The organism is Brevundimonas sp., from assembly GCF_046299535.1.
Classification (GTDB): domain Bacteria; phylum Pseudomonadota; class Alphaproteobacteria; order Caulobacterales; family Caulobacteraceae; genus Brevundimonas.
Genome location: NZ_JBKBIB010000006.1, coordinates 1 through 55089, shown reverse-complemented (window position 1 = coordinate 55089; position 55089 = coordinate 1). Strand labels below are relative to the sequence as shown.

Annotated in this window: 54 protein-coding genes (1 of these 54 only partly in view); 24 read left to right on the top strand and 30 right to left on the bottom strand. The window is 68.7% G+C overall.

Annotated elements, in window-relative coordinates; all coding sequences use genetic code 11:
- Positions 1-454: the 5' portion of a fructose-6-phosphate aldolase gene (gene fsa / locus ACK4FB_RS06120; RefSeq protein ID WP_409749202.1), read on the bottom strand. The gene continues 200 nt to the left of window position 1, outside the view; 454 of the gene's 654 nt are visible here — the first part of the coding sequence; the start codon lies at positions 452-454; the stop codon falls past the left edge of the window.
- A gap of 45 nt (positions 455-499) precedes the next feature.
- Here fsa and ACK4FB_RS06115 point away from each other — a divergent pair, with 45 nt between their 5' ends.
- Positions 500-2662: a primosomal protein N' gene (locus ACK4FB_RS06115; protein ID WP_409749199.1), complete on the top strand. Its 2163-nt coding sequence runs from the start codon at positions 500-502 to the stop codon at positions 2660-2662.
- Positions 2663-2680: 18 nt separating this feature from the next.
- On the opposite strand, the gene ACK4FB_RS06110 is transcribed toward ACK4FB_RS06115, so the two are convergent.
- Together ACK4FB_RS06110 and ACK4FB_RS06105 are read right to left on the bottom strand one after the other, a co-directional pair.
- Positions 2681-3445 (bottom strand): glutaminyl-peptide cyclotransferase, encoded by a 765-nt coding sequence (locus ACK4FB_RS06110; RefSeq protein WP_409749196.1) that lies wholly within the window; start codon positions 3443-3445, stop codon positions 2681-2683.
- Positions 3446-3461: 16 nt separating this feature from the next.
- The gene (locus tag ACK4FB_RS06105) at positions 3462-4256 is read right to left on the bottom strand and encodes a TerC family protein (protein WP_409749193.1); all 795 of its coding nucleotides are present in this window, start codon (positions 4254-4256) and stop codon (positions 3462-3464) included.
- Between the two features lie 278 nt (positions 4257-4534).
- Here ACK4FB_RS06105 and ACK4FB_RS06100 point away from each other — a divergent pair, with 278 nt between their 5' ends.
- From ACK4FB_RS06100 to ACK4FB_RS06060, 9 genes are all read left to right on the top strand, one after another.
- Positions 4535-5089 carry a F0F1 ATP synthase subunit delta gene (locus tag ACK4FB_RS06100; protein ID WP_409749190.1) on the top strand — a complete coding sequence of 185 codons (555 nt, stop codon included), beginning with the start codon at positions 4535-4537 and terminating at the stop codon, positions 5087-5089.
- A gap of 66 nt (positions 5090-5155) precedes the next feature.
- The gene (atpA, locus tag ACK4FB_RS06095; protein WP_409749187.1) at positions 5156-6688 is read left to right on the top strand and encodes a F0F1 ATP synthase subunit alpha; all 1533 of its coding nucleotides are present in this window, start codon (positions 5156-5158) and stop codon (positions 6686-6688) included.
- Positions 6689-6723: 35 nt separating this feature from the next.
- Positions 6724-7602 carry a F0F1 ATP synthase subunit gamma gene (locus tag ACK4FB_RS06090; protein WP_409749184.1) on the top strand — a complete coding sequence of 293 codons (879 nt, stop codon included), beginning with the start codon at positions 6724-6726 and terminating at the stop codon, positions 7600-7602.
- 37 nt (positions 7603-7639) lie between these two features.
- On the top strand, positions 7640-9196 hold the full coding sequence (gene atpD / locus ACK4FB_RS06085) for a F0F1 ATP synthase subunit beta (RefSeq protein ID WP_409749181.1): 1557 nt from the start codon (positions 7640-7642) through the stop codon (positions 9194-9196).
- A 2-nt stretch (positions 9197-9198) separates the two neighbouring features.
- Entirely contained in the window at positions 9199-9468 is a 270-nt protein-coding gene (locus ACK4FB_RS06080; protein WP_409749178.1) for an ATP synthase F1 subunit epsilon, read from the top strand.
- A gap of 236 nt (positions 9469-9704) precedes the next feature.
- On the top strand, positions 9705-12716 hold the full coding sequence (locus tag ACK4FB_RS06075) for a 2-oxoglutarate dehydrogenase E1 component (protein ID WP_409749175.1): 3012 nt from the start codon (positions 9705-9707) through the stop codon (positions 12714-12716).
- A 63-nt stretch (positions 12717-12779) separates the two neighbouring features.
- Positions 12780-14303, top strand: a complete 1524-nt coding sequence (odhB, locus tag ACK4FB_RS06070) for a 2-oxoglutarate dehydrogenase complex dihydrolipoyllysine-residue succinyltransferase (RefSeq protein ID WP_409749172.1) — start codon at positions 12780-12782, stop codon at positions 14301-14303.
- Between the two features lie 56 nt (positions 14304-14359).
- Positions 14360-14794, top strand: coding sequence for a putative signal transducing protein (locus tag ACK4FB_RS06065; protein ID WP_409749169.1), 435 nt, complete (start codon positions 14360-14362; stop codon positions 14792-14794).
- A 47-nt stretch (positions 14795-14841) separates the two neighbouring features.
- The gene (locus ACK4FB_RS06060; RefSeq protein WP_409749167.1) at positions 14842-15711 is read left to right on the top strand and encodes an alpha/beta fold hydrolase; all 870 of its coding nucleotides are present in this window, start codon (positions 14842-14844) and stop codon (positions 15709-15711) included.
- Between the two features lie 10 nt (positions 15712-15721).
- On the opposite strand, the gene xseA is transcribed toward ACK4FB_RS06060, so the two are convergent.
- Complete coding sequence (gene xseA, locus ACK4FB_RS06055) at positions 15722-17158, bottom strand: exodeoxyribonuclease VII large subunit (RefSeq protein WP_409749164.1); 1437 nt, start codon at positions 17156-17158, stop codon at positions 15722-15724.
- An 84-nt stretch (positions 17159-17242) separates the two neighbouring features.
- Between xseA and ACK4FB_RS06050 the strand changes: the two genes are divergently transcribed.
- From ACK4FB_RS06050 to ACK4FB_RS06035, 4 genes are all read left to right on the top strand, one after another.
- Entirely contained in the window at positions 17243-17734 is a 492-nt protein-coding gene (locus ACK4FB_RS06050) for a PRC-barrel domain-containing protein (RefSeq protein WP_409749161.1), read from the top strand.
- A gap of 64 nt (positions 17735-17798) precedes the next feature.
- Positions 17799-19079, top strand: a complete 1281-nt coding sequence (gene purD, locus ACK4FB_RS06045; RefSeq protein WP_409749158.1) for a phosphoribosylamine--glycine ligase — start codon at positions 17799-17801, stop codon at positions 19077-19079.
- A 31-nt stretch (positions 19080-19110) separates the two neighbouring features.
- Positions 19111-19302 (top strand): CopG family transcriptional regulator, encoded by a 192-nt coding sequence (locus ACK4FB_RS06040; protein WP_409749155.1) that lies wholly within the window; start codon positions 19111-19113, stop codon positions 19300-19302.
- Entirely contained in the window at positions 19290-19565 is a 276-nt protein-coding gene (locus tag ACK4FB_RS06035; protein ID WP_409749152.1) for a type II toxin-antitoxin system RelE/ParE family toxin, read from the top strand. Before ACK4FB_RS06040 ends, ACK4FB_RS06035 begins: the two co-directional genes overlap by 13 nt.
- Here the strand turns inward: ACK4FB_RS06035 and ACK4FB_RS06030 are convergent.
- The gene (locus tag ACK4FB_RS06030) at positions 19562-20254 is read right to left on the bottom strand and encodes a murein L,D-transpeptidase catalytic domain-containing protein (protein WP_409749150.1); all 693 of its coding nucleotides are present in this window, start codon (positions 20252-20254) and stop codon (positions 19562-19564) included. The genes ACK4FB_RS06035 and ACK4FB_RS06030 overlap by 4 nt on opposite strands.
- 149 nt (positions 20255-20403) lie before the next feature.
- Between ACK4FB_RS06030 and ACK4FB_RS06025 the strand changes: the two genes are divergently transcribed.
- On the top strand, positions 20404-21711 hold the full coding sequence (locus ACK4FB_RS06025) for an amidohydrolase family protein (protein ID WP_409749528.1): 1308 nt from the start codon (positions 20404-20406) through the stop codon (positions 21709-21711).
- Here ACK4FB_RS06025 and ACK4FB_RS06020 read toward each other — a convergent pair whose 3' ends face one another.
- Positions 21712-23541: an SLC13 family permease gene (locus ACK4FB_RS06020; RefSeq protein WP_409749147.1), complete on the bottom strand. Its 1830-nt coding sequence runs from the start codon at positions 23539-23541 to the stop codon at positions 21712-21714.
- Between the two features lie 101 nt (positions 23542-23642).
- On the opposite strand from ACK4FB_RS06020, the gene ACK4FB_RS06015 reads away from it, so the two are divergent.
- From ACK4FB_RS06015 to ACK4FB_RS06005, 3 genes are read left to right on the top strand one after another with little or no spacing between them, the layout of a single operon-like run.
- Positions 23643-24521 carry a TIGR01459 family HAD-type hydrolase gene (locus ACK4FB_RS06015; RefSeq protein ID WP_409749144.1) on the top strand — a complete coding sequence of 293 codons (879 nt, stop codon included), beginning with the start codon at positions 23643-23645 and terminating at the stop codon, positions 24519-24521.
- 38 nt (positions 24522-24559) lie between these two features.
- Entirely contained in the window at positions 24560-25027 is a 468-nt protein-coding gene (locus ACK4FB_RS06010) for a MaoC family dehydratase (RefSeq protein ID WP_409749141.1), read from the top strand.
- 1 nt (position 25028) lies between these two features.
- Positions 25029-25964: a bifunctional riboflavin kinase/FAD synthetase gene (locus tag ACK4FB_RS06005; RefSeq protein WP_409749138.1), complete on the top strand. Its 936-nt coding sequence runs from the start codon at positions 25029-25031 to the stop codon at positions 25962-25964.
- Between the two features lie 171 nt (positions 25965-26135).
- Here the strand turns inward: ACK4FB_RS06005 and lpxK are convergent, their stop codons facing one another.
- The 14 genes from lpxK to ACK4FB_RS05935 all read right to left on the bottom strand — a co-directional run bounded on the left by lpxK (position 26136) and on the right by ACK4FB_RS05935 (position 38915).
- Positions 26136-27170 carry a tetraacyldisaccharide 4'-kinase gene (lpxK, locus tag ACK4FB_RS06000; protein WP_409749136.1) on the bottom strand — a complete coding sequence of 345 codons (1035 nt, stop codon included), beginning with the start codon at positions 27168-27170 and terminating at the stop codon, positions 26136-26138.
- A complete protein-coding gene (locus ACK4FB_RS05995; protein WP_409749133.1) occupies positions 27167-28459 on the bottom strand; it encodes a 3-deoxy-D-manno-octulosonic acid transferase in 1293 nt (430 codons plus the stop codon). The genes lpxK and ACK4FB_RS05995 overlap by 4 nt, the downstream gene beginning before the upstream one ends.
- Before the next feature lie 3 nt (positions 28460-28462).
- Positions 28463-29140 carry a lysophospholipid acyltransferase family protein gene (locus ACK4FB_RS05990; protein WP_409749130.1) on the bottom strand — a complete coding sequence of 226 codons (678 nt, stop codon included), beginning with the start codon at positions 29138-29140 and terminating at the stop codon, positions 28463-28465.
- Complete coding sequence (locus tag ACK4FB_RS05985; protein WP_409749127.1) at positions 29137-30921, bottom strand: ABC transporter ATP-binding protein; 1785 nt, start codon at positions 30919-30921, stop codon at positions 29137-29139. The genes ACK4FB_RS05990 and ACK4FB_RS05985 overlap by 4 nt, the downstream gene beginning before the upstream one ends.
- A gap of 46 nt (positions 30922-30967) precedes the next feature.
- On the bottom strand, positions 30968-31177 hold the full coding sequence (locus tag ACK4FB_RS05980; protein ID WP_409749124.1) for a hypothetical protein: 210 nt from the start codon (positions 31175-31177) through the stop codon (positions 30968-30970).
- A 9-nt stretch (positions 31178-31186) separates the two neighbouring features.
- Positions 31187-31441, bottom strand: coding sequence for a DUF4170 domain-containing protein (locus ACK4FB_RS05975; protein WP_409749121.1), 255 nt, complete (start codon positions 31439-31441; stop codon positions 31187-31189).
- A 3-nt stretch (positions 31442-31444) separates the two neighbouring features.
- On the bottom strand, positions 31445-32260 hold the full coding sequence (locus ACK4FB_RS05970; protein WP_409749118.1) for a 3'(2'),5'-bisphosphate nucleotidase CysQ: 816 nt from the start codon (positions 32258-32260) through the stop codon (positions 31445-31447).
- Positions 32257-33606 (bottom strand): TldD/PmbA family protein, encoded by a 1350-nt coding sequence (locus ACK4FB_RS05965; protein ID WP_409749115.1) that lies wholly within the window; start codon positions 33604-33606, stop codon positions 32257-32259. Before ACK4FB_RS05965 ends, ACK4FB_RS05970 begins: the two co-directional genes overlap by 4 nt.
- A 39-nt stretch (positions 33607-33645) precedes the next feature.
- A complete protein-coding gene (locus tag ACK4FB_RS05960; protein WP_409749112.1) occupies positions 33646-34062 on the bottom strand; it encodes an MAPEG family protein in 417 nt (138 codons plus the stop codon).
- Positions 34062-35840 (bottom strand): M14 family metallopeptidase, encoded by a 1779-nt coding sequence (locus ACK4FB_RS05955; protein WP_409749109.1) that lies wholly within the window; start codon positions 35838-35840, stop codon positions 34062-34064. The genes ACK4FB_RS05960 and ACK4FB_RS05955 overlap by 1 nt, the downstream gene beginning before the upstream one ends.
- Positions 35841-35960: 120 nt before the next feature.
- A complete protein-coding gene (locus ACK4FB_RS05950; RefSeq protein ID WP_409749106.1) occupies positions 35961-36197 on the bottom strand; it encodes a hypothetical protein in 237 nt (78 codons plus the stop codon).
- A 36-nt stretch (positions 36198-36233) separates the two neighbouring features.
- Positions 36234-37763, bottom strand: coding sequence for a UbiD family decarboxylase (locus tag ACK4FB_RS05945; RefSeq protein WP_409749103.1), 1530 nt, complete (start codon positions 37761-37763; stop codon positions 36234-36236).
- A gap of 41 nt (positions 37764-37804) precedes the next feature.
- Positions 37805-38053 carry a helix-turn-helix domain-containing protein gene (locus tag ACK4FB_RS05940; RefSeq protein WP_409749100.1) on the bottom strand — a complete coding sequence of 83 codons (249 nt, stop codon included), beginning with the start codon at positions 38051-38053 and terminating at the stop codon, positions 37805-37807.
- Positions 38054-38078: 25 nt separating this feature from the next.
- Complete coding sequence (locus tag ACK4FB_RS05935; RefSeq protein WP_409749097.1) at positions 38079-38915, bottom strand: aldo/keto reductase; 837 nt, start codon at positions 38913-38915, stop codon at positions 38079-38081.
- Positions 38916-39149: 234 nt separating this feature from the next.
- Here ACK4FB_RS05935 and ACK4FB_RS05930 point away from each other — a divergent pair, with 234 nt between their 5' ends.
- Positions 39150-39578: a biopolymer transporter ExbD gene (locus tag ACK4FB_RS05930; RefSeq protein ID WP_409749094.1), complete on the top strand. Its 429-nt coding sequence runs from the start codon at positions 39150-39152 to the stop codon at positions 39576-39578.
- 76 nt (positions 39579-39654) lie between these two features.
- Here the strand turns inward: ACK4FB_RS05930 and ACK4FB_RS05925 are convergent, their stop codons facing one another.
- The 4 genes from ACK4FB_RS05925 to ACK4FB_RS05910 all read right to left on the bottom strand — a co-directional run bounded on the left by ACK4FB_RS05925 (position 39655) and on the right by ACK4FB_RS05910 (position 41533).
- Positions 39655-39975 carry a hypothetical protein gene (locus ACK4FB_RS05925; protein WP_409749091.1) on the bottom strand — a complete coding sequence of 107 codons (321 nt, stop codon included), beginning with the start codon at positions 39973-39975 and terminating at the stop codon, positions 39655-39657.
- A 141-nt stretch (positions 39976-40116) separates the two neighbouring features.
- Positions 40117-40314, bottom strand: coding sequence for a hypothetical protein (locus ACK4FB_RS05920; RefSeq protein WP_409749088.1), 198 nt, complete (start codon positions 40312-40314; stop codon positions 40117-40119).
- Between the two features lie 122 nt (positions 40315-40436).
- Entirely contained in the window at positions 40437-40970 is a 534-nt protein-coding gene (locus ACK4FB_RS05915) for a BA14K family protein (protein ID WP_409749085.1), read from the bottom strand.
- Between the two features lie 38 nt (positions 40971-41008).
- On the bottom strand, positions 41009-41533 hold the full coding sequence (locus ACK4FB_RS05910; protein ID WP_409749082.1) for a hypothetical protein: 525 nt from the start codon (positions 41531-41533) through the stop codon (positions 41009-41011).
- A gap of 170 nt (positions 41534-41703) precedes the next feature.
- On the opposite strand from ACK4FB_RS05910, the gene ACK4FB_RS05905 reads away from it, so the two are divergent.
- Both ACK4FB_RS05905 and ACK4FB_RS05900 read left to right on the top strand, forming a co-directional pair.
- Positions 41704-42906, top strand: coding sequence for a threonine ammonia-lyase (locus ACK4FB_RS05905; protein WP_409749079.1), 1203 nt, complete (start codon positions 41704-41706; stop codon positions 42904-42906).
- Positions 42887-43402, top strand: a complete 516-nt coding sequence (locus ACK4FB_RS05900) for an FKBP-type peptidyl-prolyl cis-trans isomerase (RefSeq protein ID WP_409749525.1) — start codon at positions 42887-42889, stop codon at positions 43400-43402. The genes ACK4FB_RS05905 and ACK4FB_RS05900 overlap by 20 nt, the downstream gene beginning before the upstream one ends.
- A gap of 4 nt (positions 43403-43406) precedes the next feature.
- Here the strand turns inward: ACK4FB_RS05900 and hslU are convergent, their stop codons facing one another.
- On the bottom strand, positions 43407-44708 hold the full coding sequence (hslU, locus tag ACK4FB_RS05895) for an ATP-dependent protease ATPase subunit HslU (RefSeq protein WP_409749076.1): 1302 nt from the start codon (positions 44706-44708) through the stop codon (positions 43407-43409).
- Positions 44709-44814: 106 nt separating this feature from the next.
- Between hslU and ACK4FB_RS05890 the strand changes: the two genes are divergently transcribed.
- Positions 44815-46362: a GNAT family N-acetyltransferase gene (locus ACK4FB_RS05890; protein ID WP_409749073.1), complete on the top strand. Its 1548-nt coding sequence runs from the start codon at positions 44815-44817 to the stop codon at positions 46360-46362.
- A 17-nt stretch (positions 46363-46379) separates the two neighbouring features.
- Here ACK4FB_RS05890 and ACK4FB_RS05885 read toward each other — a convergent pair whose 3' ends face one another.
- The 5 genes from ACK4FB_RS05885 to ACK4FB_RS05865 form a co-directional block, all read right to left on the bottom strand.
- On the bottom strand, positions 46380-47174 hold the full coding sequence (locus tag ACK4FB_RS05885; protein WP_409749070.1) for a TIGR00730 family Rossman fold protein: 795 nt from the start codon (positions 47172-47174) through the stop codon (positions 46380-46382).
- Positions 47175-47257: 83 nt separating this feature from the next.
- Positions 47258-47917, bottom strand: a complete 660-nt coding sequence (locus ACK4FB_RS05880; protein WP_409749067.1) for a DUF1223 domain-containing protein — start codon at positions 47915-47917, stop codon at positions 47258-47260.
- 190 nt (positions 47918-48107) lie between these two features.
- Positions 48108-50273 (bottom strand): prolyl oligopeptidase family serine peptidase, encoded by a 2166-nt coding sequence (locus ACK4FB_RS05875; RefSeq protein WP_409749064.1) that lies wholly within the window; start codon positions 50271-50273, stop codon positions 48108-48110.
- Between the two features lie 44 nt (positions 50274-50317).
- Positions 50318-52486 carry a prolyl oligopeptidase family serine peptidase gene (locus tag ACK4FB_RS05870; RefSeq protein WP_409749061.1) on the bottom strand — a complete coding sequence of 723 codons (2169 nt, stop codon included), beginning with the start codon at positions 52484-52486 and terminating at the stop codon, positions 50318-50320.
- An 83-nt stretch (positions 52487-52569) separates the two neighbouring features.
- Positions 52570-53373, bottom strand: a complete 804-nt coding sequence (locus ACK4FB_RS05865) for a potassium channel family protein (protein WP_409749058.1) — start codon at positions 53371-53373, stop codon at positions 52570-52572.
- A 63-nt stretch (positions 53374-53436) separates the two neighbouring features.
- On the opposite strand from ACK4FB_RS05865, the gene dapF reads away from it, so the two are divergent.
- Together dapF and ACK4FB_RS05855 are read left to right on the top strand one after the other, a co-directional pair.
- Positions 53437-54273 (top strand): diaminopimelate epimerase, encoded by an 837-nt coding sequence (gene dapF, locus ACK4FB_RS05860; protein ID WP_409749055.1) that lies wholly within the window; start codon positions 53437-53439, stop codon positions 54271-54273.
- Between the two features lie 116 nt (positions 54274-54389).
- On the top strand, positions 54390-55089 hold a 700-nt coding region (locus ACK4FB_RS05855), incomplete at its 3' end, for a malic enzyme-like NAD(P)-binding protein (RefSeq protein ID WP_409749052.1).

Genomic DNA, 55089 nt, shown 5'->3' with positions numbered 1-55089 from the left:
CGTAGAGGACGCGGATTTCCTCCAGCAGGCCGATGCCGTCCGCGCCGTGATCCTCAAGCCGGCCCACGAAGGGCGAGATGAAGGTGGCGCCGGCCTTGGCCGCCAGCATGGCCTGGGCCGCCGAGAAGCACAGGGTGACGTTTGTCCTGATCCCCTTGTCAGTGAAGGCGCGGCACGCGCGCAGCCCGTCCCAGGTCAGGGGCAGCTTGACCACCACATTGTCGGCGATGGCGGCCAGCTTGTCGCCTTCCTTGACCATGGTCTCGAAGTCCACGGCCACGGCCTCGGCGGAAATGGGCCCCTCGACGAGGGCGCAAATCTCGGCGATGACCTCGGCGATGTTGCGACCGGATTTGGCGATCAGGGTGGGGTTCGTGGTGACGCCGTCCACCATGCCGGTGGGGACCATGTCCTTGATGACGGCGACGTCGGCTGTGTCGAGAAAGAGTTTCATGGCTCGCCCTTTAGCGGATCATCGCGGCTTGTGCGAGCGTAAGGCATGATCCTCGCCGCCGTCCTGATTCCCCTGCCGGTGCCCGAAGGCTTCGATTACGAGGTCCCGGAGGGGCTGACGCTGGCGCCCGGCGACCATGTGGCGGTGCCGCTGGGGCCCCGGCTGGTGCGCGGCATCGTGTCAGAGGTGCGCGAGACGACCGGATCCAATCGCCGGCTGAAGGCGGTGGATCATCGGATCGACGACCCGGCCCTGCCGCCCGGAACTCTCGCCTTCGTGGAATGGGCCGCGCGCTGGACCCTGAGCCCGCCGGGCGAGATGGCGGCCATGGCGGTCAAGGGCCTTCGCAGCCCGCCGCCCCGGCCCGAACGCCGGGTGCGACGGGTCGGCGACCGCGTCCCCGCCCGCGCCACCCCCGCCCGCGAAGCGGTGCTTGAGGCATTAGGCGAGCGGGCCATGACCGGCGCCGACCTGGCCCGGGCGGCGGGCGTCTCGGCGGGGGTGGTCAAGGGCCTGACGGACGAGGGCGTGCTGGAGGTCATCGAGATCGCGGCCGAGGCCGGGTTCGATCGGCCCGATCCGGGCCATGCGCCCGCCACCCTGAACGCGGATCAGGGGGCGGCGGCCGATGTGCTGACCGACGCGGTGGCGACCCGCGCCTTCGCGCCGTTCCTGCTGGACGGGGTCACCGGCTCGGGCAAGACCGAGGCCTATCTGGAGGCTATGGCCCGGCTGCTGAGGGCCGAGCCGGACGCCCAGATCCTGATCCTGCTGCCCGAAATCGCCCTGACCCAGGCCGTGATCGCGCGCATCGCCGACCGCTTCGGCGCCCTGCCGGCCGAATGGCATTCCGGCGTGCCCGGCCCGCGCCGTCGTCAGGTGTGGGAGGCGGTCGCCGCCGGGCGCTGCAACATCGTGGTGGGCGCGCGCTCGGCCCTGTTCCTGCCCTTCGTCAATCTGCGCCTGATCGTGGTGGACGAGGAGCACGACGGCTCGTTCAAACAGGAGGAGGGCCTGATCTATCACGCCCGCGACCTGGCCGTGGCGCGCGCCCGGATCGAAAGCGCGGCGGTGGTGCTGGCCTCGGCCACCCCGTCGCTGGAGACCCTGACCAATGCGCGGCAGGGCCGCTACGGCTGGCTCCGGCTGTCGGCGCGGCACGGGGCGGCGGTGATGCCCTCCATCGCCCTGATCGACCTGCGGCAGGCCCCGCCCGATCCCCAGACCTGGCTGTCCCGGCCCCTGCGCGAGGCCATGATCGAGACCCTGGGCCGGGGCGAGCAGGTGCTGCTGTTCCTGAACCGGCGCGGCTATGCGCCGGTGGTGCTGTGCCGCGCCTGCGGGCACCGGCTGACGGCGCCGGATACGGATTCCTGGCTGGTGGAGCATCGCTACACCGGGCGGCTGGTGTGCCACCTGACCGGCTTCTCCATGGCCAAACCCAAGACCTGCCCGGCCTGCGGGGCGGCGGACACCCTCGTTCCGGTCGGGCCCGGGGTGGAGCGGGTGGAGGAGGAGGTGCGCGGCCTGTTCCCCGACGCGCGTACGGCGGTGTTCAGCTCCGACACCGTGCCCGACGGCAAGAGCGCGCGGGCCATGATCGAGACCATGGCCGAGGGCGGCATCGACATTCTGGTGGCCACCCAGGCGGCGGCTAAGGGGCACAACTTCCCCCGCCTGACGCTGGTGGGCGTGGTGGACGCCGATCTGGGCCTGCGGGGCGGCGACCTGCGCGCGGCCGAGCGCACCTTCCAGCTTTTGACCCAGGCCACGGGCCGGGCGGGGCGGGCGGACCGGCCGGGCCGGGCCCTGCTGCAGACCTGGACCCCGGAGCATCCGGTGCTTCAGGCCCTGGCGGCGGGAGACCGGGAGGCCTTCATGCAGACCGAGATCGCCGAGCGCGAGGCCGCGTCCCTGCCGCCCCACGGCCGTCTGGCGGCGCTGATCCTGTCCGGCGAAAAGGCCGAGGCGGTGGAGAAAGCCGCCGCCGATCTGGCCGCCGCCATTCCCAATGCCGAGCGGCTGGAGGTCTACGGCCCCGCCGACGCCCCGCTGGCGCTGGTGCGCGGGCGGCGCAGGAAACGGCTGCTGGTCCGGGCCGACCGGGACGTGGATATTCAGGCCTTCCTGCGCGCCTGGCTGGCCCGGGTGAAGATCCCTTCCTCGGTGCGCCTGTCGGTGGACGTGGACCCCTACAGCTTTCTCTAGGCTGCTGCCCCGGCCGCCTCAGGGCTCGATCACCTCGATGTGGAACAGGGTCGGCCAGTATTTGCCGGTGACGAACAGGCGCCGGTTCTGCGCGTCCCAGGCGATGCCGTTCAGCACATCGGCGCCGGGGCGGTCGCCCTCGGGAAGCAGTCCGTTCAGATCCACCCAGGCGGCCACCCGGCCGGTCTCCGGATCGATGCGGGCGATGCGGTCGCTGCCCCAGATGTTGGCCCAGACCTCTCCCTCGATCCACTCCAGCTCGTTCAGGTTCGCCACGGCCTCGCCGCCATCGGTCACCCGCACCCGCCCGATTTCAGCGAAGGTGTCGGGGTCCAGAAAGCGCAGCTCGGCCGTGCCGTCGCTCATGATCAGGCGGCGGTCGTCGCGGGTCAGGCCCCAGCCCTCGCCGGGATAGGTGAAGGCCGTCACCAGGGTGAAGCTTTCAATGTCCCAGACGAAGCCGATACCGTGACGCCAGGTCAGGCCGATCAGGCGATCCCCCCGGTCCACCAGACCTTCGCCGAAATACTGTCGGGGGATGGCCTCACGCCTGATGACTTCGCCGTCCTCCAGACGGACCTGGCGTACCCCCGAGGCGCCGTGCTGGCCGGTGCTCTCATACAGATAGCCGTCGCGCCACAGCAGGCCCTGGGTGAAGGCTGTGGGGTCGTGGGGATAACTCTGGACCACCCTGTAGCCGAGCACCGGCGCGGTCTGGGCCCAGACCGGCGTGGCGACACCGACCAGAAACAACAGGAACAGCGAAGACAGAACCCTGGTCATACGCCGCTCCCTGCCGTCAGATTCCCGGATCGCCGCCATGGGACGCCGCCGCGGCCCTCTTGCGCGCCTGCGATCGCCTCTGCCACATGTTCAGAGCCTCCACGCCCGCGGAAAAGGCCATGGCCGCGTAGATGTAGCCCTTGGGCACGTGGGCCCCGAAGCCCTCGGCGATCAGCACCATGCCGATCATCAGCAGGAAGCCCAGCGCGAGCATGACCACGGTGGGATTCTTGTGAATGAACTCGCCCAGCGGATCGGCCGCCAGCAGCATCACCGCGATGGCCACCAGCACCGCGATCACCATGATCGGCAGATGCTCGGTCATGCCCACGGCGGTGAGTATGGAGTCGATGGAGAACACCAGATCCAGCAGGATGATCTGGACGATGGCGCCCCCGACGTTGCTGATGACCACGTTGGCCTTGTCCTTGTCCAGCAGGTCGTCGGCGGAATGCGGATCGACAGAGTGATGGATTTCCTTGGTGGCCTTCCAGACCAGGAACAGGCCGCCCGCGATCAGGATGATGTCCTTCCACGAGAATTCGTTGCCGAACACGCCGAAGATCGGCGCGGTCAGGGTCACGATCCAGGCGATGGCGGACAGCAGCACCAGACGCATGACCAGAGCAAGCGAGATGCCGATGCGCCGCACCCGCGAGCGGTGCTCGGCGGGCAGCTTGTTGGACAGGATCGAGATGAAGATCAGATTGTCGATCCCCAGCACCACTTCCATCACGATAAGGGTGATGAGAGCGGCCCAGGCGGCCGGGTCGGCCATCAGGGAGAGAAGGTAGGCGGGGAGGCTTTCCATGGGGGAATCCGGTCAGGCGCGGGGCGCGCCTCGTGAGCGCGAAATAGCAAGTCGCGCCAAAGCCCGCTAGAGGAGGGGCGGAAGGAGCGATGCGTGATGCGGCGCCCCGCCTCGGTTGCGGGGCGCACCGGCCCATGCTAACAGGCGCCCGGCTTGCGCAAGGCGGGTTCGGAAGAGCTTCACCCTCGCGTGCTTTCACCAAGCAAATCAAGCCTTTGGTCGGGACGTCCTTGCGTTCCGGCCTCGACCCAAACGCTTTTACCCGGCGGACCATATAAGTGGCTGAAGATTTCAGATCGACGGAAGTCGGCGAACGCTACGCTCAGGCGTTGTTCGATCTCGCCAATGAAAACAAACGGCTGGACGCCGTGCGCGCCGATCTGCGCAGCCTTCGGGCCGCCTGGATCGACAGCGCGGACCTGCGCCGTCTCGCCATTTCGCCGGTGATCCCGGCCGAGGACAAGCAGAAGGGTCTGGAGGCGATCGCCGACAAGGCGAAGTTCGATCCGACCACGAAGAAATTCCTGGGGCTGATGGCCGCCAGCGGTCGCGCCTCGGACCTGACGGGCGCCATCGCCGCCTTCGAGGCGCTGTACGCCCGCCACGCCGGCATCGTGGCGGCCGAGGTGATCTCGGCCCGGGCGCTGGACGCCCGGCAGGTTTCCGCGATCAAGGCGGCGCTGAAGAGCGCGCTTGGCCGCGACCCCGAACTGACCGCCCGCGTCGATCCGTCGATTCTGGGCGGGATCAAGGTCAAGGTGGGCTCGAAGCTGTTCGACGCCTCGCTGAAGACCAGACTCGACCAGATGAAGTTCGCCCTCCGCCGGGCCTGACCCTTACCGATCAACAAGACAACGGGCGGCAACGCCCGCCCAGGACGAAAACCGAAAGAGCCAGTCATGGACATCCGCGCCGCCGAAATCTCGGCCATCCTCAAGTCGCAGATCGCCAATTTCGGCGTCGAGGCCGATGTCTCCGACGTCGGCAGCGTGCTGTCTGTCGGCGACGGCATCGCCCGCATCCACGGTCTGGACAATGTCCAGGCCGGTGAAATGGTCGAGTTCACCAAGGCCGGCGTGAAGGGCATGGCCCTGAACCTGGAACGCGACAACGTGGGCGCGGTGATCTTCGGCGCCGACGCCGCCATCGCAGAGGGCGACGATGTTCGTCGCCTGGGCGAGATCGTGGACGTGCCGGTCGGCAAGGGTCTGCTGGGCCGCGTTGTCAACCCGCTGGGCGAGCCGATCGACGGCAAGGGCCCGATCCAGTTCACCGAGCGCCGCCGCGTGGACGTCAAGGCGCCGGGCATTATTCCCCGCAAGTCGGTGCATGAGCCCATGCAGACCGGCCTGAAGGCCATCGACACCCTGATCCCGGTCGGCCGCGGCCAGCGCGAGCTGATCATCGGCGACCGTCAGGTCGGCAAGACCGCCGTCGCCGTCGACACCATTCTGAACCAGAAGAACGTCAACAAGACCGACGACGAGAGCGCCAAGCTCTACTGCATCTACGTGGCCATCGGCCAGAAGCGCTCCACCGTCGCCCAGATCGTCAAGACCCTCGAGGAGTCAGGCGCGCTGGAATACACCATCGTGGTGGCCGCCACGGCGTCCGAGCCCGCTCCGCTGCAGTTCCTGGCCCCGTTCGCCGGCACCGCCATGGGCGAGTATTTCCGCGACAACGGCATGCACGCCCTGATTGTCTATGACGATCTGTCCAAGCAGGCCGTGGCCTACCGCCAGATGTCCCTGCTGCTGCGCCGCCCGCCGGGCCGCGAAGCTTATCCGGGCGACGTCTTCTATCTGCACAGCCGCCTGCTGGAGCGTTCGGCCAAGCTGAACGGCGACTATGGCTCCGGCTCGCTGACCGCCCTGCCGATCATCGAGACCCAGGCCAACGACGTGTCGGCCTACATCCCCACCAATGTGATCTCCATCACCGACGGCCAGATCTTTCTGGAATCGGACCTGTTCTACCAGGGCATCCGCCCGGCCGTGAACGTGGGCATCTCGGTGTCGCGGGTGGGCTCCTCGGCCCAGACCAAGGCCATGAAGAAGGTGGCCGGCACCATCAAGGGCGAGCTGGCCCAGTACCGGGAAATGGCCGCCTTCGCCAAGTTCGGTTCGGACCTGGACGCCTCGACCCAGAAGCTGCTGGCCCGGGGCGCCCGCCTGACCGAGCTGCTGAAGCAGCCCCAGTACTCGCCGCTGGCGATGGAGGAGCAGGTGGTCTCGGTCTACGCCGGCACGCGCGGCTACATCGACGGCATCGCCGTGGCCGACGTGGGCCGCTTCGAGCGCGAGCTGCTGGCCCGGGTCCATGCGAACCACGCCTCGCTGCTGGACGGCATCCGGACCAAGAAGGATCTGACGTCCGATCTGGAAACCGAACTGAAGAGCGTCCTGGACGCTTTCGTGAAGACCTTCGCCTGACCGGCCGAACCCTTTAGGAGCTAGAGGAACGCCGCATGGCCAGCCTCAAGGAAATGCGCAATCGGATCGGAAGCGTGAAAGCCACGCAGAAGATCACGAAAGCCATGCAGATGGTCGCCGCGGCCAAGCTGAAGCGCGCCCAGGATCAGGCCGAGAGCGCCCGTCCCTATGCGCGCAAGATGGCCTCGGTCATCGCCAATCTGGCCGCCGGCGTGTCGGGCGACGACGCCCCGCGTCTGCTGGCGGGGACCGGCGCCGACCAGCGCCACCTGGTCGTGGTGGCCACGGCGGACAAGGGTCTGGCCGGCGGCTTCTCCACCAATGTGGTCCGCGCCGCGCGCGAGCGCATCAGGGCCCTGATCGCCCAGGGCAAGGACGTGCAGATCATCGCCGTGGGCCGCAAGTCCCGCGATCAGCTGTCGCGCCTGTTCGCCGACCGCATGAAGCACACCTTCGAACTGAGCGATCACAAGACCATCGGCCTGGCCTCGGCCCAGCCGATCGCCGAAATGATCGCCGAGGCGTTCGAGAACGGCGAGGCCGACGTGGTCACCCTGTTCTACAGCCGCTTCCAGTCCGTGATCGCCCAGGTGCCGACCGCCAAGCAACTGATTCCCTCTGTCGTCGAGGCCGACGCCGAGCCGGTGGACCTGAACGGGGCGGTCTATGAATACGAGCCCTCGGAAGAGGAAATCCTCGAGACCCTGCTGCCGCGCAACCTGACCACCCAGATCCTGGCCGCCCTGTACGAGAACCAGGCAGGCTTCTTCGGCTCGCAGATGGCGGCGATGGACAACGCCACGCGCAACGCCGGCGACCTCATCAACGCCCTGACCCTGCAGTACAACCGCAAACGCCAGGCCCAGATCACCACCGAACTGATCGAGATCATCGCCGGCGCCGAAGCCCTCTGATCCCGACCGCACAGACACTCCGATACGGACCCCAGCCATGACCGACACCGTCGCCCCCAAGAAGCCCGCCGCCAAGAAGGCTCCCGCAGCCCGCAAACCCGCCGCCGCCAGGGCGTGGGCCGCGCCCGGGGCCGCCGTGTCCGGCGCCACTGGCAAGATCGCCCAGGTGATCGGCGCCGTCGTGGACGTGGAATTCACCGGCCCCCTGCCGGCGATCCTCAACGCCCTGGAAACCCAGAACGTCGACCAGAAGACGGGCGAGCCCTTCACCCTGGTTCTGGAAGTCGCCCAGCACCTGGGTGAGAACATGGTCCGCACCATCTCCATGGACACCACCGAGGGTCTGACCCGCGGCCAGCCCGTGACCGACACCGGCTCGTCCATCCAGGCCCCGGTCGGCCCCGGCACCCTGGGCCGGATCATGAACGTGGTGGGCGCGCCCATCGACGAGCAGGGCCCGATCAAGACCACTGAGTTCCGCCCGATCCACAAGGAGGCGCCCTCGTTCGAGGAGCAGTCCACCTCGTCGGAAATCCTGGTCACGGGCATCAAGGTCATCGACCTGATGTGCCCCTACACCAAGGGCGGCAAGATCGGCCTGTTCGGCGGCGCCGGCGTGGGCAAGACCGTGACCATGCAGGAGCTGATCAACAACATCGCCAAGGCCTACGGCGGCTACTCGGTGCTGGCCGGCGTGGGTGAGCGCACCCGCGAGGGCAACGACCTGTATCACGAGATGATCGAGTCCAACGTCAACGTGGACCCGGCAAAGAACGGCGGCTCCACCGAAGGCTCCAAGTGCGCCCTGGTGTACGGCCAGATGAACGAGCCTCCCGGCGCCCGCGCCCGGGTCGCCCTGACCGGCCTGTCCATCGCCGAGTACTTCCGCGACGAGGAAGGCAAGGACGTGCTGCTGTTCGTGGACAACATCTTCCGCTTCACCCAGGCCGGTTCCGAAGTGTCCGCCCTGCTGGGCCGCATCCCCTCGGCCGTGGGCTATCAGCCCACCCTGGCCACCGAGATGGGCAACCTGCAGGAGCGCATCACCTCCACCCGCAAGGGCTCGATCACCTCGGTGCAGGCCATCTACGTCCCCGCCGACGACCTGACCGACCCCGCGCCCGCCGCTTCCTTCGCCCACCTGGACGCCACCACGGTTCTGAACCGCGACATCGCCGCCCAGGCCATCTTCCCGGCCGTGGACCCGCTGGACTCCACCTCGCGGATCATGGACCCGCTGGTGATCGGCGAGGAGCACTACAACGTGGCCCGTTCGGTCCAGGAAGTGCTGCAGCAGTACAAGGGCCTGAAGGACATCATCGCCATCCTCGGCATGGATGAGCTGTCCGAAGAGGACAAGCTGATCGTCTCGCGCGCCCGCAAGATCCAGCGCTTCCTGTCGCAGCCGTTCTTCGTGGCCGAGCAGTTCACCAACTCGCCCGGCAAGTTCGTGGAACTGGCCGACACCATCCGCAGCTTCAAGGGCATCGTCGCCGGCGAATACGACCACCTGCCGGAAGCCGCCTTCTACATGGTCGGCCCCATCGAGGAAGCCGTCGAAAAGGCCAACAAGCTGGCCGCGGACGCGGCGTAGTCATGGCTGGCAAACTGAACTTCTCGCTCGTCTCGCCGGAACGCGAGGTCTTTTCGGGCCTGGTGGATCAGGTGGACGCGCCGGGCGTGGAGGGCGACTTCGGCGTCCTGCCCGACCACGCGCCGTTCATGACCGCCCTGCGCGAGGGGGCCGTGACCATTCGTGACGGCGCCGCGGTGCGGCGGTTCGCGGTCAAGGGCGGTTTCGCCGACGTCAACGCCGCCGGCCTGACCATCCTGGCCGAGGAAGCCGCCGAGATCATCGCCGCCTGATTTCTGCCGGACGACGACTTGAGGCTCCGCGTCGCGGCGACGCGGAGCCTTTTTCGTGCGCGCCGTCCGCAGGCCGCGCAATTGTCCGATAAATCGAAAAATATCCGCGCTTCGCCACCATGCGGTCATGACCCGTAAGGAAACAGCGGCTATATGACCATGGACGCCCCGCCCCATGCGCAGACGTGCGATCCGGGCTTTGACGGGATGCGTCCGAAGGGACGAGAAGCGATACGATGGCGGACGATGCGGGTCGGCTGAACCAGGTCTTTGCCGAGACCTCCTTCCTTTACGGCGCCAACGCCGGGTTCATCGAGGAACTCCATGCGAAGTGGGCCGACAATCCCGCTTCGGTCTCGGGCGAATGGCGCGCCTTTTTTGATCAGTTGCGTGACCGCGCAGATCAGGTGAAGGAAGCCGCCGGGGCCGGCGCGTGGGGCCGCAAGCCCGTCACCGAACCCACCGACGAACTGGGCGCCATGGACGGCCGCTGGCCCGCGCCAAAGGCGGATCCGAAAAAGCCCGGCGCCAAGGCCGCGCCCGCCGCAGCCCCTGCCGCCGCGCCCTCGGTCACCGGGGAAGAGATCCGCGCCGCGGCCCACGATTCCATCCGCGCCCTGATGCTGATCCGGGCCTACCGCATCCGCGGCCACCTCCAGGCCAATCTGGACCCGCTGGGCATCGAGCCGCCGATCCAGAACCCCGAGCTGACGCCCGAGTTCTGGGGCTTCACCGAGGCCGACATGGACCGGCCGATCTTCATCGCCAATGTGCTGGGGATGGAAAGCGCCACCCTGCGCGAGATCATCGAGATCCTGCGCCGGACCTACTGCGGCAATCTCGGCATCCAGTACATGCACATCGCCGAGCCCGAGGAGAAGGCCTGGCTGCAGGAGCGCATCGAGGGGCGGGACAAGGAGGGCAATGATCGCGAGATCACCTTCACCGCCAACGGCAAGCGCGCCATCCTGTCCAAGCTGATCGAGGCCGAGACCTTCGAGCGCTTCCTGCACAAGCGCTTCCCCGGCACCAAGCGCTTCGGTCTGGACGGCGGCGAGGCCATGGTCCCGGCGCTGGAGCAGGTCATCAAGCGCGGCGGCGCCATGGGCGTCGATGAAATCGTGCTGGGCATGGCCCACCGGGGCCGTCTGAACGTGCTGGCCGCCGTCATGGGCAAGCCCTACGAGGTCATCTTCCACGAGTTCCAGGGCGGCAGCTCCATGCCGTCAGACATCGAGGGCTCGGGCGATGTCAAATACCACATGGGCGCCTCGTCGGACCGCGAGTTCGACGGCAACAAGGTGCACCTGTCCCTGACCGCCAACCCCTCGCACCTGGAGATCGTCAACCCGGTGGTGCTGGGCAAGGCGCGCGCCAAGCAGGCCCACGACATCCGCGAGGCCAACGCCGGCCGGGCCGAGGCCGAATGGGCGCTGGACCGCTCCAAGGTCATGCCCCTGCTGATCCACGGCGACGCGGCCTTCGCCGGCCAGGGCGTGGTGGCCGAATGTTTCGCCCTGATGGGCCTGAAGGGATACCGCACCGGCGGCACCATCCACTTCATCATCAACAACCAGATCGGCTTCACCACCAGCCCGCGCAACAGCCGGTCCAGTCCCTATCCGTCGGACGTGGCCCTGATGGTCCAGGCGCCGATCTTCCACGTCAACGGGGACGATCCCGAGGCCGTGGTGTTCGCCGCCAAGGTGGCGGCCGAGTTCCGCCAGATCTTCAAGAAGGACGTGGTGGTGGACATGTTCTGCTACCGCCGCTTCGGCCACAACGAGGGTGACGATCCCACCTTCACCCAGCCGCTGATGTATTCGAAAATCCGGGCCCAGCCGTCCACGCGCGAGATCTACACCCAGCGCCTGATCGACGAGGGCGTGCTGACCCAGGCCGACGTGGACGCGGAGATCGAGGCGTTCGAACAGTTCCTCGACAAGCAGTTCGAGGCCGGCAAGACCTACAAGGCCTCCAAGGCCGACTGGCTGGACGGCCAGTGGAAGGGTCTGGGTCTGCCCGAGGGCGACGAGCGGCGCGGCGAGACCGGAATTCCGGCGGACAAGCTGCGCGAGTATGGCCACCGCCTGACCACCGTTCCCAATCAGGTGGACATCCACAAGACGCTCAAGCGCGTCATGGACGGCCGCCGCCAGATGATCGAGACCGGCGAGAACATCGACTGGGCCACGGCCGAGAGCCTGGCCTTCGCCGGTCTGCTGGACGAGGGCTTCCCGGTGCGCCTGTCCGGCCAGGACTCCATGCGCGGCACCTTCAGCCAGCGCCACTCCGGCGTTATCGACCAGACCACCGAGGACCGCTACGTCCCCCTCAATAACCTGCGTGAAGGCCAGGCCCAGTTCGAGGTGATCGACTCGGCCCTGTCCGAGGAGGCGGTGCTGGGCTTCGAGTACGGCTACGCCCTGTCGGACCCCAACACCCTGGTGCTGTGGGAGGCCCAGTTCGGCGACTTCGTGAACGGCGCCCAGGTGGTGATCGACCAGTTCATCACCTCGGGCGAGCGCAAATGGCTGCGCATGTGCGGCCTGACCATGCTGCTGCCCCACGGCTACGAAGGGCAGGGGCCTGAGCACTCCTCGGCCCGTCTGGAGCGCTTCCTGCAGGCCTGCGCCGAGGACAACATCCAGGTGGCCAATTGCACCACCCCGGCCAACTATTTCCACATCCTGCGCCGCCAGATGCACCGGCCGTTCCGCAAGCCGCTGATCATCATGACGCCCAAGTCGCTGCTGCGTCACAAGAAGGCGGTGTCGTCCCTGAACGACCTGGCCGAGGGCTCGACCTTCCATCGGGTGCTGCACGACGACGCCCAGACCCGGCCCGAAATGGCGGGCGTCAAGATCAAGGCCGACAAGGACATCCGCCGGGTCGTGCTGTGCTCGGGCAAGGTCTATTACGACCTGCTGGACGCCCGCGAGAAGGCAGGCGCCAACGACATCTATCTGATGCGTCTTGAGCAGTTCTATCCCTGGCCCATGAAGTCCCTGATGACCGAACTGGCCCGCTTCCCGAACGCTGACCTCGTCTGGTGTCAGGAAGAGCCCAAGAACATGGGCGGCTGGACCTTCGTGGATCCGTGGCTGGAGCTGACCCTGGACAAGCTGGACATCAAGGCGAAGCGCGCCCGATATGTGGGCCGTCCCGCTTCCGCCTCCACCGCCGCCGGACTGATGAGCCGCCACCTCAAGGAGCTGGAAGCCTTCCTCTCCGAAGCCCTCGCCTGAACCGCCGCCTGACCTCGCCCGCTCGACTTGCCCGACTGATCACGAAAGATACTGGACCTTCCCATGGCCGACATTCTCACCCCCACCCTCGGCGAATCCGTTTCGGAGGCGACCGTCGCCAAGTGGACAAAGAAGGCCGGCGACGCGGTGAAGAAGGACGAACTGCTGGTGGAGCTGGAGACCGACAAGGTCTCGCTGGAAGTGGTGGCCCCCGCCGACGGCGTGCTGGCCGAGATCACCGCCGGTGAAGGCGACACGGTCACTGCCGGCGCCGTGCTGGGCAAGGTGACCGAGGGCGGCGCGGCCGCCCCCGCCAAGGATGCGCCCGCCAAGGACGCCCCCAAGGCTGAAGCCAAGGCCGAAGCCAAGCCCGCCAAAGCCGCCGCCAGGGCCGAAACCATCGACCTGACCACCCCCACCATGGGCGAGAGCGTGGCCGAGGGGACCATGGGCGCCTGGCTCAAGAAGGCCGGCGACGCGGTGAAGAAGGACGAGGTCCTGGTCGAGATCGAGACCGACAAGGTGGCGGTGGAGGTCTCCTCGCCCGCCGACGGCGTGCTGGCCGAGATCACCGCCGAACAGGGCGCCACCGTCACCCCCGGTCAGGTGATCGGCAAGGTGGCTGTGGGCGACGGCGCCGCCGCTTCCGCGCCCTCTGCGGCCCCGGCCAACACCGGCAGCGCCCAGCTGGCCGACAAGGGCGGCGACGCACCCCACCTGTCGCCCTCGGTGCAGCGCATCGTGACCGAGAAGAACCTGGACCCGAAGGCCATCCAGGGCTCGGGCAAGGACGGCCGCATCCTCAAGGGCGACGCCCTTGCCGCCGCCGACGCGCCGAAAGCCGCGCCGGCCTCGTCTCCGGCCCCCGCCGCGCCCCGCGCCACGGGCCCGCGCGAGGAGCGGGTCAAGATGACCCGCCTGCGCCAGACCATCGCCCGGCGCCTGAAGGAATCCCAGAACACCGCCGCCCAGCTGACCACCTTCAACGAGGTGGACATGACCGCGGTCATGGCCCTGCGCAGCGCCTACAAGGACAGCTTCGAGAAGCGTCACGGCGTCAAGCTGGGCTTCATGAGCCTGTTCGTGAAGGCGGTCGTCGCCTCCCTGAAGGAGATCCCGGCGGTCAACGCCGAGATCGACGGCACGGACATCATCTACAAGAACCACTATGACATCGGCGTGGCCGTGGGCACCGAAAAGGGCCTGGTGGTTCCGGTGCTGCGCGACGCCGACCAGCTGTCCCTGGCCGAGGTCGAGAAGGGCATCGCCGCCCTGGGCAAGGCCGCCCGCGACGGCGACCTGACCCTGGACCAGTTGCAGGGCGGCACCTTCACCATCACCAACGGCGGCATCTACGGTTCGCTGATGTCCACCCCGATCCTGAACATGCCCCAGTCCGGCATCCTGGGCATGCACAACATCGTCCAGCGTCCGGTGGCGGTGAACGGCGAGGTGAAGATCCGCCCGATGATGTACCTGGCCCTCAGCTACGATCACCGCATCGTGGACGGCAAGGAGGCGGTGACCTTCCTGGTGCGCATCAAGGAAAACCTCGAGGATCCCCAGCGCTTCCTGCTGGACCTCTGATCCCGTCGAAGTCCGGCGCTCTACGGTGACGGGCATGGCCGTGCTATCCTGAGGCCATGTCCATCGAGGTCGGCCGTTTCCATGATCTGCACGAGGCCGAACTGGCCGCGGCCCTGCTGCGCTCGGCCGGCATCCGGGCCGAGGTGGCCGACCATCACCTGATCGGCATGCATCCGCTGATGCAGCGTGCGGTGGGCGGCCTGCGGGTGATGGCGCCCGACGATGAAGCCGCCGACGCGCGCGCCATCCTGGCCCGGGTGCAGGCGGGCGAGTTCCTGTCAGACGAGCCCGACGACCTTCCAGCCGCCGGCGACGTTCCGGCGCGCGACCTGGGGCTGGCGCTGGGGGTGCTGGCCGCGCCCTGGGCTGCGGCGGGCATGACGGGCGCCCGGCGCAGCGTCTCGGTACGCCGCCGCTACGCGCCCCTCGCCATCCTGTTGCTGGTCGCCGTCCTCGTGGGCCTGCCGCTGCTGCTGCGCGTCCTGGCCTGACGCCGCTTCGGTCAACCGTTTGCCGTGATCGGGCGTTAGGGACGGTCATGGCCCGTCTCATCCTGACCCTTCTGATCCTGGTGTTCGCCACCCCCGCGACCGCCCAGGCGTTCCAGTCCGACCGCATCACCGTGACCGCGCGGGGCGCCGGGCCTGACGTGATCCTGATCCCCGGCCTGGCCTCAACGCCCGCCGTGTGGGACGCAACGGTGCGGGCGCTGGAAGACAGCCATCGGGTGCATGTGGTGGGCGTCAACGGTTTCGGCGACGCGCCCGCCGGCGCCAACGCGCGCGGCCCCCTGACCGCCGCCATCGCCAATGAGGTGCGTCGCTACATGGCTGAACAGGGGCTGGAGCGCCCCGCCGTCATCGGCCACTCCATGGGCGGCCAGATCGCCCTGAAGATGGCCGCTGACGCCCCCGGCCGCATCGGCCGGGTCATGGTGGTGGATTCCTCGCCCTTCTTTCCGTCCCTGATCAACGGCCGGGCCACCACCGCCGATGTGGCCCCGATCGCCGAGGTGGCGCGCACCGCGGTCCTGTTCCTGGGCGATCAGGTGCTGCGCCAGCAGGCCGGCGCGGTGGGCGCGCGGCTGGGCGGCGCCACAGACGCCGTGGTGGGCGCCATGGGCTGGCAGGGCGGCGACCGTCGCGTTCTGGCCCAGGGCATCTATGAGGTCATGACCACCGACCTGCGCGCCGATCTCGCCCGCGTCACGGCCCCGGTCACCGTGGTCTATGGCTGGAGCGAATCCGCCGACAGCCCGCGCCATCAGGTGGACCAGGGCTTCCGTCAGGGGTTTCTCAGGCTCCGCAACGCCGCCCGCTTCGAGCGTATCGAGGGGGCCGAGCACATGGTCATGATCGACCGCCCCCGGGAGTTCCTGGCCTCGGTGAACCGGTTCCTCGCGCCCTGACTCCCCGCTTCTAGAACAGATCGCCCTGTTTCGTGGGCGGCGGGGGCGTTCTGACCGGCGCCGTCTTGCGCGCAGGCCCCGACCCGCCGTCCACCACGGCGTTGCGGTCGCCGTCCTCGAACACCAGCCGGACCGGCTGCCCCGCCTGCAACGTTGCGGCGGACCGCACCAGGGCGCCGTCCTCGGCGTGGACGCGGGCGAAGCCGCGCTTTAACGGCCCGTCCGGGTTCAGGCTCTCGTACAGGCGGCTGATGCGGCCCAGCCGGTCCGCCTCGCGGGGAATGACCCGGCCCAGCGCCCCGGTCATGCGCGCGTCCAGACTGCCGAGCCGCTCGGCCTGATGGCGGATGGGCCGCATCAACAGGCCCGGCGTCAACCGCGATGCCGCGCGCACCAGCTCCCGTTCGTGGATGGCCGCATTGCGGGTCAGCCCCGACGCCAGCCTGCTCGAGGCATGGTCCAGCCGCTGTTGCGCCAGGGCGATCAGGTCCTCGGGCCGGGCGGGCAGACCGCGCGCCGCCGCCCTCAGGCGCGTCCGCCGATCCTCCAGCACCCGCGAGCCGCACCGGAACAGCCGCCGCTCCATGTCCGCCACCGCCGCCTTCAGGTCCGCCAGCACCGGCGTGGCCATCTCGGCGGCGCCGGTGGGCGTCGGCGCGCGCCGGTCCGACACGAAATCGATCAGAGTGGTGTCGGTCTCGTGCCCCACCGCCGAAATGATCGGCAGGCTCGCCTCGGCCACCGCGCGGGCCAGGGCCTCGTCGTTGAAGGCCCACAGGTCCTCCACCGAGCCGCCGCCGCGCGCCACGATCAGCACGTCCGGGCGCGGGATCGGCCCGCCCGGCGTCATGGCGTCGAAGCCGCGCACCGCCGCCGCCACCTGGGCCGCCGCCGCATCGCCCTGCACCACGCAGGGCCAGACGATGACCCGGCAGGGCCAACGCTCGGCGATCCGGTGCAGGATGTCGCGGATCACCGCGCCGGTGGGGCTGGTGATGACCCCCACCACCGCCGGAAAGGCCGGGATGGGCCGCTTGCGGGCCGGATCGAACAGGCCTTCGCCGTGCAGCTTCGCCTTCAGCCGCTCCAGTTGCGCCAGAAGGGCCCCGGCCCCGGCCGGCTCCATGCTGTCGATGACGATCTGATAGGACGACCTTGCCGGATAGCTGGTGATCTTGCCGGTGACGATGACCTCCAGCCCGGTTTCGGGCTGAACCTGCAGTCCCCGCACCACGCCCTTCCACACCACACCGTCGATGGAGGACCGGTCGTCCTTCAGGGTCAGATAGACGTGGCCGGACGCGTGCCGGTTCACCTTGGAAATCTCGCCGCGCAGCCGCACATGGCCGAACCGCTCCTCCAGCGTCCGCTTCAGCGCGAAGCTGAGCTCGGAGATCGACAGCGGCGGATTGTTGTCGCGGGGATCGGGGGCTGAATCGGCGTCCATATCCCCTTGTATCGGCCAGAACCGGGGAACGTCGATGGCCCCCACGAGTTGATCTGGTCGAACCCGAAACGCTGGAGGAAGCCAATGACTGTCCGAATGACCCTGTCCGCCGTCGCCGCCGTGAGCCTGCTGGGCGTCGCCGCCTGTGGCGACAATCAGGATGACGTGGTGCGCGCGCCCGACGTGGACGCCGCCGCCGCCGGTCAGGCGCAGCCGGTGACCGAGGGCGTCGCCCGTCACGTCACCGCCCTGGGCATGGACCGCGATCAGCTGGAGGATGCGGACCTGCTGTCGTCAGAGCGCACCAAGCTGGGCGAGGTCGAGGCCATCATCATCGACGACGACAACAACGTCACCGGCTTCGCGATCGATGTGGAAGGGCCCGGGGACCGCTATGTGGTCATCCCGGTCGATCAGGTCACCTCCATCGACATCGAGGGCGACCGCGATCTCCAGACGGCCCTGACGGCCGACCAGCTTAACGCCCTGCCGGCCTGGAACCGCGACACCATGCGCAGCCCCGAGCCGCGAAACGCCCCGGGGGCCACCTCGCCCACCGCCACCCAGGGCATGTAATCTGGACGAAGTCTGAACCCTGTCCGCGCTTGACCGGCCGCGTACGGCCGGTCATGTCGCGGGCATGAAAGTCCTTCTCGTCGGATCGGGCGGTCGCGAACACGCCCTGGCCTGGAAAATCCGCCAGTCGCCGCTGGTGACGTCTCTGGTCATTGCGCCGGGCAATCCCGGCATGGAGCGGCTGGGCGAGCTCGTCCCGGTCAAGGCCGACGACGCCGAGGGGCTGGCCGCCCTCGCCCGCGAAATCCGCGCCGATCTCGTGGTGGTGGGCCCCGAGATGGCTTTGGCCGCCGGGCTGGCCGACCGGCTCGCGGCGGCTGGCATCCCGTGCTTCGGGCCCACCGCCAAGGCCGCCCAGCTCGAAACCTCCAAGGCCTTCGCCAAGGACTTTCTGGAGCGGCACACTATCCCCACCGCAGGCTACGGCGTCTATGAGACCCTGGCCGAAGCCAAACAGGCGCTGGACGTCTTCAAGCCCCCCTATGTGATCAAGGCCGACGGCCTCGCCGCCGGCAAGGGGGTGGCCATCAGCCCCGATCGCCGCGACGCCGAGGCCGAGATCGAGCGCATGCTGGGCGGCCGCTTCGGCGCCGCCGGATCGCGGGTCGTGATCGAGGAGTTCATGGACGGGGAGGAGGGGTCCCTGTTCGCCCTGTGCGACGGAACCCGGGCGGTGCTGCTGGGCGGCGCCCAGGATCACAAGCGCGCCTTCGACGGCGACATGGGTCCCAACACCGGCGGCATGGGCGCCTATTCCCCCGCCCCTGTCTTCACCCCCGACTTTGTTCAACAGGCCAATGACCGCGTGGTCGAGCCGACCATGGCGGGCATGGCGGCGGAGGGCGCGCCCTATCGCGGCGTGCTCTACGCCGGGCTGATGGCCACGTCGGAGGGCCCGAAGGTGGTGGAGTTCAACGCCCGCTTCGGCGATCCGGAATGCCAGGTGCTGATGATGCGTCTGGCCGGGGATATCGTGCCCCATCTGCTCGCCTGCGCCCGCGGCGACGTGTCGAAACTGCCGCCGCTGGAATTCCGTCCCGAGACGGTGATCTGCGTGGTGATGGCGGCAAAGGGCTATCCCGACAGCCCCCTGACCGGCTCGGTCATCCGCGGCGCCGAGCAGGACTTCGGCCCCGATGTGCAGGTCTTCCACGCCGGAACCGCCCGCAACAGGGACGGCGCGCTGACGGCGTCCGGCGGTCGGGTGCTGAACGTCTGCGCGCGCGGCGCCGACATCGCCCAGGCCCGCGAGCGCGCCTACGCCGCCATCAGCAGGATCGACTGGCCCGGCGGCTTCCACCGCTCCGACATAGGCTGGCGCGCGCTGGAGCGGGACGACGGCTGACGGTTCGGCGCTTTCGTGCTAAAACTGGCCCATGGCCGAGCCGCTGCCCGATCCGGAAGACGACCTGTTCGACACGCCCGATGAGGCGGCCGACGAGGCTGCAATGGCGCAAGGTGAAGCCGACATCGCAGCCGGTCGCTACATCAGCCATGACGCGGTGATGCGGTGGGTCGCATCGTGGGGAAGCGACGATCCGCTGCCTCCGCCCAGATGCGGCGACTGATCTGGGCGCCCAGGGCGCTGGTCGATCTCATCGAGATTCAGGTTTACCTGAACGGGTTCAACCCATCGGCCGCCCGACGCTTTTTCATAATGCTGAAGGCGGCTGGCGACAGCCTGAACGCGTTCCCTGAGCGCGGCCGACCCATCGGGAAAGGGCGCAGGGAACTGACGATCATCCCGCCCTATGTGATCCGGTACAGGGTGACCGATGTGGACGTGCGGATTCTCTCCGTTCGCCACGGCGCCAGACGGCCCAAACCCTAGGCCAGGGCGAACAGCAGCCGGCCCTCGCCCATGCGGTCGCGCACAGCCTGCAGGTCGGCGTGGGACAGCGAGAAACAGCCGTATGACCGGCCCAGCTTGCCTTCACGCTCCAGGAATGAAGGCTCCGCGTAGTCGGCGCCATGGACGATGATCGCCCGCTCGCGCGCGGCGGAGTTGGAGTACTCCAGCCCGTCCAGCAGCACATTGGGCCCCTGCTGCGGGCCCCAGTTCGGACCCGCGGTCACGAAGGACCCCACCGACGACATGTGGGAATCCCGCACATTGGAGAACTGGCGCGCGAAGCCCGAATGGGCCGGGTCCGAGCCGCGACCGTGGCTGGTGCGGAACGCCTGCACCCCGCCGGACTCCAGATTGACTTCGTAAAGCCGCGTCTCGCCGGAGAAGCGGGTGAAGTCCACCAGATACATGCGGTCCCGCGAGGGGATGCGATCGTGATGGAGGTCCAGCGCCGCCATGGCCCGGCTCATCAATTCCGGCCGCACCTGGCCGGTGGGATCCAGCGGCGGCCGCACCTGCACGGTCTGGATGGGGCGCGGGGCCAGGTCCAGAGACGGCGGCAGAACAACCTGTTGTACAGGCGAGGCTCCGGTGGAGGCGCATCCCGCCAGCGCCATGGCGCCGCCCGCGGCCAGTCCGCCTGTGATCAGTCCACGTCTCGATAGCCGCATGTGACGCCCTCAATGCGGTTTCAGCCCCTTGTTTCCATGTGTTTCACACCCTTCCGTCCTCGCGCAAGCGCGGCCTTGGCTTAAGGAGCGTCCTGCCTATGATGCCGCTCCGCCGGACGATCCTGCCCGGTGCGGACGAGGGTGTGCAGATGAAGCGGTTCTGGATGGCGATGGCGGCGGCGGCGATGGCGGCGTTTCCCGCCCTGGCGCAAGCCCCGCAAGGCACGACGGGCGCGCCATCGGGCCTGACGTATGTCCACGCGGGCCGTCTTCTGGCCGACCCCGCCACCGGTCGGGTCAGCGAGAATCAAACCCTCGTGATCGAGAACGGCCGCGTCCGCGAAATCCGCGACGGCTTCGTCGGCCAGGGAGATGTGATCGATCTGTCCGACCGCTTCGTCCTGCCCGGCCTGATCGACAGCCATGTGCACATCACCAGCCAGCAGGGGCCGAACAGCCGCATCGAGCGCTTCACCCGCAGCGCGGCGGACTCCGCCATGCAGGGCGCAGCCTACGCCCGCGTGACGCTGGAGGCCGGCTTCACCACCGTGGCCGATCTGGGCGGCATGAGCGAGGCGGTGGTGGCGCTGCGCAACGGCATCGCCGCCGGGCACATCCCCGGCCCCCGCCTGCTGGTGTCGGCCGGCGGGGTCACGCCCCACGGCGGCCACGGCGACGTCAGCGGGGTGCGCGAGGATCTGGTGCCGCATCTGCGCTCGGGGGGTGTCTGCTCCGGCGCCGACGACTGCCGCCGGGCGGTGCGAGAGCGGGTGCTGGCCGGCGCCGACATTATCAAGATCACCGCCACCGGCGGCGTGCTGTCCGACACCGCCGCGGGTCTGGGCCAGCAGTTCTCCAACGCCGAGCTGGAAGCCATCGTCGAGACCGCCCACTTCATGGGCCGCACCGTCACCGCCCACGCCCACGGGACCGACGGCATCAACAGCTTCCTGGCCGCGGGCGGCGACTCCATTGAACACGGCACCTATCTGGACGCCGACTCGATCCGCATGATGCGCTCGGGCGGCGCCTGGCTGGTGCCCACCCTGCTGGCGGGCGACTTCGTGGCCCGCGTGGCCTCGGGGCCGGACAATTTCCTCACCCCCAACCAGACCGCCAAGGCGCTCGAGGCCGGCCCCCTGATGCTGGACATGGCCCGCCGCGCCCACGAGGGCGGGGTGCGCATCGCCTTCGGCACCGATTCCGGCGTCTCGGCCCACGGCGACAACGCCCGCGAGTTCGCCCTGCTGGTGCGGGCCGGCCTGACCCCGCTGGAGGCCATCCAGGCCGCCACCGTCAACGCCGCCGAGCACTTCCGCCTTCAGGACCAGATCGGCCGCCTCGCCCCCGGCATGGCGGCCGATCTGATCGCGGTGGAGGGCGACCCCCTGACCGACGTCACCGAGCTGGAGCGCGTGGCCTTCGTCATGAAAGGCGGCGTGACCTATCTGGACTGATCACACCCCGAACAGCCACCAGATGGCCGCGCAGGTGGCGGCGCCGACGATGATCATCATGGGCACCCCGATCTTCAGGAAATCGGTGAAGCGGTAGTCGCCCGCCGCATAGACCAGGGTGTTGGTCTGGTAGCCGATGGGCGTGGCGAAGCTGGCCGAGGCCGCGAACATCACCGCCACCAGCAGCGGCCGCGCGTCGATGCCCATCTGCTCGGCCAGGCCGATGGCGATGGGGGTCATGATCACGGCCACGGCGTTGTTGGTCACCATCTCGGTCAGGATGGTGGTCAGGAAATACAGGCAGATCAGCACCACCAGCGGCGAGGCGTCGATCAGCAGCGGTGTCGCCCAGCCTACGATAAGGCCCACACTGCCGGCGTTCTGCAGGCCGATGCCGATGGCCAGCATGGAGAAGATCAGCACCAGCACATCCCCGTCAATGGCGCCCCAGGCGTCCTCCGGGTCGATGCAGCGGGTGACCAGAATCACCGCCACGGCGATGATGGCGGCCCCGGCGATGGGGATGATGCCGAACGCGGCGGCCAGCACCGTTCCCGCCAGCGCCGCGATGGCGATGGGCGCCTTGCTGCGTCGGAACGGCCGGCTTTGGGTTTCCCCCACGCCCATGAGCGTGCGGTTCTCGCGCAGGTCGGGCATGGTTTCCGGCGGGGCGGCGATCAGCAGGGTGTCGGCCGCGCGCACCCGCGCCCCGCCCATGTCCGGGCCGGGCAGGTGGTGCGACCGGGATACGCCCAGAATTCGCAGCTTCAATCGCGACAGCAGCGGGATTTCCGACAGTCGCCGCCCGATGCCCGGGTGGGTTGGGGCGATGGTGGCCTCGATGAAGGTGATGTCGTCGTCCTCGCCGCCGGGGTCTTCCTCGCCTTCCTTTTGCGTCAGGACGATGCCGCCGGTCAGACCGTTCATGCCGACGGTAAAGCCCGGCGCCCGGGCGAGGGTCTGGATTTCATGGGCCGGCGCAGACAGCAGGATGCGGTCGCCCTGCAGCAGGGCCTGGTTGTCCAGATCCTTGCGCAGGATGCGGCCGTCGCGCTTCAGGCCCACCACCTTTGTGTCGGACCGCTTCAGCAGGTTGATCTCGCCCAGCTTGCGCCCGATGCGGTCGCTGCCGTCGCGCACCAGCAGTTCGGTCAGAAAGATGTGCGCGTCCGCCTCGCCGTCGTCGGCGTCGTCTCGCCTCGGCAACAGGAATGGGCCCAGAATCGCCAGGGTCAGTACGCCGCTCAGCACCGTGACCAGACCCACCCCGGTGATCTCGAAGATGCCGAACGGCTCCATGCCCATGTCCCGCGCCACGCCGTCCACCAGCAGATTGGTGGAGGTGCCGATCAGGGTCAGGGTGCCGGACATGATCGACAGATAGGACAGCGGAATCAGCAGTCGCGTTGAGGCGATGGACAGGGCCTTGGCCAGCTTCTTGATCACCGGGATCAGGATGATCACCACGGGGGTGTTGTTCATGAAGGCGGGCGCGGTCAGTGCTCCGCCGAACACCCCCGCTGCGGTCACGCGCGGCCGCTCCTGGGCGCTGCGGGTCACCAGACCGAGCACGGCCTCGATGGCGCCTGTCCGCACCAAAGCGCCGGACAGGATGAACATGGCGGCGATGGTCACAGGGGCCGGATTGGCCAGCACCGACAGGGCCGAGGTCAGGGGCAGGAAGCCGACGATCATCATGATCGCGACCCCGCCCACGGCGATCACCGTCGGCGGCAGCCGCTCGCTGATGAAGGCCGCGAACAGCCCGACCAGAAAAGCCAGGCCGATCCAGGCGCTCCAGGCGTCGATGAAGGTGATGATGACGTCCAAGGCGGCCCCGCTTGTCGGAAGGCTCCGACTTGGCACGAAAGGCGCGGGCGTGCATCCGGTTCCGCGTTGACGCAACCCCCGTGGGCGCCTACCCCCAAGGCATGAGCACCCAGACCCTGCCCCATCCCATCGACGGCCTCGCCGCCGTGGCCGCCGACTACGACGTCCTGCTGTGCGACGTCTGGGGCGTGATTCACAACGGCCGCGAGCATTTCGCCCCGGCCCTGGACGCCCTGATCCGCTTCCGCGAGGGCGGCGGCAAGGTGGTGCTGATCTCCAACGCCCCGCGCCCCTCACAGGCCGTCGTGCCGCAACTGGACGGCCTGGGCGTGCCCCGCACGGCCTGGGACGCCTTCGTCACCTCCGGCGACGCCACCCGCGCCGAGCTGGGCCGCCGCGCGCCCGGCCCCGTCTGGGCCCTGGGGCCGGACCGGGACATGGCGCTGTACGAGGGGACGGGCGTGGCCGTGGCCGAGGGCCCGGACGGCGCCCGGTTCATCTGCTGCACCGGCCTGTACGATGACACCACCGAAGGGCCGCAGGACTATCGCGAGGCCCTGTCCAAGGCCGCCGCGCGGGATCTTGAGATGGTCTGCGCCAACCCCGACCGGGTCGTGCAGCGCGGCGACCAGCTGATCTACTGCGCCGGGTCGCTGGCGGATCTCTACGAGACCCTCGGCGGGCGCGTGACCATGGCCGGAAAGCCGTTCGGGCCCATCTATGATCTGGCCATGAAGGAAGCCGAGGCCCTGCTGGGCGCCAACGCCGACCGGTCCCGCGTCCTGTGCGTGGGCGACGGCGTGGTCACCGACGTCATGGGCGCCAACGGCCAGGGACTGGACTGCCTGTTCGTGGCCGCCGGCATCCACGGCGCCGCGGCGCAGGGGCCGGACGGCCGGGTCGACGCGGAAAAGGCGGGCGCGCTTCTGAAGGCCGAGACCACCTACGCCCGCTACACGATGCTGGACCTGGCCTGGTGAGGCTCGCCAAGCGGAGCTTACGGCGCTAGATCACCCCCATGACTGAGAAAAACCTTGTGGGGGCTCATCCCTCCGGCGGCTACATCCTCGACGAACTGCACGTCGGCATGACCGCTGAAAAAATCGTCGAGATGACCGAACAGCGGATCCAGCAGTTCGCCGACGCCTCGGATGACTTCAACCCCGTGCACATGGACGAGGCGTTCGCGTCGAAGACCGCCTATCGCGGCCGCATCGCCCACGGCCTGTTGTCGGCCTCGTTCGGCTCGGCGGTGGTGGGCACCATCCTGCCCGGCGCCGGCGCCATCTATCTGAGCCAGACCCTGTCCTTCGAAAAGCCGGTGCGCATCGGCGACCAGGTCACCGCCCGCGTCACCGTGGCCGCCGTCGATCTGGAATCCGCGCGGGTGACCCTCAAGACCGAGGGCTATATCGGCGACGCCTTCATCATGGGCGGCGAAGCCATCGTGCGGGTGCCGCGACGCCGTCGTCCCGCGAAGGACTGACTTGTCCGTCCGACTGATCAGCGACTGGCGAAACCTGCCTGCGGGCGACCGGGGCGCGGCGGTGGCGGTGGGCGCCTTCGACGGGGTCCACCGGGGCCATCAGGCGGTGATCGCCGAGGCGAAGGCGGCGGCCGACCGGTTGAACGCGCCGCTGGGCGTGGTCAGCTTCGATCCCCATCCGCGCCGCTTTTTTCAGCCCGAGGCCGCGCCCTTCCGCCTGATGACGCCGGACCAGATGGCCCGCGCTCTGGCGCCCCTTGGCGTGGACCGACTCTATCTTCTGCCTTTCGACGCCGAGATGGCGGGCATGAGCGATCGGGACTTCGCCGCTCAGGTGCTGCATGAGGGGCTCGGGATCGTCCACGCCGCGGTGGGCTTCGACTTCACCTTCGGCAAGGGCCGCTCCGGTTCGCCCCAGGCGCTTGAGGGCTATGGCCGGGAGATGGGCTTCACCGTCTCGGCCGCCCCGCGGGTGGACGACGCCGACGGGCTCAAGCTGTCGTCCAGCGCCGTGCGCGAGGCCCTCAAGGCCGGCGACATGGACCGCGCCGCCGCCATTCTGGGCCGGCCTTTCGCCCTGCAGGCCGAGGTGATCCACGGCGACAAGCGCGGCCGTGAGATGGGCGTGCCCACCGCCAACATGGCCTTGGGCGACTACATGCGCCCGGCCTACGGGGTCTACGCCACCCGCACCCGCCTTCCCGACGGCCGGGTGGTGGACGGCGTCTCCAGCCTGGGGGTGCGCCCCATGTTCCGCACCGAGGAGCCCATGCTGGAGGCCTGGCTGTTCGATTTCGACGGCGACCTCTACGGTCAGACGCTTGAGACCGAGCTGATCGCCTTCCTGCGCCCCGAGACGACCTTCGACGGCCTCGACGCCCTCAAGGCCCAGATCGACGCCGACGCCCAAGCTGCCCGGGCCATTCTGGCGGCCTGAGCAGCCGCGCTCAGACCTGTTTGATCCCCCGCCCTCCCGGGCGCCCTAGACTGCGGTCGCACGGGTCCGCGCCTTGAGCGGCCTGAAAGGGGGATTTCGGACAATTCGGACACTGTTTTTTCGGGTCCCGAATCTCAAGTCGGGGGTCCGATTTCGGACAATTCAGACAATTCAGACTGTGTTTTTTTCGCCCGGAGTCCGAAATCCCGCACGGCCGAGGACGGCGAGGAAGCCCGCCTCATCCTCGAAGCGCGCCCGCACCGGCCAGGCCGCGACCCGCCCGCGCCAGTCGGGCGGCAGGCGGACCCAGTCCTTCTCGGTGGTCACCAGCCCCGCGTCCTGATCCGCCGCCCGGGCCGCCAGCGCCTTCAGGTCCCCCTCGGCGAAGGCCGCATGGTCGGGGAAGGCGGCGAAGTCGATCAGGTCGCACCCGGCGGCCGTCAGGGCCCGCTCCACCTTCCACGGCTTGGCGATCCCCGCGAACCCCAGCTGTGGCCCGGGCGGCGGCGCCGCCGCGGCCTCCAGCCGGGCGACGAACACCGGCTTATCTTTGAATAAACTCAACAATTCCTGATCCGCCTCCGGCAAATCAGCCGGCAGCAGGACCACCACCGCGTCCGCCCGCGCCAGCCCGGCCTTCAGCGGCTCGCGCATGGGTCCGGCGGGGAACACCGCCCCGTCCCCGAAGGGCCACTCCCCGCCCCGCGTCTCCCCGTCCACCACGATCAGGGACAGGGCCTTGCTCAGGGTCGGGTTCTGATGGCCGTCGTCCATGACCACCACCGCCGCGCCCGCCTCCGCCGCCGCCCGCGCGCCCGCCGGGCGATCCTTCGCCACCCACACCGGGGCCACCCGGGCCAGCAACAGCGGCTCATCGCCCACGTCCCCGGCGGCATGCTGCGCGGGGTCCACCCGCACCGGCCCGGCCAGCCGCCCGCCATAGCCCCGCGTCAGCCCGTGGGCCTCCAAACCCTTGTCCCGCAACAGGCGCAGCACCTCACGCGCCACCGGCGTCTTGCCTGACCCGCCAACGGTCAGGTTGCCCACCGAGATCACCGGGATCCCCGCATCCACCGGGACAGTACGCGCCATGCGCCGCGCCGTCGCCCCGGCCCACAGCCAGGACAGGGGCTTCAGCAGGGTGCGAACGACGGGTGACGGCGCGCCCTCGCGCACATACCACCAGCGCGGCGTGTTCAGCTTCATGACGCCCTCCCGGCGGGCAGCAGGGGCGCCAGATGGCTCCACAGCCGGTCCAGCCCCGCGTCCGCCGCCATGGCCGCGCGCCGCGCCCGCTCGCCCACAGCCCGCGCCTTCACCGGGTCCTCCAGCAAGGGCGCGATCACAGGCGCGAGCTGCTCGGCGCGCTCCAGCCGGATCAGACCGCCCGCCCGCTCCAGATCGGCCGCCACGTCCGGCCAGTTGGCCATGTCCGGGCCGCAGACCGTGGGCTTGCCCAGCCGCGCGGGCTCCAGCGGATTGTGTCCGCCCGCGCCCGCATGGCCGATCACCGGCCCGAACGAGCCGCCCATGATCACCAGGTCGGACAGCGCCAGAAACAGCCCCATCTCCCCCAGGGTGTCGGCCAGATAGACGGCCGTGTCGGCCTCGATCGTCTCGCCCGCCGAACGTAGCGCCACCGCGCGCCCCTCGGCCCGCAGGGTCTGGGCCAGCCCGCCGCCCCGCTCGGGATGGCGCGGCATGAGGATCAGGAACGGCGGCTCCTCCAGCCCGTCCAGCGCCCGGGCGACGGCCCGCTCCTCGCCGGGATGGGTGCTGGCCGCAAGCACCACGGAGCGGTCGCCGATGGCGGCGCTCAGCTGGTCGAAGGCGCCTTTGTCGTGGGTCAGTGGCCCGCCCGCCAGTTTCAGATTGGCCCGGCCCTGCACCCGCCCGCCCAGCGCCTCGATGCGCGCCGCCGAGGCGTCGTCCTGGGGCAGGATCAGGTCGAAGGCCGACAGCAACGTGCGCGCAGCGCCGCGCATGCGGCCCCAGCCCGAGGCCGTCCTGTCGGTGATGCGCGCGCTGATCAGGGCCAGCCTGACGCCCCGCGCCTGCGCCGCGCCGATCAGATTGGGCCACAGCTCGCTCTCCACCAGCACGCCCAGCGCGGGCCGCCAGTGGTTGAGGAACCGCGCCGTGGCCAGCGGCCCGTCCACGGGCGCGTACTGATGGATGACACCGGGCGGCAGGCGCTCGGCCAGGATGCGCGCGGACGTCACGGTGCCGGACGTCACCAGAATCGCCACCTCAGGCCGCTCGGCGCGCAGCCGTCCGATCATCGGCAGCAGGGACAGGCTCTCGCCCACGCTGACCCCGTGCAGCCACACCAGCGGCCCGGAGGGACGGGGGATCGACGGACGGCCCAGCCGTTCATTGAGGCGCGCGGCGTCCTCCTTGCCCCGCCGCGCGCGCGCCGCCAGCAGGCGCGGCGCCAGCGACTCCACCCAGCCGGTGACGGCGCTGTAAGCTCTCAGGGACAGCGGAGCGCCCATGTGTCACTCCACCATGGCGTCAGCGCGCGCTTCGATGGCGGTCAGCCGCGCCGTCCATTCATCAACCACGGAGGCCGGGTCCGCGCCCCGCCCGATCTCGACCCGATCCCAAACCATGGCCCCGCGCCCCAGCGGCATGGGCAGCATCGCCCTGTCCCAGCTGTTCAGCCGGATAGCCGGACGACACGACAGGCCCAGCAGCAGCACCGGCGCGCCCGACATGCGCGCCATCACCGCCAGCCCTTCGCCCATCTCCCGCGCCGGGCCGCGCGGCCCGTCGGGCGTCACGGCCACGGCGCCGCCGGACTTCAGCCACTTCAGGGCGTCGCGCAGGGCCTGGGAGCCGCCCTTTGCCTTTTCCGGGCTCGCGGTCTTCTGGGACGAGCCGCGAATGGCGGGAAAGCCGAGACGGGCCACGGCGTCCGCGATGAACTGGCCGTCCGGGGACAGGGAGATCATCGCCCTGGGCGGCTGGCCGCGCTGGTGATCCCAGGCGGCGGGCGCAAGGGCCAGCCGCGAATGCCAGAAGGCGACGATGACCGGCCCGCCCTCGTCCCAGACGCCCTCCACCAGCTCGCGGTTCTCGTGGCGCCAGCGGATGGTGCCCAGGCACAGCCGCATCCAGCCAGCCATTATCCGGCTGAGAACCGCCTGCACACCCGGGTTGCGGATCGGCCTCACGAGCCCGCCTCGTCCGGCGCGGCGTCAAGGGATTGCTGGCGGGCCAGCCGCGCGTACAGACCGCCACGCCCCGCCAGTTCCGCGTGGGAGCCCGCCTCCACCACGCGTCCGGCCTCGATTACATAGATGCGGTCCGCGTTCTGAACCGTGGACAGGCGGTGGGCGATCATCAGGGTGGCGCGGCCCTGCATCAGCCGCTCCAGCGCCGCCTGCACCAGCGCCTCGCTCTCGGTGTCCAGGGCGCTGGTGGCCTCGTCCAGCAGCAGGATCGGCGCGTCCTTGAGGAAGGCGCGGGCGATGGCGATGCGCTGGCGCTGGCCGCCGGACAGGCGCAGTCCCGCCTCGCCGGCGCGGGTGTCGTACCCCTCGGGCAGGGCTGTGATGAACTCGTGCGCCGCCGCCGCCCGCGCCGCCGCCTCGATGTCTTCGCGGGAGGCGTCCGGACGGCTGTAGGCGATGTTGAAGGCGATGGTCTCGTCGAACAGGAACGGCTCCTGGGTCACCAGGGCGATGCGGTCGCGCAGCGCCTTCAGCGCCACATCCCGCACGTCCACGCCATTGATGCGCACCGCGCCGCCGGTGACGTCGTAGAACCGGGGCAGCAGGCTCAGGATGGTGCTCTTGCCGCCGCCGGACGGGCCGACCAGGGCCACCGTCTCGCCGGGGCTCACCCGGATGTCCACGCCGCTGAGCGTGGGGGCGGCCTGGGAATAGGCGAAGCTGACGTCCTCGAACCGGACCTCGCAGGGGCCGCCCGGCAGGTCGACCGGCTCGGCCGCCTCGCGAATCTCGGGCTGGATGTCCAGGGCCTCGAACAGGCGGCGGGCCGCCGTCAGGCCCTCGGCCAGCACGGTCTGCAGATTGCTCAGATTGCGCAGGGACTGGGCGGCGGCCAGCAGGATGCCGATGAAGGCGGTGAACTCGCCCACGTTCATCTCGCCCTGCTGCGAGCGCCAGCCGGCATAGGTCAGAACCGCGGCCACCACGAACATGGCCACCATCTCGCTGGTGGGGCCCGAGAACGCCTTGGCGTTGGCCCCCTTGATGACGAAGCGCTGGCGCCGGGCGATGACTTCGCCCACCCGGGCGTCCTCGGCGTCCTCGCGGTTCTCGATCTTGACCAGCCGCACCCCGTCCAGATTCTCCATCAGGGCGGTGGACAGCACCGTGGTCTCTGCCATGGCCCCCACGGCGGCCTTGCGCGCCTTCTTCGAGAACCGCCGCAGCACCAGGTTCACCGCCGGCATGCCGCACAGCACCACCAGCGCCAGCATGGGATCGATCCAGATCATGGAGGCGATCAGGGCGATCAGGGTCAGGCCGTGCTGGGTGTAGCTCACCGTGCCGGTGGTGAAGGCCTCGCGCACCAGATTGGCGTCGAACAGCACCGAGGAGACGAAGCCGCCCGAATGCTGGGCGCGCAGGCGGGCCAGGTCGGCGCGGATCATGCGGGCGAACAGCTGGCTCTGGATCTCGCCCACCACCCCGTGGCCCAGGCGGTTGACCAGATTGGCCTGGCCGATGGCGGCGGCGCCCCGGATCACCCCCACCCCGGCGATGGCGGCGGGGATCATCCACAGGGCGTCGGGGTCCTGATCCACGAACAGGCCGTTCACCGCCGGCTCCAGCAGCCGCAGGATCAGCGCGGTGGTTCCCGCCGTGATCGCCGCGCACAGCATGGCCAGGGCCAACCGGCCCTTTCGCTCGGACAGATAGTCGCGCCAGATGCGCGCCAGCAGGGGGCGCAGCGGCTGTCGCGCCTCGGGCGGGGTCACGGTCATGGCTTCCGGTCCGACGTCAGGGTGGCCAAGTCAAGGCGCTGACGCCTCAGCCCCACGGGCCGCCATGGGAGCCGCCGCTGTCCGCGCCGCCCTCTCGCGCCTGACGCTCCGCCCGCCGCCGGGTGGCCCAGGCCCGGAACCAGCGCATGGACTGGCGTTCCCGCCGCCAGACCAGGACCCAGAAGGCGAGCAGGGTCAGAAGCGAGATGAGGCCGAACAGCTGCTGGCCGTCCAGGGTCGTTCCAAACATTGTCATGGCGTGATCCTACGCCCTTGACGCGGCCTCGTCGCCCCTCGGATCGATCATGCGGTGGGCGTGCAGGATGAAATAGCGCATGTGGGCGTTGTCCACGGTCTGTTGCGCCTTGGCCTTCCACGCCTTGCGCGCTTCCTCGTAGTTGGGAAAGGCGCCAACGAAGTCGACCTGGGACAGATCGCGGAACGCGGTCCCGTTCAGGTCTCGCAGCTCGCCGCCGAAGACGATGTGCAGTAGCTGGTTGTTCTCGATTTCCTGAGGCATGGCTTATCCGTCCGTTGAATGGCGGGTGTTGTTGGCCAGCGGAATAGGCCGACAGCGCCGGATTATCAACGGATGCAGGGCCGGCGCCGCACAGATCAGGCTCGGCTGTCGCGGATCGGGTCGGTTGAACAACCATGGCCGGCCGTGGTGGTCGCTGACCGTCGCCCCCGCCTCCGCCGCGATCAGCGCCCCGGCGGCCACGTCCCAGTCCCATTTCGGCGTCAGGGCCATGGCGACGTCGAAGGCGCCGGACGCCACCAGCGCCATGCGATAGGCCAGGGAGTTGCGGTTCTCCACCCGCATGGGCGGCCAGGGCTCCGGCCATTTCGGGCTGTCCAGCAGGCCCGCGCCGGTCAGGACGGAGGCGTTCTCCAGCACCGCGGTCGTCGAGGCCGTGACAGGCTGCCCGTTCAGGCGGGCGCCGCCGCCCTCGATCGCGACGAAGGTCTCGTTCAGGTCCGGGGCGTGGATCACCGCCGCCACGGGGCGGCCGTCCTCGACGATGGCCAGCGCCACGCTCCACCACGGCTTGTTCTTCATGAAGGCCACGGTGCCGTCGATGGGATCGGCCACAAGGATGCGCCGCCGCGACAGCCGCTCGGGGTTGTCCGCCGTCTCCTCGGACAGCCAGCCGTGGTCGGGCCGGGCCGCTGTCAGCTGCTCCCGCAGCCAGCGGTCCACGGCCATATCCGCATCGGTCACGGGCGAGCCCCCGGGCTTGGACTGGATCGTCAGGCCCTGCGCCCGGTGGCGCACGGCCAGGGCGCCGGCCTCGATCGCCGCCGCCTTCAGCAGGTCCAGGTCGGCGGCGAGCGTCATTTCCCGGCGATGGCCACCGCATCGATCAGCAGGGACGGGCTGTTGAACGAGCCCCTGAATTCCAGATCCGATCCGACCACCACCCGTCCGGCCAGGGCCAGCAGATTGCCGGCCACGGTGATCTCGCTGACCGGCCAGGCCATCTCGCCGTCCTCGAACCAGAAGCCGGACACCCCGGCCGACCAGTCGCCGGTGTTGGGGTTCAGCGACGGACCGAACATGGACGTGACCAGAAGCCCGGTCTTTGCGTCGGCCATCAGTCCCTTCAGGTCCCGTGCGCCCGGCTCCAGATGCAGGTTGTGGCCCGACACGCCGGACGGCCCCGCCAGACCGCGCGAGGCGTGGCCGGTGGTCTGCAGACCCAGCTGGGCGGCCGACGCGGTGTTCAACATCCAGCCGTTGATCACGCCCGCCGAGATCAGCTCGCGCCGCTCCACCGCCACGCCCTCGTCGTCGAAGGGGGTGGAGCCCAGCCCGCGCGGCCGGAACGGGTCGTCGATCAGGGTAACGGCGCCGGACAGCACCTGCTGGCCCAGCCGATCCTTCAGGAAGGACACGCCGCGCGTGATCGCGGTCCCGGCCATGGCCTGGACGAAGGGCGAGATCACCTGCGCCGCAAGGCGGTTCTCGAAGATCACGGGGGCGGTGGTGGAGGCGATCTTGCGCGCGCCCAGCCGCGCCACGGCCCGCTGTCCGGCCAGGGCGCCGATGGCCTCTGCGCCCGGCAGATCCGACAGGTGGCGCACGGCGCGGTGCTCGCTGCCCCGCTCCTTGGCGCCGTCCCGGGCGGCGATGACGCCGACGCCGAGCGAGAAACTGCTGCCCCGGTGGGCGCCGTCGAAGCCGTGCGAGGTCACCAGCCGCCAGTCGCCGGCGGACCATTTGGCGCTGCCGCCCTCCGATATGGACACCCCCGGCGTGGCCCGGGCGGCGTCTTCCGCCAGACGCGCGGCGGCTTCCAGCGCCTCGGCCGTGCGTTCGGTCGGATCGAACAGGTCCAGATCGGGGTGGGGCCCCTGGGCCAGCCGATCCCGGGGCGCCAGATCCGCATAGGGGTCCTCAGGCGCCAGCCGCGCCATGGCCACGGCCCGCTCCACGAGGCGATCGCGGGTGGCGGGCGACAGATCCGAGGCGGAGACGGTCGCCTGACGACGACCCACGAACACCCTCAGGCCCAGATCGCGGGACTCCTCGCGCTCCACCTCTTCCAGCGCGCCGTTGCGCACCCCCAGCGACAGGGTGCGCCGGTCGGCGTGCACAGCCTCGGCGGCGTCGGCGCCAGCTTTCAGCGCGGCGGAGAGAATGTCGTTCAGGATGTCGGGGTTGGGGAGGGAAGCATCAGCCATGCCCCGATATGGCCGGTCGTCCGCCCGCCCGCAACCGGGTCAGGGCACCGCGTAGGCGATCAGCACAACGGCCAGCACCAGAAGGGGCACATAGGTCAGCATCATGCCCACGACTCGGGCGCGAGTCGCGCCCACGGAGCGGGACAGGCCGAAGGCATGGACGATACGGCCCAGCAGGAACACGGCGCCCACCAGATGCACCAGCCAGGGCGTGACCCCCACCAGCGCCATCAGCGCCAGTCCGCCCATGGCCGCCGGCGCATACTCAGCGGCGTTGCCGAAGGCGCGCGAGGCGCCCATCAGCTCCGGCGCCTCGCCGTCGCCATAGCCGATCCGCAGGCGCTGCCGCTGGCGCACCACCAGTCCCGACAGGGTGATCAGCAACAGGACCAGCAGGCCGCCCCACAGGGCGGCGGCGCGGGCGGAGTCCTGAACGGCGGCGGTGAACAGGTCCATCAGCGGACCTCCCTTCCAATGGGGTAAAGACGATAGCGGTCGTCATGGAAGGGCGTCCGTTCGTAGAACCAGGCCAGTCGCGCGGCGCCGTCGGCGGCGAACCCCGCATCCTCGGCGAGCCGTCGCTCGAACGCGCCGCGAAGCTCCGGATCGGCCTCCAGCATGCGCTCCGCCAGCGGTGCGATGGCGTAGGCCTCTATATATTCCACCCGGTTCAGAATTTCCGGGAACATGCCCCAGGAGAAGAAGCTCTCGGACGATTGCGGCTCCAGCGCCAGCACCACCAGATCGCCCAGCGGCTGATCGGTAGGCACGCGCACCGATCCGGCCGGGTAGGTCCAGTCGCGGATTTCCGGCGTCACGGTCTCGACCGTGATCGGCACATGGCCCTCGCTGGTGCGGCCGGAAACCCGCGGGTCCTCAAGGCGCAGCATCTGCACGGAAACCGCGCGCGGGGCCTCCAGCACCTCCATCTGCACCCCGTGCAGGCGCAGGCGCTCGATGATGTCGTCGCGGTACGACGGCACCCAGTAGGCATCAGGGCGGGCCAGGGTGAGGGTCGGACGCGAGCCGTAGAAGGGCATCATCCAGGGCTCGGGGTCCGGCTGGCCCAGCCAGCGGATCTCCGACCGGCCGGACGCCGGGCTTTCCCAGGTTTCGTAACGGATGCCCAGAAACGCGCGGGTGGCCACCGGTTCCTCGGTCGGAACGAAGTTGGCCAGGATCTCCGCGGGGCGCAGACCGCGGTCCTGCGCCGCAGCCACCCGCAGATCGTCGCCGTGGTCGGCCAGCAGACGCATGGCGGTCTCGAGGAACACATAGGTTCCCAGAACCCGCTGCTGGTGGGGCTTCAGGCTGTGGTTCTCGATCAGGATGGTGGGCACATGGGCGGCCGAGCCCCAGCCGTTGGAGAATCTCTCGCCCAGTCCCCCGTCCGACAGGCCCGCGCGCGGATTGCGGTCGTCGATCGCGAAGACCAGTTCCCCGGGGATGTGGCCCTGCGCCGTCAGCGCGTCATTCATCGCCGGCTTGAAGGCGTCGTCCAGCCACCGGGCTGTCGCCGGCGAGCGGGACCAGACGCCGTTCTCGCCGTTGTAGCCGTAGGTGACGTCGTACTGATAGTCGATGCCGTCTGTGACGTGGATGTCCACATACAGATCCGGCTGGTAGCGCTGGATCAGGCCCATGACCGCGCGCATCTCGGTCTGGTCCAGCTTCACGAAGTCGCGGTTCAGGTTCTGGTTGGTGGCCGTGTGGCGCCAGCCCTGGATGCGCGGTCCGCGCTGGTTCGGTCGGGAATGGGCGCTGGCGCGCTCGTGGCCGTCCACGCTCAGGATCGGGATCAGGATCAGGTTGACCCTGTCCAGCAGTTCATCGCGACCATACATCGCGATGTCGCGCAGCAGCATCATGCCCGCATCCTTGCCGTCGATCTCGCCGGGATGGATGCCGGCCTGGGCCAGCAGCACCGGCTTGGACGGGTCGAATTCAGCGCCGTCTTTCGAGGCGATCACCGCATAGATGGGCCGCCCCTCGGGCGAGGTCCCGAATTGTTCGATGCGGATCAGGCCGCTGGCGGCGTCCAGCCGGTCGAACCAGGCGCGGGTGTCGGCGTAGGTGGGGCTGAAGTCATGCTCAGGGTCCGCCTCGAACGGCGTGACCCACGGGTCGGACGCCTCGCGCAGCAGGGACCGGCTCGCGCCATTCCAGTCAGGGGCGGGCGGCAGGAATTCCTGATCCCACGGTGCGGCGTTGGGCACGGAAGGCGACTGGGACATGACAGGACTCGCAAGCAGAAGAGACGCGGCGCAGAGCCAGGCAGCAGGACGCATGAGGCGCTTTCAAAGCTCCGGCGACGCGCCGGACAATGGGCTTTCTAACGCCTCAAGCCGCGGATGTCAGACCGCGTCGGCGTCCTTCTCGACAGGGATATCGGCGGGCATGCCAGCCCGCGCCTTGTCGCACAGCTTCTTCAAGGCCGAGGTGATGGTGGAGCCGTACAACTGGCCCTGGACGTCGGAATAGCCCTCGGTGGTCAGCCGCCGCTTGATTTCACCCACATTGGCGAATTCGCCGCTTTCGGCGAGTTGATAGGCGCGTTCGACGGTGGTGAGGCGATAATTCATCTTACTCATATAGTGACGCTTTGCTGAATTGCGAGGACGGGCGCCTCACTTCCAGATCGGCGCCCCGTCGCCGGGCAGGCCCAGCCGCTCCCATATCTCATTCACCCGCTCAACCACCTCCGCGTCCATGCGGATCTCCTCACCCCACTCCCGCCTGGTCTCGGGGGGCAGTTTGTCGGTGGCGTCCAGACCGATCTTGGAGCCCAGTCCGCTCTCGGGCGAGGCGAAGTCCAGATAGTCGATGGGGGTGTTCTCGATCAGGGTGATGTCGCGCGCCGGATCCATCTTGGTGGAGACCGCCCACATGACGTCCTTCCAGTCCCGCGCGTCGATGTCGTCGTCCACGACGATCACCCACTTGGTGTACATAAACTGTCGCAGGAAGCTCCAGACGCCCAGCATCACGCGCTTGGCGTGGCCCGGATAGGCCTTCTTCATGGAGACCACGGCGATGCGGTAGCTGCACCCTTCAGGCGGCAGCCAGAAGTCGGTGATCTCGGGGAACTGGGCCTGCAGCAGGGGGATGAAGACCTCGTTCAGCGCCTCGCCCAGCACGCTGGGCTCGTCCGGCGGCCGGCCGGTGAAGGTGGTCAGATAGATGGGGTCCCGGCGCATGGTGATGGCCGTCACCTGGAACACCGGGAAGGTCTCCACCGAGTTGTAATAGCCGGTGTGGTCGCCGTAGGGACCTTCCTCGGCGTGCTCGTCCAGCAGCACATGGCCCTCCAGCACGATCTCGGCCTGGGCCGGGACCATCAGAGGCACGGTCTTGCAGGGGACCAGCTCGGCCTTGGCGCCGCGCATCAGCCCGGCGAACTGGTATTCGCTCAGGGTGTCCGGCACCGGCGTCACCGCCGCCAGGATGGTCCCGGGATCGGCGCCCAGCACCACGGCGGCGGGCAGGGGCTCGCGCTTTCCCGCCTTCCGGTGCCGGGCGTAGTGCTGCGCCCCGCCGCGGTGGGCCAGCCAGCGCATGATCGCCTTGTCCTTGCCCAGCACCTGCATGCGGTAGATGCCCAGGTTGAAGTCGTCCTCGGCGGCGTCCGACGGGCCCTTGGTGACGACGAGCCCCCAGGTGATCAGCGGCGCCGGCTCGCCCGGCCAGCAGGTCTGGATGGGCAGGCTGGTCAGGTCGATGTCGTCGCCCGTCAGCACCACCTCGTGCACCGGGGCCTTCTTCACCGTCTTCGGGCGCATGCCCATGACGGTGCGGGCCAGCGGCAGCATCTCCATGGCGTCCGAGAGGCCGCGCGGGGGCGTCGGGTTCTTGAGGAAGGCCAGCAACTCGCCCACCTCGCGCAGTTCTGCAGCGGTGGTGCGTTGTTTGTTCTCGAGGGTGACGCCCATGGCCACCCGCTTCACCGTACCGAACAGGTTGACCAGGCAGGGGATCGGACTGATCGAACCGTCTGGCATGACAGGCTTTTCGAAGATTACGGCCGGGCCGCCGTTGCGCAGCAGCCGGGTCTGGATCTCGGTCATCTCAAGGACGGTGGACACGGGCTCAGACACCCTTGCCAGCTCGCCCCGGGCTTCGAGCATATCTATAAAATCGCGCAAGGATCTGTAGGCCATGATCACCGATTAGGCGGACAGTCGCGGCCTGTCACCCGCAATCAATAAGCCCGTGTGTCCGACACCAGCGCCCAGACCGGCAGGTGCAGATGCCTTGTGGCCACGGCCAGCTGGACCGAATCCAGATGGGCCCGGCCCGCCTCCACCCGCCGCATCTCCTCTGGCGGGATGTGCAGGGCCAATGCCATGGTCTCAAGATCCACGCCGCGCTGGTCGCGCCAGCGTCTCAGCCGGGCGCCGATGGCCGCGTCGGCCGGATCGGCCCCGGGAAATCCCAGGACGGAGCCCATGGTCGAACCCTCCCTAAGGGTCTCGTTATTGTTGGGAGGTATCCTGATCCCATTCAAAGGCCGGATCAATCCAGTCGCCGATGCGACCGCCCGGATGGGCCAGGCCATGGATGCGGGCCATCTCGTCGGCGGTCAGTTCGAAGTCGAAGATGTCCAGATTCTCGGCCGCGCGCCTTTCGCTGGCGGTCTTGGGAATGGCGATCACGCCCTGCTGCACGATCCAGCGCAGGGTCACCTGTCCCGGCGTCTTGCTGTGGGCCTCGCCGATTTCAGCGATGACCGCATCGTCGGCGATCTTGCCCTGGGCCAGCGGCGACCACGCGGTGATGGATGACCCCAGCTCGCGGGCGGTCTCGATCAGGGTCTTCTGCGACAGATAGGGATGGTACTCGATCTGGTTGGTGACCAGCGGCGCCCCGGACAGGGCGGCGGCCTCGCGGAACAGGGCCGAGGGGAAGTTGGAAAGGCCGATATTCTTCGCAAAGCCTCGCGCGCGGGCGTCGTTCAGGGCCTTGATGGTCTCCTCCAGCGCCGGTTCGGGCTTGGGCCAGTGCAGCAGCAGCAGGTCCGGGACCTGCCCCAGGCGCTCCGCGCTCTCCTCCGCCTGCCGCTGCAGGTCGCCGTCGCGGAAATTGGTCACCCAGATCTTGGTGGTCAGAAAGACGTCGTCCCGGGCCACGCCCGAATCGCCGATGCCCTGACCCACGCCCTCCTCATTGTTGTAGATGTAGGCCGTGTCCACGTGGCGGTAGCCGATGCGCAGAGCCTCGGCCACCATGCGCCGGGCGTCCGCCGGCTCCAGTTGGTACGTGCCGAAACCCAGGGCGGGAATTTCCATATCGGCGGTCCTGATGGTCTGCATGAAGGGCTCCAGCGGGTGGGGGGACTCTCCAGTTAGGCGCCCCTGGCGCCGGGCGAAAGGCGCGTCCGGTCCGGATTCCTTCCCTTAGAGGCCAGTAATTTCGGGTTCAGGAACATTCTTCAGCCCCTGACCGCTTTACAAGCGCGGCGGCGGACGCCAAGACACTGTCCGAAACGCATTCAAGTTCGCCCGCACCTCTCCCTTCAGAGCGGGCCCGACCGGAGATATCTGCGTATGGCGGCCAAACTCAAGCAACAAGGCGGCAAGGTTGAAGAGCTGAACTCGGCCATGAACGTGACGCCGTTCGTGGACGTCATGCTCGTGCTGCTGATCATCTTCATGGTGGCCGCGCCCCTGGCGACCGTGTCCATCCGTCTGGACCTGCCGCCGGCGTCGCCGCCGCCGCCGGGCGAGGAACTCCAGGAGCCGGTGTTCATCTCCATCCAGGACGACACCTCCCTCTACGTGGTGGACGAGCAGACCACTCTTGAAAACCTCATCCCGACCCTGAACGCGGCGCTCGGCGTGCCGAACCCCCGCGAAGAGCGCGTCTTCGTTCGCGCCAACCCGGAAGTGATGTACGAGCGCTTCATGGAAGTGATGAACACGCTTCAGGCCAACGGCTACTACAAGGTCGGCCTGCTGAACGAGGACATCGAATAGGCGTCCAGCCTTCGACCAGAACGACAAGGGCCGCGTCGCGAGACGCGGCCCTTTTCATTTTATGGTGGCGGCGGCGTCAGTTCTTGAGCGCGGTCTGGCGGCGAAGGCGCTCAAGGCGGGCGTGCTGGGCTTCGGTCATGCAGCGGGGGGTGGCCCAGCGTTCGCCGGACGCGGCGGCGGCCAGGGCTTCCTCGGCGGTGATGAACACCGGGGCGGCGCCATACTCCCGCTCAAACGATCGGCGGGTCGCTTCATCCGTGGCGCAGACATAGGCCGCCCGTTCAAAGCGCGGCGCCGGTTCGTTCGCAGACGCGCCCTGCTGCGACTGCGCAGCGACGGCCAGAGGGGCTGAAAGGGCGACAAGGCCTGCCGCCGCAAGGGGAATGAGTTTGCGCATAATGTCTCCTCCAATCCCGGGATAACTCCGGGTTCGGAACAGACTGCGCCATTTCCCGTCGCTGTAAAGAGATCGCGACGTGAATGTTTTATGACGTTCTGTAATATTCTTTGTGAATTTTTGCGGGAAGACCTGGTCTTCCTAGCTAAGCCCGACTGCCGGGCCCAGCGCGAGCACAGTGGCGACCGCGCCCAGTCCGACAGCGACCGCCGCCCCCGCCAGGAAAGCCAGGGCCGTACGGGCGCGGCGTCGTCTCAAGCCGCCCGGTCTGACCTTGCGGACATAGACAAAGGGGGCCTTTTCGAAGGCCTCGGATCCGACGATGTTGTGCTGGGACATGAACGCGCTCCCCTGGAATACAGGCCCCGTATCGGGGCTCATGCACTCAAGCCGGGATGATTCGACCATTTGATGGCGAACGGCGCTCGCCAAACCCTTGCGTCATCAAGGGTTTGTGTCCTTCACCCGCAATAGACCAGTCGTCCGCTGTAGGCGCGGTAATACCCAGTGGCCGGATTGTACGAGCGCCAGGTCGCGCGGCACCAGTCAATGCGGCGCGGATCACGCCCGCCGGCATGGCCATGCCCCTGCGCCGGATAGACCATATCCGGCCGCCCGTAAGCGCCCTGCCAGACATCGGCCCCGCGCGCCGCGGAGGCGTACCGCTGGTGGTCATGGCGCTGTACGTGACCGCCGCCATGGCCGTACCCGACGTGACCAGGGCCTCGATAGCGGCGATTGGCGGCCTGATGAGGCCGCTGGTCACGCCAGCGCGCCTGACAATCCGTCCGGTTGGCGTCCCAGTAGGCGTCACAGCGGTAGTCGCCCGGCCGATCCCGCTGATCCCACCAGGACGGCGCCCGCCAGCCTTGGTCAGGAGCCCTGTTATAATGGGCGTAGTGGCCGGACTGCGCGCCCGCAGGCTGGGCCGACAGGAAAGACAGGGCCGCGCCGGAGACAGCGAACAACAGGGTTAACGGCGAAAGACGCAACATGACCAGCCTCCTTTCGCCGCGATGGCGGCGTTCTTCGTCTATTCCAGGGTGACGCTGACGGCGCCCCGCGAGTCCGTCTGAACCCGCCGCATCAAGACCACGGGCTCACCGGAACCCTGGCGCACCGGAGCGATGATGAACCAGCCGCCCTGTGGCAGGCCGTCAAACCGGAACCGACCCTGGGCGTCGCAGGTGGTGTCGCGCACATAGCCGCGATAGTCGGCGCTGGCTTCCCCGACGCTGCGGGCGCGGACCTCCGACGCGGGAAGGGCTGCGCGGTCCAGCGATCCGTACAGGTTCAGGAACCGGTGGCGGGTATAGGGGGTCTCGGGGGTCAGGCCCACCGAGCCGGCGCAGCTGTACCCGGGTCCATAGGCCGCACGGCCCTCGATGGCCGCGCTGCCGGCCTGGGCCGACCACGCGAAGTCCGCCGCGCTGAAGCTGGAGGACAGGCCGCCCCCGCCCATGATGGGGCCAGGCGCGGGAGTCGGCGCGCAGGCGGCCAAGGCGGCGGCGCCCAGGGCCGAAACGGCGGCGATCCTGACGAAACTGGCGGCTTGCATGGCGAAATCCTCTTGTGACGCGCGCGTATCAGATGGCTTAACACGCACACCACGGTCAAGGTTGCGAACCTTGTCGAAGAAGGCCGCGACAGTGCTTTTCGCCGCGCCTCGAAACCGATAAGCCTCGCCTCGCGGCAGGTCGCCGCCAACGAGAAACCTCAGGAATGCCAATGGCCGTCACCATCGAGGACATCCGGGCCGCGCAGCAGCGGATCGCCGGCCAGGTGGACCGCACCCCCGTCCGCCATTCCCGACGCCTGTCCCAGCTGACCGGCGCGGAGGTCTGGGTGAAGTACGACAATCTGCACTTCACCGGTTCGTTCAAGGAGCGGGGCGCCCTGAACCGGCTGATGCAACTGACCCAAGAGGAACGAAAGCGCGGCGTGGTCGCCGCCTCGGCGGGCAACCACGCCCAGGCCCTGGCCTATCACGGCGGGCGTCTGGGCGTGCCGGTGACCATCGTCATGCCCCACGGCACCCCGTTCGTTAAGGCCGACGGCACGCGCGCCCACGGGGCCACGGTGGTGATCGAGGGCGACGATTTCTCCGGCTCCAGCGCCCACGCGAAACAACTGGTGGAGGACGAGGGCTATGTCTTCATCTCGGCCTTTGATGACGAGGGCGTGGTGGCGGGACAGGGCGTCTGCGCCCTGGAGTTCCTGGAGGATGCGCCCGATCTGGACGCGATCGTCATTCCCATCGGCGGAGGCGGTCTGATCGCCGGATGCGCCATCGCCGCCAAGGCCATCAAACCGGACATAGAGATCATCGGGGTCGAGGCGGCCATGTACCCGTCCTTCTCGGCGCGTCGTAAGGGCGAGACCGCCAGATGCGGCGGCCAGACCATCGCCGAGGGCATCGCCATCAAGGCGGTAGGCGACATCACCTTCGCCCTGGCCGACCCGCTGGTGGACGACGTGCTGGTGGTGGACGAAGAGGATTTCGAGAAGGCCGTGGCCTTCTACGTCACGCTTGAAAAAACCGTGGCCGAGGGCGCGGGCGCCGGCGGCCTGGCCGCCCTGCTGCGCTACCCGGAGCGGTTCAGGGGCAAGAAAGTCGGTCTGGTCCTGTGCGGCGGCAACATCGACGCCCGCATGCTGGCGGTGGTGCTGAACCGCGAGATGGTGCGCGAGAAGCGGCTGGTGGTGTACCGCATCCTCGGCGACGACCGGCCGGGCATGCTGTCAAAGATGAGCGCCGTGATCGGCGGGGCCGGCGGCAACATCATCGACGTGGTGCACAACCGCCTGGCGCTGGACGTGCCGGCCAAGGGCGCGGAGTTCGACATCATGGTGGAGACGCGCGACGCCCACCATGCGGATGTAATCAGAAAAGGACTTGAGGATGCCGGCTATGCGCTTCGGATGGGTTAGCGCGGTGGCGGCCGCCATGATGCTGGCGGCCTGCGGCGGCAGCGGCAGCGACAACGCCTCCGGCGACGACGATGCGCGCGTGGCCGAGGCCGCCGCCTTCATGGCCCGGAACGCCGACGCCGACGGCGTGGTGACCCTGGAGTCCGGCCTTCAGTACAAGGTGCTGACCGCCGCCCCGGACGGCGCGCCGAGTCCCGACGGCAATGATCTGGTGCGGGTGCACTACGAGGGTTCGCTGATCGACGGCACGGTGTTCGACAGCTCGTTCGAGCGCGGCAGCCCCTATGTCACCACCCCCGAGCAGGTGGTGCCCGGCTGGACCGAGGCGCTGCAGCGCATGAAGGTCGGCGACGAATGGCTGCTCTATGTGCCGCCCGAGCTGGGCTATGGCGCGCGTCGGGCGGGCGAAATCCCGCCCCACTCGGTGCTGGTGTTCCGCCTTCAACTGCTGGACATGGCCGCGGCGCCCGGGGGCGGCGGCTCCGGGCGCGGCTGAAGCGCTAGAGGATAAACCGGCTCAGGTCGGCGTTCTTCGCCAGGTCGCCCACCTTGTCGCGCACCATGTCGCCGTCGAAGGTCAGGGTCTGGCCTGACAGGTCGGACGCCTTGAAGCTGGTCTCCTCCAGCACCCGCTCGATGACGGTCACCAGACGGCGCGCGCCTATGTTCTCCACCGCCCCGTTGGCCGCCACCGCCGCGTCGGCCATGGCCTCGACCGCGTCCTCGGTGAACACCAGGGTCACGTCCTCGGCCGCCAGCAGGGCCTGGTTCTGACGGATCAGATTGGCCTCGGGCTCGGTCAGGATGCGCTTGAAGTCGTCGCGGGTCAGGGCCTTCAGCTCCACCCGGATGGGCAGACGCCCCTGCAGTTCGGGCAGCAGATCCGAGGGCTTGGCCACGTGGAACGCGCCCGAGGCGATGAACAGAACGTGGTCGGACTTCACCGGCCCGTACTTGGTTGAAACCGTGGTGCCCTCGATCAGCGGCAGCAGATCCCGCTGCACCCCCTCGCGGCTGACGTCCGCGCCGGAGCGGTCGGACTTGGCCGCCACCTTGTCGATCTCGTCCAGGAAGACGATGCCCTCGTTCTCGGCCAGCATCACCGCCTCGCGGGTCAGGCTGTCCTGATCCAGCAGCTTGTCGCTTTCCTCGGTGGTCAGGGGCGCCCAGGCGTCGCGGACCTTCAGCTTGACCGGTTTGGTCTTGCCGCCGCCCATCTTGCCCAGCATTTCCGACAGGTTCAGCACGCCCATGCCGGCGCCGCCGGGCAGGTCGATGTTCTGGAACGGCGAGGCGGTGTCCGCCAGCGCCAGCTCCACCTCCTTGTCGTCCATCTCGCCGGCGCGCAGCTTCTTCTTGAAAGCGTCGCGGGTGGCCGGTTGCGACCCCGGCCCCACCAAGGCGTCGAGGATGCGCTCTTCGGCGGCGGCCTCGGCCTTGGCCTTCACGCCCGCGCGGCGATCGTCGCGCACCATCACCAGGGCGGCCTCCACCAGATCGCGCATGATCTGGTCCACGTCACGGCCCACATAGCCCACCTCGGTGAATTTGGTGGCCTCCACCTTCAGGAAGGGCGAGCCGGCCAGCCGGGCCAGGCGGCGGGCGATCTCGGTCTTGCCCACGCCGGTGGGGCCGATCATCAGGATGTTCTTGGGGGTGATCTCGTCGCGGATGTCCTCGGGCGCGCGCTTGCGGCGCCAGCGGTTCCTCAGGGCCACGGCCACGGCGCGCTTGGCGTCGTGCTGGCCAACGATGAAGCGGTCGAGTTCGGAGACGATTTCGCGGGGAGAAAGGTCAGTCATGGCTCCCACATAGGCGTTGTGGAGGCGTAGCGGGAGAGGGGATGCATCCAACCGGCCGCTGAACGGTTAAGCTGGCTGATAACGAACGTCGCCCATCTGGAGTCCCATGACCAAGACCGCTCGCACCGCCCTCATCGAAATCCGCAACCCGACGCTGAAGGACGTGCCGCGCATCTACGACCTGGTCCAGCGGGTCTACGGCAACAGCGGCTACACGCGCGGCATGCTGCAGGGGCAGGTGGCCGCTTTCCGGGAGGGCCAGTTCATCGTCGAGTACGAGGGCGATCTGGTGGGCTACGCCGCCGGCTTCCGGATCGACGAGAAGACCGCCATGGGGCCCCACACCTGGGACGAGATCACCGGCGGCGGCTACGCCTCGCGCCATGACCCCAACGGGGAGTGGCTGTACGGCATGGAGGTCTGCGTCGATCCCGACGCCCGCCGGCTGCGTATCGGCCAGCGCCTGTACGACGCCCGGCGCGAGCTGTGCGAACATCTGGAGTTGAAGGGCATCGTCTTCGGCGGGCGCATGCCGGGGCTGGACCGACGGAAGAAGACCTTCCCCTCGCCCGAGGAATATCTGGATGCGGTCTCGGCCCGAAAGGCCAAGGATCCGGTGATCGCCTTCCACCTGCGGGCCGGTTTTGAGGCCATCGGGGTGCTGAAGGACTATCTGCCCGCCGATCGCCAGTCCATGGGCCACGCCACGCACATGATCTGGCGCAACCCGTACTATCCCGAGGAGCGGGGCACCAAGGGCGCGGTGTTCGCCTCCAAGGAAAACGTGCGCGTGGCCACGGTGCAGTTCCAGGCCCGGCGTGTGACCTCGTTCGAGGATTTCATGAGCAATGTGGAATATTTCGTCGACGTGACGGCGGACTACCGCTCGGACTTCGTGGTGTTCCCCGAACTGTTCACCCTCCAGCTGCTGGCGCTGGAGGAGAAGAAGCTGAACCCGGCCGAATCCATCGAGGCCCTGACCCGTTACACGCCCCGCTTCGTGGAGGAGATGTCCAAGCTGGCCATCAGCTACAACATCAACATCATCGGCGGCTCGCACCCCACACGAACCGACGACGGGGAAATTCAGAATGTTGCGTACGTCTTCCTGCGCGACGGTTCGGTGCACGAGCAGGAGAAGATCCACCCCACCCCCAACGAGCGGCACTGGTGGAACATCAAGGGCGGCGACATGGTCCACGCCATCCCCACCGACTGCGGGCCGATCGGGGTGCTGATCTGCTACGACTCCGAGTTCCCCGAACTGGCGCGGCGGCTGGTGGACGAGGGCGCGCGCCTGCTCTTCGTGCCGTTCTGCACCGACAACCGTCAGGGCTATCTGCGGGTGCGCTATTGCTCGCAGGCCCGGGCCATCGAGAACCAGTGCTACGTCATTCTGTCCGGCAACGTGGGCAATCTGCCCAATGTCGAGAACATGGACATCCAGTACGCCCAGTCCTGCATCCTGACGCCCTGCGATTTCCCCTTCGCCCGCGACGGCATCGCCGCCGAGGCGACCGAGAATGTGGAGACGGTGACCGTGGCCGATCTGGACCTGTCCGACCTGGCCTGGGCCAAGGCCCAGGGCACGGTGCGCAACCTGCGCGACCGCCGCTTCGACCTCTACAAGACCGTCTGGAGCGACAAGCGATGAGGACCCGGAGCTAAGCCTCAGCCCCGGGATAGGTCCTCGTGGGGCCGTAGGCCGCCTTTGAGCAAGGCCGCCCACACCCCTTCGGCGTCATCGGCGAAGCGGAACAGCTCCAGATCCCCGGGAGAGATGACGCCGTGCTCGATCAGGGTGTCGAAGCCGATCACCGCGCGCCAGTAGGCCTCGTCGAACAGGACGATGGGGATGGGCGGCGCCTTGCCGGTCTGGCGCAGGGTCAGCAGCTCGAACAGCTCGTCCAGCGTCCCGAAGCCGCCGGGGAACACCACCAGCGCATTGGCCCGCATGGCCAGGTGCATCTTGCGCATGGCGAAATAGTGGAAGCGGAACGTCAGGTCCGGCGTGGTCCAGGGGTTGGGCTCCTGCTCGTGCGGCAGGGTGATGTTGAAGCCGATGGAGGGGGCGCCGGCCTCGATGGCCCCGCGGTTGGCCGCCTCCATGATCCCCGGCCCGCCGCCGGTGGCGATCACGTTGTCGCGGATCCCGCCGTTCTCGCACAGGGCGCCGCCGCGCTCCGACGCGATGCGGCCGAACAGGCGCGCCTGCTCATACCAGTGGCCGTGACGCCCGCCGCCGTTCTCACCGAAGCGGGCGCTGCCGAACACCACGATGGTGGAGCGCACGCCCCAGGCGCGCAGATGCTCCTCGGCCTTGGCGTACTCCAGCTGGAAGCGGACCCCGCGCATGGAGTCCCCCAGCATGAAGTCCTGATCCAGCGCCGCCAGTCGGTAGGCTGGCGCGGCCATCTGTTCGGTGTTGGAGCGGGCGTGGGAAACGGGGGCGTGGTGATCGGTCATGGCGCCAAACTAGCAGCCGCTCAGGGGGATGCCAGCCGCCGTTGCGCCGCGTTATTGCGGTGGCCGGCTTCGGGTTTCGAGGACTACAGGGCCGGCGCCGGGCGCGTGGCCGCCGCAAGGATGCGCCCGTCGTCCACCGCCTGGACCAGAACAGCGGTCCCAAGGTCAGCCTCGGACGGTTCCGGCAGGTTCAGCAGGATGGGACGGCCGCGCCATTCCCCCAGACGCGTCACCTCGCGCACCACATTGGCGTGGCGGACTTCAAGGCCCCGGTTTTCCCCCTGGGCGACCTGAACGACCTGGGGTGCGGCGCGATAGCGGATCAGCCAGACCTCTGCCCCGCCTTCGGGCGCGCGGCCGGACCCGACGCCGACCCGGTCCCCGGCTTCGCGAAACTCCACTTCGGGCATGAAGATCCGGCGCGCGGCTTCTTCCTCGACGGCGGTCTCGATGTCGGCGGTGCGGGCGCCCGGCAGGTGGCGGGCGCCGTCGATGATCACCTGCGGCGTATAGACGTCGCGCAGCCGCAAGCGCGTCTGATAGGCGCGCTGCCGCTCGGCGAAGGCCGGCCGGGCGAAGGTGTCGGGCCAGCCCAGATAGTCCCAGTAGTCCACCGCATAGGTCAGGGCGATGACGCCTGGCCGCTGCGAAAGGGTTTCGACCAGCGCGTTGGCTTCCGGACAGCCGGCGCAGCCCTGGGCGGTGAACAGCTCCACAACCACCGGCTCGGCGGGAACCGTCACGCGCGATCCCGACCCCGCAGAGGCCGTTTGCGCGCTCGACGACGCCGCGCCGCTCATGACGACCGCAGCCGCCCCGGCTGTTATCAGATCCCGGATGCCCTTCATGGCGGGCACCCTAGTCCAGGCGTTCGAAAACGGGACTCAACTTGGCGTGAACCCGTTCCCGAGCGCGTGATGGGCCCTTTGCCGATCACTCATCCATCAATTGCTGGGCCAGATACACATAGTGCCGCGCCCAGCGCCGGGCGTTGGCCGCCGGGTCGGCGTCATAGCTGTGACCGCCGGACGTATCCTCGAAATAGATATGGTCGTGGCCCTGCTGTTCCAGGCGGGCGGCGAACTTGCGCGCATGGCCGGGATGAACCCGGTCGTCCAGGGTGTTGGTGGTGATGTAGACCACCGGATAGTCCACATCGGGCCGCAGCTGCTGATAGGCGGAGTATTCCGCGATGAAGGCCGCGTCCCCGGCGATGCGCGGATCGCCGTATTCGCCGATCCATGAAGCGCCGGCCGGCATCTCCGGATAGCGCATCATGTCGATCAGCGGGCTTTCGATGACCGCCGCGTTGAACAGGTCCGGGTTCTGGGTGATGGCCACCGAGGTCAGAACCCCGCCGTTTGAACGACCGTAGATGCCCAGGTGGCGCGGACTGGTGACGCCGCGCGCGATCAGGTCGCGGGCCACGGCGGCGAAATCGTCGAAGGACCGCTGGCGGTTCTCGCGCAGGGCGGCCTGGTGCCACGCGGGACCGAATTCGCCGCCGCCGCGGATATTGGCGACCACATAGGTTCCGCCCTGCTCCAGCCACAGCTTGCCAAGCTGGCCCGCATAGCCGGGCAGCATGGAGATGTTGAAGCCGCCGTAGCCGAACAGGATGGTGGGCGCGGTCCCGTCAGGGGCCTGATCGCGCGGCCGCACCAGGAAGTAGGGAATCTCCGTGCCGTCGGTCGAGGCGACCGAATGCTGCTCCACCACATGGGTCGAGGCGTCGAAACGGGCCGGGCTCTCGCGCAGGGTGTCCGAGCGCGCCGACGCCACGTCCGCAAGGGACAGGGTCGAGGGCGTCAGGAAGCCCTGAACGTAATAGAACAGGTTTTCGTGGCCGCGGCTGGAATCGGTGAGACTGACCGCCACATTCCCGGGCGTGGGCAGCGGCTGGGCGGTCCAGCCGTCGGCGCCGGGGGCGAAGCGGATCAGACCGCCGGAGACATTGTCCAGGACGCTGGCCACAACATGGCCGTTGGTGATGGCCACGCCGCTTACCGACTGACGGGCGTCGGGCTGGAAGATCACCGGCGAGGCGCCGCTGGCGACGGCGCCGGGGTCCCCCCGCAACCGGGCCAGATTGACCGCCGCCAGGGCGCCGGTGGGCACGCTCTGATCGTCCAGGCTCCAGTCCTGTTCGGCGGTGAAGATCAGCTGATCACCCATCGTGCCGTGGATGGACACGCGCTCGGGCAGGTTCAGGCGCACGGTGCGGCCGTCCACATACTGCCAGCGCTCCGAGCGGAAGGTGTCCAGCGGGCGGGAGATGATCACCGCCTCCACAGCCCCGCCCGGTCCGCGATAGACCGAGGGGCTGACGCCATAGCCGCCATCGCCCTGTTCGCCGCGATAGATCTCCGTCGCCTGCGCCAGCGCCTGACCCCGCGACAGGGCGCGCACGATGTACGGATAGCCGCTCTCGGTCAGGGTCCCGTCGCCGAAATCGGTGGCCACCAGCAGGGTGTCGGCGTCCAGCCACGTCACCCGGTGCTTGCCCTCGGGCAGACGGAAACCGCCCTCGACGAACTGGCGCGTCTGTGTATCGAACTCACGCACCTCGACCGCATCCTGACCGCCGTTGGACAGGTTGATCAGGCAGTACCGCTCGTCCGGCGCCAGGCACTGGGCCCCTTTCCACACCCAGTCACGACCCTCGGCGCGGGCCAGGGCGTCCACGTCCAGGATCGTCTCCCAGCGGGTCGATCCCGAGCGGTACGAGTCCAGCGTCGTGCGCCGCCAGATTCCCTTCGGATGCTGGTCGTCCTGCCAGAAGTTCCCCAGGCCATCGCCCAGGAAATAGGGCGTGGGAATGCGGTCCTGGGCCGCCAGGATGGCGTAGGCGTCGCGGCGGAACGACTCGAAACGGGGATCGCCTTCCAGGCGCTGGCGGGCGGCGGCGTTGGATTGCTCCACAAAGGCCAGCGCCCGCTGTCCCTGGACCTCTTCCATCCAGATGAAGTCGTCAGCCGCGGCGATCGAGGCGGGCGACAGATCGGCAGGCAGGTGCGGCGGGCGCTCCTGGGCGCCGGCGGTTGCGCACGCGCCCAGCACCAGCGCTGATGCGGCCATGGTCAGGATCAGTCGGTTCATAGGCGTTACGCTCCGTCTTTCGTCAGTTCTCGCAGGCCTGCGGATCAGTCCATCAGCCGACGGGTCAGATAGGTGTATTCCAGCGCCAGCCGGCGGGCCGTCTCGCGCAGATTGGCGCCGGCCGCGTGGCCGCCGTCGGTGTTCTCGTAGAACAGCACCTCGTGGCCCAGCTCTTCAAGACGCGCGGCCGCCTTGCGGGCGTGGCCCGGGTGCACCCGGTCATCCTTGGTGGAGGTGTGGATGAACACCTCCGGATAGTCCGCCTCGGCCGACAGGGCCTGATAGGGCGAATAGGCGGCGATCCAGTCGCGCTGCTCGGCGATGTCCGGATTGCCGTATTCGCCCATCCACGAGGCCCCGGCCAGCAGGGTGTGGAAACGCAGCATGTCGAACAGGGGCACCTGAATGACCGCCGCGTTGATGAGGTCCGGGCGCTGGGTCAGGATCGCGCCCATGAACAGCCCGCCCTGCGAGCCGCCCATGACGCCGAGGCGGCGGGGGCTGGTGACGCCCCGCGCGATCAGATCCTCGGCCACGGCCTGGAAGTCCTCGTGGGCGCGCTGCCGGTTCACGCCCTGCGCGGCCTGGTGCCAGCCGGGGCCGAACTCGCCGCCGCCCCGGGTGTTGGCCACCACATAGACGCCGCCGCGCTCCAGCCACAGCTTGCCCACGGTGGGCGAATAGCCGGGCAGCAGCGACACCTGGAAGCCGCCGTAGCCGTACAGCAGGGTGGGGTTCGAGCCGTCCGTGGCGATCCCGTCGCGGCTGACCACGAAATAGGGAATCATCGTCCCGTCGGCGGAACGGGCCTGATGCTGCTCCACATGCATGCCGTCGGCGTCGAACTTGGGCGGAAGGCTCTTGACCGTCTCCAGCGCGCCCGAGGCGGCGTCCGCCAGCCACAGGGTGTCGGGCGTCAGGTAGCCCCTGACGCTGACGAACAGCCGGTCGTCCTCGCTGCTGGCCGAGTTCAGGCTCACCGAGGCGTTCTCGGGCAGGTTCAACCGTTCGCGCACCCAGCCGTTCCCGGTGCGGTGATAAGCGTAGGCCGATCCGCGCACGTTCTCGAACAGGGCGATCACCAGCCGGTTGCGGGTCAGGGCCACATCCTCGACGGATTCGCGCGCGCCGGGTCGCAGGATCAGCTCGCCGATCGACGCTTGCGGATCAGCCGTCAGCGCCGCCAGCTCGAAGGCGATCAGGTCGCCGGCCTCGAAGGCGGTTCCCGCCCCGTCGGTCCAGTCCTGATCCGTCGTAACGATCAGCCGGCCGTCCAGCAGGCCCTGCACCGAGCGACGGGCGGGCAGGTTGATCTGAACCGGACCCGCTTCGGTCAGGAAATAGCTTTCGGTCTCGAAGAAGGTGACCGCCCGGTCCACCATCTCCGCCTGCACCACGCCGTCCGCGTCGCGCAGCGTGTAGCCCGACACCAGAACATCCTCCGGCTGGCCCCGGAACACTTCCGGCGCGTCGGTCAGGGACTGGCCCCGAGTCAGGCGGCGAACGGTCATGGCGTAGCCGGACGTGGTCAAGGTGCCCGGGCCGAAATCGCGATAGACCAGCAGGGTGTTCTCATCGACCCAGTCGGCGCCGCCCTTGGACTCGGGCAGGTCGAAGCCGGTCTCGATGAATTGGCCGGTCTCGCGGTCGAACTCGCGCATGACCACGGCGTCCTTGCCGCCGTCGGACAGATTGATCAGGCACAGGCGGTCGTCGGGCGACAGGCACTGGGCGCCCTTCCAGACCCAGTTGGCGTTCTCGGCGGCGGCCAGGGCGTCCACGTCCAGAATGGTCCGCCACTGCGGCGTATCGGTGCGGTAGCTGTCCAGGGTCGCGCGGCGCCAGACGCCCCGCACATGGCTCGCGTCCTGCCAGAAATTGTCCACGGTGCGCGCGCCGCCCGCAGAATGCCGGAACGCCGGGAAGGGAATGCGGTCCTGCGCCTCCACAAGCGCCAGCGCGGTGGAATAGAGCTCGTCATAGCGGGGGTCCCCGGTCAGCACGCCCAGCGAATGGTCGTTGCGCGCCTCGACCCACTCCATCACCCGCGCGCCCTCGATGTCCTCCAGCCAGATCCACGGATCGGAGCCGGCGGCCTGTTCGGTCAGGGTCGGGGCGGCGGAATCGGAAGTCTGGGCCATGGGGTGGGTCGCTGAAAGGCTGAGAACGAGCGCGGCGAGGGCAGGGCCCCCATAGGCCAGACGACGGAACATGCGGCGTTTTCCTCGGATGGGTCGATTGGGCGGCGCGACCCTATGGGCAGGCCGGCCCGTTGAAAAGCGGAAGGTCTGAAATATCAGCGGCCTTCGTCGGGAATGCAGATGGTCTCGCCGCAGGCCTTGCAGTGCACCGCATCCGGATCATGCCGCTGAAGCCCGCAGGTCGGGCAGGGGTGCAGCACCTTGCGCGGCACGTTCAGGGACTGGATCAGGCGGAAGAACAGGCCCACGCCGCCCAGCATCACCGCGATGGACAGCAGGCGCCCCCACATGCCCGGCAGGATGATGTCGCCATAGCCGGTGGTCGTCAGGCTGGTGACGGTGAAATACAGCGCGTCCACATAGCCCGAGATGCCCTCATAGCGGCCCATGAAACTGGTGTAGACGAAGCCGGTGACCACGAAGACGAAGGTCACCAGCGCCGCGAGCGCCTTGACGATGTCCTCCACCCGCGTGTCGTTGTAGCCCCGTCCCACCGTCTTCCAGAAGAAGTCGCTGTTGAGCAGGGTCCACAGGCGCAGCACCCGCAGGAAGCCGAGGTTGTAGAGAAAGGCCGGGAACAGCAGGGTCGCCAGCACGAACAGGTCGACCCAGACGATGGGCCGCTTCAGCCAGTCCCGCCAGTCCGTATAGGCCGACGCCCGCGCGATCAGGTCGAAGGCCAGGATCGCCGCGATCCCATAGTCGATCAGATAGAAGATCAGCCCGCTCTGGTTCTTCAGCAGGGGCGCGGCGATGAAGAAGGCGATGATGGCGAAATCCACCACGATCACCCCCAGCCGGAAGCGCACCGCCGCCTGCGAGGAACCGTGGTACAGCGCCCGCAGACGCGCCCTCAGCCGCCAACCCGTGTGGGTGTGCTCACGACCCTGCGATCTCATGGAAAAGCTGTCCTTCGTCGCGCGCTCTGACGCCGGGCCGGAATTGTCCTATATGCGGACCCCATGACGCACCCCTTCGTCAAGATGAACGGCGCCGGAAACGACTTCATCGTGATCAACGCGATGGAGCGGCCTTTCGCACCGGGCGCCGAACAGGCCCGCGCCCTGGCCGATCGCGAGACCGGCCCGGCGGGCGGTTGCGACCAGCTGATCGTGATCGAGCCCTCGGAAACGGGCGACGCCTTCATGCGGGTGTGGAACGCCGACGGCGGGGTGGTGGAGACCTGCGGCAACGCCCTGCGCTGCGTCGGCTGGCTGCTGACCCTGGCGGGAGGGCGGGATCAGGTGACCATCGACACCCTGGCCGGCCCGACCACCGCCGCCCGCGCCGGCGAGCTGCGCGTCACCGTGGACATGGGCCCGCCGCGCCTGGGCTGGGACCAGATCCCGCTGGCCGAGGAGATGGACACCCGCGGCATCGAGCTGCAGGTCGGCCCGGTGGACGCCCCCGTGCTGCACACGCCCGGCGCCGTCAGCATGGGCAATCCCCATGTGGTGTTCTTCGTCGATCATACGCCCGACGACGCCTTCACCCGGGCCACCGGCTCGCTGATCGAGCATCATCCGCTGTTCCCCGAGGGGGTGAACGTGGGCTTCGCCCATGTGGAGGCGCGGGACCGCATCCGCCTGAGGGTGTGGGAGCGGGGCGCGGGCCTGACCCTGGCCTGCGGCACCGGCGCCTGCGCCGCCCTGGTGGCCTGCGCCCGCCGGGGTCTCACCGACCGGGCGGCCACGGTGATCGTGGACGGCGGCGAACTGGTCATCGACTGGCGCGAGAGCGACGATCACGTGCTGATGACCGGCCCGGTCGAGGTGGAGACCACCGGGACCCTGCCCTGAACACCCGTCTCGATGCCCGAAAGGCGAAACTCCCGTGTGTTCCGGTTGTGGGAAGGGCGGCCGGGTTCTAGGGTCTCGGCTTCCCTTGCCGCACCCGCGTGCCTTGCAGCGACCTCATGCCCGAAAACACCGAAAAGCAGACCTTCACCGACCAGGAAGCCCTGGATTTCCACAGCGAGCCGACGCCGGGCAAGATCTCCATGGCGCCGACCAAGCCCATGGCGACCCAGCGCGACCTGTCCCTGGCCTATTCGCCGGGCGTCGCCGTGCCGGTGCGCGCCATCGCCGAGGATCCCGACAAGGCCTACGACTACACGTCCAAGGGCAATCTGGTCGCGGTCATCTCCAACGGCACCGCCATCCTGGGTCTGGGCGACCTGGGCGCCATGGCCTCCAAGCCGGTGATGGAAGGCAAGGCGGTGCTGTTCAAGCGCTTCGCCGACGTGGACTCCTTCGACGTTGAGGTGAAGACCACCGACCCCGACGAGTTCATCACCGTGGTCAAGAACATCGGCGACACCTGGGGCGGCATCAATCTGGAGGACATCAAGTCCCCCGAGTGCTTCGAGATCGAGACCCAGCTTCAGGACCTGCTGGACATCCCGGTCTTCCACGACGACCAGCACGGCACCGCCATCATCTCCACCGCCGGTCTGATCAACGCCTGCCATGTGGCGGGCAAGAGGCTGGAAGACATCAAGGTTGTCCTCGCCGGCGCCGGCGCCGCGGGCCTGTCTTCCATCGCCCTGGTGAAAGCGGCAGGGGTCAAACACGAGGACACCGTCATCATCGACCTCGACGACGTGGTCTATCGCG

Excerpts from the sequence above, each read along its gene's own strand:
- ACK4FB_RS06115 (WP_409749199.1), top strand. The coding sequence starts at position 500 with ATGATCCTCGCCGCCGTCCTGATTCCCCTGCCGGTGCCCGAAGGCTTC.
- ACK4FB_RS06110 (WP_409749196.1), bottom strand. The coding sequence starts at position 3,445 with ATGACCAGGGTTCTGTCTTCGCTGTTCCTGTTGTTTCTGGTCGGTGTC.
- ACK4FB_RS06105 (WP_409749193.1), bottom strand. The coding sequence starts at position 4,256 with ATGGAAAGCCTCCCCGCCTACCTTCTCTCCCTGATGGCCGACCCGGCC.
- atpA (WP_409749187.1), top strand. The coding sequence starts at position 5,156 with ATGGACATCCGCGCCGCCGAAATCTCGGCCATCCTCAAGTCGCAGATC.
- ACK4FB_RS06090 (WP_409749184.1), top strand. The coding sequence starts at position 6,724 with ATGGCCAGCCTCAAGGAAATGCGCAATCGGATCGGAAGCGTGAAAGCC.
- atpD (WP_409749181.1), top strand. The coding sequence starts at position 7,640 with ATGACCGACACCGTCGCCCCCAAGAAGCCCGCCGCCAAGAAGGCTCCC.
- ACK4FB_RS06080 (WP_409749178.1), top strand. The coding sequence starts at position 9,199 with ATGGCTGGCAAACTGAACTTCTCGCTCGTCTCGCCGGAACGCGAGGTC.
- ACK4FB_RS06075 (WP_409749175.1), top strand. The coding sequence starts at position 9,705 with ATGGCGGACGATGCGGGTCGGCTGAACCAGGTCTTTGCCGAGACCTCC.
- odhB (WP_409749172.1), top strand. The coding sequence starts at position 12,780 with ATGGCCGACATTCTCACCCCCACCCTCGGCGAATCCGTTTCGGAGGCG.
- ACK4FB_RS06065 (WP_409749169.1), top strand. The coding sequence starts at position 14,360 with ATGTCCATCGAGGTCGGCCGTTTCCATGATCTGCACGAGGCCGAACTG.
- ACK4FB_RS06060 (WP_409749167.1), top strand. The coding sequence starts at position 14,842 with ATGGCCCGTCTCATCCTGACCCTTCTGATCCTGGTGTTCGCCACCCCC.
- xseA (WP_409749164.1), bottom strand. The coding sequence starts at position 17,158 with ATGGACGCCGATTCAGCCCCCGATCCCCGCGACAACAATCCGCCGCTG.
- ACK4FB_RS06050 (WP_409749161.1), top strand. The coding sequence starts at position 17,243 with ATGACTGTCCGAATGACCCTGTCCGCCGTCGCCGCCGTGAGCCTGCTG.
- purD (WP_409749158.1), top strand. The coding sequence starts at position 17,799 with ATGAAAGTCCTTCTCGTCGGATCGGGCGGTCGCGAACACGCCCTGGCC.
- ACK4FB_RS06040 (WP_409749155.1), top strand. The coding sequence starts at position 19,111 with ATGGCCGAGCCGCTGCCCGATCCGGAAGACGACCTGTTCGACACGCCC.
- ACK4FB_RS06035 (WP_409749152.1), top strand. The coding sequence starts at position 19,290 with ATGCGGCGACTGATCTGGGCGCCCAGGGCGCTGGTCGATCTCATCGAG.
- ACK4FB_RS06030 (WP_409749150.1), bottom strand. The coding sequence starts at position 20,254 with ATGCGGCTATCGAGACGTGGACTGATCACAGGCGGACTGGCCGCGGGC.
- ACK4FB_RS06025 (WP_409749528.1), top strand. The coding sequence starts at position 20,404 with ATGAAGCGGTTCTGGATGGCGATGGCGGCGGCGGCGATGGCGGCGTTT.
- ACK4FB_RS06015 (WP_409749144.1), top strand. The coding sequence starts at position 23,643 with ATGAGCACCCAGACCCTGCCCCATCCCATCGACGGCCTCGCCGCCGTG.
- ACK4FB_RS06010 (WP_409749141.1), top strand. The coding sequence starts at position 24,560 with ATGACTGAGAAAAACCTTGTGGGGGCTCATCCCTCCGGCGGCTACATC.
- lpxK (WP_409749136.1), bottom strand. The coding sequence starts at position 27,170 with ATGAAGCTGAACACGCCGCGCTGGTGGTATGTGCGCGAGGGCGCGCCG.
- ACK4FB_RS05995 (WP_409749133.1), bottom strand. The coding sequence starts at position 28,459 with ATGGGCGCTCCGCTGTCCCTGAGAGCTTACAGCGCCGTCACCGGCTGG.
- ACK4FB_RS05985 (WP_409749127.1), bottom strand. The coding sequence starts at position 30,921 with ATGACCGTGACCCCGCCCGAGGCGCGACAGCCGCTGCGCCCCCTGCTG.
- ACK4FB_RS05980 (WP_409749124.1), bottom strand. The coding sequence starts at position 31,177 with ATGACAATGTTTGGAACGACCCTGGACGGCCAGCAGCTGTTCGGCCTC.
- ACK4FB_RS05975 (WP_409749121.1), bottom strand. The coding sequence starts at position 31,441 with ATGCCTCAGGAAATCGAGAACAACCAGCTACTGCACATCGTCTTCGGC.
- ACK4FB_RS05970 (WP_409749118.1), bottom strand. The coding sequence starts at position 32,260 with ATGACGCTCGCCGCCGACCTGGACCTGCTGAAGGCGGCGGCGATCGAG.
- ACK4FB_RS05965 (WP_409749115.1), bottom strand. The coding sequence starts at position 33,606 with ATGGCTGATGCTTCCCTCCCCAACCCCGACATCCTGAACGACATTCTC.
- ACK4FB_RS05960 (WP_409749112.1), bottom strand. The coding sequence starts at position 34,062 with ATGGACCTGTTCACCGCCGCCGTTCAGGACTCCGCCCGCGCCGCCGCC.
- ACK4FB_RS05955 (WP_409749109.1), bottom strand. The coding sequence starts at position 35,840 with ATGTCCCAGTCGCCTTCCGTGCCCAACGCCGCACCGTGGGATCAGGAA.
- ACK4FB_RS05950 (WP_409749106.1), bottom strand. The coding sequence starts at position 36,197 with ATGAGTAAGATGAATTATCGCCTCACCACCGTCGAACGCGCCTATCAA.
- ACK4FB_RS05945 (WP_409749103.1), bottom strand. The coding sequence starts at position 37,763 with ATGGCCTACAGATCCTTGCGCGATTTTATAGATATGCTCGAAGCCCGG.
- ACK4FB_RS05940 (WP_409749100.1), bottom strand. The coding sequence starts at position 38,053 with ATGGGCTCCGTCCTGGGATTTCCCGGGGCCGATCCGGCCGACGCGGCC.
- ACK4FB_RS05935 (WP_409749097.1), bottom strand. The coding sequence starts at position 38,915 with ATGCAGACCATCAGGACCGCCGATATGGAAATTCCCGCCCTGGGTTTC.
- ACK4FB_RS05930 (WP_409749094.1), top strand. The coding sequence starts at position 39,150 with ATGGCGGCCAAACTCAAGCAACAAGGCGGCAAGGTTGAAGAGCTGAAC.
- ACK4FB_RS05925 (WP_409749091.1), bottom strand. The coding sequence starts at position 39,975 with ATGCGCAAACTCATTCCCCTTGCGGCGGCAGGCCTTGTCGCCCTTTCA.
- ACK4FB_RS05920 (WP_409749088.1), bottom strand. The coding sequence starts at position 40,314 with ATGTCCCAGCACAACATCGTCGGATCCGAGGCCTTCGAAAAGGCCCCC.
- ACK4FB_RS05915 (WP_409749085.1), bottom strand. The coding sequence starts at position 40,970 with ATGTTGCGTCTTTCGCCGTTAACCCTGTTGTTCGCTGTCTCCGGCGCG.
- ACK4FB_RS05910 (WP_409749082.1), bottom strand. The coding sequence starts at position 41,533 with ATGCAAGCCGCCAGTTTCGTCAGGATCGCCGCCGTTTCGGCCCTGGGC.
- ACK4FB_RS05905 (WP_409749079.1), top strand. The coding sequence starts at position 41,704 with ATGGCCGTCACCATCGAGGACATCCGGGCCGCGCAGCAGCGGATCGCC.
- ACK4FB_RS05900 (WP_409749525.1), top strand. The coding sequence starts at position 42,887 with ATGCGCTTCGGATGGGTTAGCGCGGTGGCGGCCGCCATGATGCTGGCG.
- hslU (WP_409749076.1), bottom strand. The coding sequence starts at position 44,708 with ATGACTGACCTTTCTCCCCGCGAAATCGTCTCCGAACTCGACCGCTTC.
- ACK4FB_RS05890 (WP_409749073.1), top strand. The coding sequence starts at position 44,815 with ATGACCAAGACCGCTCGCACCGCCCTCATCGAAATCCGCAACCCGACG.
- ACK4FB_RS05885 (WP_409749070.1), bottom strand. The coding sequence starts at position 47,174 with ATGACCGATCACCACGCCCCCGTTTCCCACGCCCGCTCCAACACCGAA.
- ACK4FB_RS05875 (WP_409749064.1), bottom strand. The coding sequence starts at position 50,273 with ATGAACCGACTGATCCTGACCATGGCCGCATCAGCGCTGGTGCTGGGC.
- ACK4FB_RS05870 (WP_409749061.1), bottom strand. The coding sequence starts at position 52,486 with ATGTTCCGTCGTCTGGCCTATGGGGGCCCTGCCCTCGCCGCGCTCGTT.
- ACK4FB_RS05865 (WP_409749058.1), bottom strand. The coding sequence starts at position 53,373 with ATGAGATCGCAGGGTCGTGAGCACACCCACACGGGTTGGCGGCTGAGG.
- dapF (WP_409749055.1), top strand. The coding sequence starts at position 53,437 with ATGACGCACCCCTTCGTCAAGATGAACGGCGCCGGAAACGACTTCATC.